At 63.0% G+C, this 43,485-nt stretch carries 48 protein-coding genes and 1 tRNA gene (1 of these 49 only partly in view); 18 read left to right on the forward strand and 31 right to left on the reverse strand.

The features are described from left to right. Together ACYQ4Z_RS08705 and ACYQ4Z_RS08710 are read right to left on the reverse strand one after the other, a co-directional pair. Window positions 1-56, reverse strand: partial view of an HD domain-containing protein gene (locus ACYQ4Z_RS08705; protein ID WP_219973127.1) — the start only. 1,144 nt of this gene lie to the left of the window's left edge; the window shows 56 of its 1,200 coding nt (coding positions 1-56); its start codon is at window positions 54-56; its stop codon lies off the left edge, out of view. Further along, window positions 53-463, reverse strand: a complete 411-nt coding sequence (locus ACYQ4Z_RS08710) for a hypothetical protein (RefSeq protein ID WP_119335598.1) — start codon at window positions 461-463, stop codon at window positions 53-55. The genes ACYQ4Z_RS08705 and ACYQ4Z_RS08710 overlap by 4 nt, the downstream gene beginning before the upstream one ends. A gap of 66 nt (window positions 464-529) precedes the next feature. On the opposite strand from ACYQ4Z_RS08710, the gene ACYQ4Z_RS08715 reads away from it, so the two are divergent. The 9 genes from ACYQ4Z_RS08715 (at window position 530) to motD (ending at window position 9,921) form a co-directional block, all read left to right on the forward strand. After that, a complete protein-coding gene (locus ACYQ4Z_RS08715) occupies window positions 530-1,096 on the forward strand; it encodes a pseudouridine synthase (RefSeq protein WP_459860694.1) in 567 nt (188 codons plus the stop codon). A 220-nt stretch (window positions 1,097-1,316) separates the two neighbouring features. Then, the gene (locus ACYQ4Z_RS08720) at window positions 1,317-1,799 is read left to right on the forward strand and encodes a DUF192 domain-containing protein (RefSeq protein WP_459860696.1); all 483 of its coding nucleotides are present in this window, start codon (window positions 1,317-1,319) and stop codon (window positions 1,797-1,799) included. An 83-nt stretch (window positions 1,800-1,882) separates the two neighbouring features. Continuing rightward, window positions 1,883-3,052 (forward strand): flagellar biosynthesis protein FlhB, encoded by a 1,170-nt coding sequence (flhB, locus tag ACYQ4Z_RS08725; protein ID WP_119335596.1) that lies wholly within the window; start codon window positions 1,883-1,885, stop codon window positions 3,050-3,052. Between the two features lie 12 nt (window positions 3,053-3,064). Then, window positions 3,065-5,155: a flagellar biosynthesis protein FlhA gene (gene flhA, locus ACYQ4Z_RS08730; RefSeq protein ID WP_459860749.1), complete on the forward strand. Its 2,091-nt coding sequence runs from the start codon at window positions 3,065-3,067 to the stop codon at window positions 5,153-5,155. 104 nt (window positions 5,156-5,259) lie between these two features. Beyond that, complete coding sequence (gene flhF / locus ACYQ4Z_RS08735; RefSeq protein WP_459860698.1) at window positions 5,260-6,615, forward strand: flagellar biosynthesis GTPase FlhF; 1,356 nt, start codon at window positions 5,260-5,262, stop codon at window positions 6,613-6,615. Window positions 6,616-6,627: 12 nt separating this feature from the next. Continuing rightward, on the forward strand, window positions 6,628-7,332 hold the full coding sequence (locus tag ACYQ4Z_RS08740) for a hypothetical protein (RefSeq protein WP_459860699.1): 705 nt from the start codon (window positions 6,628-6,630) through the stop codon (window positions 7,330-7,332). Further along, window positions 7,329-8,258, forward strand: a complete 930-nt coding sequence (locus ACYQ4Z_RS08745; protein WP_325162785.1) for an RNA polymerase sigma factor FliA — start codon at window positions 7,329-7,331, stop codon at window positions 8,256-8,258. The genes ACYQ4Z_RS08740 and ACYQ4Z_RS08745 overlap by 4 nt, the downstream gene beginning before the upstream one ends. Continuing rightward, entirely contained in the window at window positions 8,255-9,040 is a 786-nt protein-coding gene (locus ACYQ4Z_RS08750; protein WP_219973132.1) for a flagellar motor protein, read from the forward strand. The genes ACYQ4Z_RS08745 and ACYQ4Z_RS08750 overlap by 4 nt, the downstream gene beginning before the upstream one ends. 11 nt (window positions 9,041-9,051) lie before the next feature. Next, window positions 9,052-9,921: a flagellar motor protein MotD gene (motD, locus tag ACYQ4Z_RS08755; protein ID WP_219973133.1), complete on the forward strand. Its 870-nt coding sequence runs from the start codon at window positions 9,052-9,054 to the stop codon at window positions 9,919-9,921. On the opposite strand, the gene ACYQ4Z_RS08760 is transcribed toward motD, so the two are convergent. The 3 genes from ACYQ4Z_RS08760 to aat are packed head-to-tail and all read right to left on the reverse strand — an operon-like array spanning window position 9,857 to window position 12,531. Further along, window positions 9,857-10,894, reverse strand: a complete 1,038-nt coding sequence (locus ACYQ4Z_RS08760) for a quinone-dependent dihydroorotate dehydrogenase (protein WP_219973168.1) — start codon at window positions 10,892-10,894, stop codon at window positions 9,857-9,859. The two genes, motD and ACYQ4Z_RS08760, sit on opposite strands and share 65 nt — an antisense overlap. A 48-nt stretch (window positions 10,895-10,942) precedes the next feature. Beyond that, window positions 10,943-11,710 (reverse strand): arginyltransferase, encoded by a 768-nt coding sequence (locus tag ACYQ4Z_RS08765; RefSeq protein ID WP_459860701.1) that lies wholly within the window; start codon window positions 11,708-11,710, stop codon window positions 10,943-10,945. Further along, on the reverse strand, window positions 11,707-12,531 hold the full coding sequence (gene aat / locus ACYQ4Z_RS08770; protein ID WP_459860703.1) for a leucyl/phenylalanyl-tRNA--protein transferase: 825 nt from the start codon (window positions 12,529-12,531) through the stop codon (window positions 11,707-11,709). Before aat ends, ACYQ4Z_RS08765 begins: the two co-directional genes overlap by 4 nt. A 46-nt stretch (window positions 12,532-12,577) precedes the next feature. Here aat and ACYQ4Z_RS08775 point away from each other — a divergent pair, with 46 nt between their 5' ends. Continuing rightward, the gene (locus tag ACYQ4Z_RS08775) at window positions 12,578-13,060 is read left to right on the forward strand and encodes a CreA family protein (RefSeq protein WP_119335589.1); all 483 of its coding nucleotides are present in this window, start codon (window positions 12,578-12,580) and stop codon (window positions 13,058-13,060) included. 17 nt (window positions 13,061-13,077) lie between these two features. Here the strand turns inward: ACYQ4Z_RS08775 and ACYQ4Z_RS08780 are convergent, their stop codons facing one another. Genes ACYQ4Z_RS08780 through ACYQ4Z_RS08800 form a run of 5 tightly spaced genes read right to left on the reverse strand, consistent with a single transcriptional unit; the run spans window position 13,078 to window position 17,231 of the window. Then, the gene (locus ACYQ4Z_RS08780) at window positions 13,078-13,329 is read right to left on the reverse strand and encodes a YfhL family 4Fe-4S dicluster ferredoxin (protein WP_219973135.1); all 252 of its coding nucleotides are present in this window, start codon (window positions 13,327-13,329) and stop codon (window positions 13,078-13,080) included. A 29-nt stretch (window positions 13,330-13,358) separates the two neighbouring features. After that, window positions 13,359-13,847 (reverse strand): pantetheine-phosphate adenylyltransferase, encoded by a 489-nt coding sequence (gene coaD, locus ACYQ4Z_RS08785; protein ID WP_119335587.1) that lies wholly within the window; start codon window positions 13,845-13,847, stop codon window positions 13,359-13,361. Then, the gene (gene rsmD, locus ACYQ4Z_RS08790) at window positions 13,834-14,394 is read right to left on the reverse strand and encodes a 16S rRNA (guanine(966)-N(2))-methyltransferase RsmD (protein ID WP_219973136.1); all 561 of its coding nucleotides are present in this window, start codon (window positions 14,392-14,394) and stop codon (window positions 13,834-13,836) included. The genes coaD and rsmD overlap by 14 nt, the downstream gene beginning before the upstream one ends. 21 nt (window positions 14,395-14,415) lie before the next feature. Beyond that, complete coding sequence (locus ACYQ4Z_RS08795; protein WP_219973137.1) at window positions 14,416-15,837, reverse strand: M16 family metallopeptidase; 1,422 nt, start codon at window positions 15,835-15,837, stop codon at window positions 14,416-14,418. After that, window positions 15,834-17,231, reverse strand: a complete 1,398-nt coding sequence (locus ACYQ4Z_RS08800) for a M16 family metallopeptidase (RefSeq protein WP_219973138.1) — start codon at window positions 17,229-17,231, stop codon at window positions 15,834-15,836. The genes ACYQ4Z_RS08795 and ACYQ4Z_RS08800 overlap by 4 nt, the downstream gene beginning before the upstream one ends. Window positions 17,232-17,327: 96 nt before the next feature. Between ACYQ4Z_RS08800 and ftsY the strand changes: the two genes are divergently transcribed. From ftsY to crcB, 4 genes are read left to right on the forward strand one after another with little or no spacing between them, the layout of a single operon-like run. Beyond that, window positions 17,328-18,239, forward strand: coding sequence for a signal recognition particle-docking protein FtsY (gene ftsY, locus ACYQ4Z_RS08805; protein WP_119335583.1), 912 nt, complete (start codon window positions 17,328-17,330; stop codon window positions 18,237-18,239). Between the two features lie 13 nt (window positions 18,240-18,252). Then, entirely contained in the window at window positions 18,253-18,921 is a 669-nt protein-coding gene (locus ACYQ4Z_RS08810) for a cell division ATP-binding protein FtsE (protein ID WP_219973140.1), read from the forward strand. Next, on the forward strand, window positions 18,918-19,814 hold the full coding sequence (locus tag ACYQ4Z_RS08815) for a cell division FtsX domain-containing protein (protein ID WP_459860708.1): 897 nt from the start codon (window positions 18,918-18,920) through the stop codon (window positions 19,812-19,814). The genes ACYQ4Z_RS08810 and ACYQ4Z_RS08815 overlap by 4 nt, the downstream gene beginning before the upstream one ends. Window positions 19,815-19,841: 27 nt before the next feature. Further along, on the forward strand, window positions 19,842-20,234 hold the full coding sequence (crcB, locus tag ACYQ4Z_RS08820; RefSeq protein ID WP_219973142.1) for a fluoride efflux transporter CrcB: 393 nt from the start codon (window positions 19,842-19,844) through the stop codon (window positions 20,232-20,234). Window positions 20,235-20,256: 22 nt separating this feature from the next. On the opposite strand, the gene ACYQ4Z_RS08825 is transcribed toward crcB, so the two are convergent. The 4 genes from ACYQ4Z_RS08825 to ACYQ4Z_RS08840 form a co-directional block, all read right to left on the reverse strand. Next, window positions 20,257-21,009 carry a M48 family metallopeptidase gene (locus ACYQ4Z_RS08825; RefSeq protein ID WP_219973143.1) on the reverse strand — a complete coding sequence of 251 codons (753 nt, stop codon included), beginning with the start codon at window positions 21,007-21,009 and terminating at the stop codon, window positions 20,257-20,259. Window positions 21,010-21,013: 4 nt separating this feature from the next. Continuing rightward, window positions 21,014-21,089: transfer RNA gene (locus ACYQ4Z_RS08830), tRNA-Thr, on the reverse strand. 46 nt (window positions 21,090-21,135) lie between these two features. After that, window positions 21,136-22,770: an ATP-binding protein gene (locus ACYQ4Z_RS08835; protein ID WP_459860717.1), complete on the reverse strand. Its 1,635-nt coding sequence runs from the start codon at window positions 22,768-22,770 to the stop codon at window positions 21,136-21,138. Between the two features lie 47 nt (window positions 22,771-22,817). Beyond that, on the reverse strand, window positions 22,818-24,353 hold the full coding sequence (locus ACYQ4Z_RS08840) for a fumarate hydratase (protein ID WP_459860719.1): 1,536 nt from the start codon (window positions 24,351-24,353) through the stop codon (window positions 22,818-22,820). A gap of 139 nt (window positions 24,354-24,492) precedes the next feature. On the opposite strand from ACYQ4Z_RS08840, the gene acs reads away from it, so the two are divergent. Further along, on the forward strand, window positions 24,493-26,448 hold the full coding sequence (gene acs, locus ACYQ4Z_RS08845; RefSeq protein WP_119335575.1) for an acetate--CoA ligase: 1,956 nt from the start codon (window positions 24,493-24,495) through the stop codon (window positions 26,446-26,448). Window positions 26,449-26,572: 124 nt separating this feature from the next. Here acs and panC read toward each other — a convergent pair whose 3' ends face one another. Genes panC through ACYQ4Z_RS08875 form a run of 6 tightly spaced genes read right to left on the reverse strand, consistent with a single transcriptional unit; the run spans window position 26,573 to window position 31,642 of the window. Then, window positions 26,573-27,430 carry a pantoate--beta-alanine ligase gene (gene panC, locus ACYQ4Z_RS08850; RefSeq protein WP_438438212.1) on the reverse strand — a complete coding sequence of 286 codons (858 nt, stop codon included), beginning with the start codon at window positions 27,428-27,430 and terminating at the stop codon, window positions 26,573-26,575. Between the two features lie 48 nt (window positions 27,431-27,478). After that, on the reverse strand, window positions 27,479-28,294 hold the full coding sequence (panB, locus tag ACYQ4Z_RS08855) for a 3-methyl-2-oxobutanoate hydroxymethyltransferase (protein WP_438438988.1): 816 nt from the start codon (window positions 28,292-28,294) through the stop codon (window positions 27,479-27,481). Window positions 28,295-28,329: 35 nt separating this feature from the next. Then, window positions 28,330-28,881: a 2-amino-4-hydroxy-6-hydroxymethyldihydropteridine diphosphokinase gene (gene folK / locus ACYQ4Z_RS08860; RefSeq protein ID WP_119335573.1), complete on the reverse strand. Its 552-nt coding sequence runs from the start codon at window positions 28,879-28,881 to the stop codon at window positions 28,330-28,332. After that, window positions 28,881-30,269: a polynucleotide adenylyltransferase PcnB gene (gene pcnB / locus ACYQ4Z_RS08865; RefSeq protein WP_459860722.1), complete on the reverse strand. Its 1,389-nt coding sequence runs from the start codon at window positions 30,267-30,269 to the stop codon at window positions 28,881-28,883. Before pcnB ends, folK begins: the two co-directional genes overlap by 1 nt. Continuing rightward, window positions 30,266-30,943 carry a histidinol-phosphatase gene (locus ACYQ4Z_RS08870; protein WP_219973152.1) on the reverse strand — a complete coding sequence of 226 codons (678 nt, stop codon included), beginning with the start codon at window positions 30,941-30,943 and terminating at the stop codon, window positions 30,266-30,268. The genes pcnB and ACYQ4Z_RS08870 overlap by 4 nt, the downstream gene beginning before the upstream one ends. A 3-nt stretch (window positions 30,944-30,946) precedes the next feature. Continuing rightward, a complete protein-coding gene (locus ACYQ4Z_RS08875; protein WP_217126873.1) occupies window positions 30,947-31,642 on the reverse strand; it encodes an HdaA/DnaA family protein in 696 nt (231 codons plus the stop codon). A gap of 95 nt (window positions 31,643-31,737) precedes the next feature. Here ACYQ4Z_RS08875 and purM point away from each other — a divergent pair, with 95 nt between their 5' ends. Together purM and ACYQ4Z_RS08885 are read left to right on the forward strand one after the other, a co-directional pair. Beyond that, a complete protein-coding gene (purM, locus tag ACYQ4Z_RS08880; RefSeq protein ID WP_459860725.1) occupies window positions 31,738-32,787 on the forward strand; it encodes a phosphoribosylformylglycinamidine cyclo-ligase in 1,050 nt (349 codons plus the stop codon). 6 nt (window positions 32,788-32,793) lie between these two features. Next, window positions 32,794-34,101, forward strand: coding sequence for a hypothetical protein (locus ACYQ4Z_RS08885; protein ID WP_459860726.1), 1,308 nt, complete (start codon window positions 32,794-32,796; stop codon window positions 34,099-34,101). Here ACYQ4Z_RS08885 and miaA read toward each other — a convergent pair. The 5 genes from miaA to fliO all read right to left on the reverse strand — a co-directional run bounded on the left by miaA (window position 34,035) and on the right by fliO (window position 37,363). Then, the gene (gene miaA / locus ACYQ4Z_RS08890; protein WP_459860727.1) at window positions 34,035-35,009 is read right to left on the reverse strand and encodes a tRNA (adenosine(37)-N6)-dimethylallyltransferase MiaA; all 975 of its coding nucleotides are present in this window, start codon (window positions 35,007-35,009) and stop codon (window positions 34,035-34,037) included. The genes ACYQ4Z_RS08885 and miaA overlap by 67 nt on opposite strands. Before the next feature lie 21 nt (window positions 35,010-35,030). Continuing rightward, on the reverse strand, window positions 35,031-35,831 hold the full coding sequence (gene fliR, locus ACYQ4Z_RS08895) for a flagellar biosynthetic protein FliR (RefSeq protein ID WP_459860729.1): 801 nt from the start codon (window positions 35,829-35,831) through the stop codon (window positions 35,031-35,033). Between the two features lie 63 nt (window positions 35,832-35,894). Then, the gene (fliQ, locus tag ACYQ4Z_RS08900) at window positions 35,895-36,161 is read right to left on the reverse strand and encodes a flagellar biosynthesis protein FliQ (RefSeq protein ID WP_219973158.1); all 267 of its coding nucleotides are present in this window, start codon (window positions 36,159-36,161) and stop codon (window positions 35,895-35,897) included. A 10-nt stretch (window positions 36,162-36,171) separates the two neighbouring features. Beyond that, window positions 36,172-36,894 carry a flagellar type III secretion system pore protein FliP gene (fliP, locus tag ACYQ4Z_RS08905; RefSeq protein ID WP_219973169.1) on the reverse strand — a complete coding sequence of 241 codons (723 nt, stop codon included), beginning with the start codon at window positions 36,892-36,894 and terminating at the stop codon, window positions 36,172-36,174. A 91-nt stretch (window positions 36,895-36,985) separates the two neighbouring features. Beyond that, window positions 36,986-37,363, reverse strand: coding sequence for a flagellar biosynthetic protein FliO (gene fliO, locus ACYQ4Z_RS08910; RefSeq protein ID WP_219973159.1), 378 nt, complete (start codon window positions 37,361-37,363; stop codon window positions 36,986-36,988). 157 nt (window positions 37,364-37,520) lie between these two features. Between fliO and ACYQ4Z_RS08915 the strand changes: the two genes are divergently transcribed. Further along, entirely contained in the window at window positions 37,521-38,294 is a 774-nt protein-coding gene (locus ACYQ4Z_RS08915) for an oxygen-binding di-iron domain-containing protein (protein WP_459860731.1), read from the forward strand. A 37-nt stretch (window positions 38,295-38,331) separates the two neighbouring features. Here ACYQ4Z_RS08915 and ACYQ4Z_RS08920 read toward each other — a convergent pair whose 3' ends face one another. From ACYQ4Z_RS08920 to rsxC, 6 genes are all read right to left on the reverse strand, one after another. Next, window positions 38,332-38,757 carry a DUF1841 family protein gene (locus ACYQ4Z_RS08920; RefSeq protein WP_219973161.1) on the reverse strand — a complete coding sequence of 142 codons (426 nt, stop codon included), beginning with the start codon at window positions 38,755-38,757 and terminating at the stop codon, window positions 38,332-38,334. Further along, window positions 38,757-39,419 carry an endonuclease III gene (nth, locus tag ACYQ4Z_RS08925; RefSeq protein WP_233468112.1) on the reverse strand — a complete coding sequence of 221 codons (663 nt, stop codon included), beginning with the start codon at window positions 39,417-39,419 and terminating at the stop codon, window positions 38,757-38,759. Before nth ends, ACYQ4Z_RS08920 begins: the two co-directional genes overlap by 1 nt. Window positions 39,420-39,430: 11 nt before the next feature. Next, complete coding sequence (gene rsxE, locus ACYQ4Z_RS08930; RefSeq protein WP_459860733.1) at window positions 39,431-40,141, reverse strand: electron transport complex subunit RsxE; 711 nt, start codon at window positions 40,139-40,141, stop codon at window positions 39,431-39,433. Further along, window positions 40,138-40,827: an RnfABCDGE type electron transport complex subunit G gene (locus ACYQ4Z_RS08935; protein ID WP_219973163.1), complete on the reverse strand. Its 690-nt coding sequence runs from the start codon at window positions 40,825-40,827 to the stop codon at window positions 40,138-40,140. Before ACYQ4Z_RS08935 ends, rsxE begins: the two co-directional genes overlap by 4 nt. Continuing rightward, the gene (locus ACYQ4Z_RS08940) at window positions 40,824-41,816 is read right to left on the reverse strand and encodes an RnfABCDGE type electron transport complex subunit D (RefSeq protein ID WP_459860735.1); all 993 of its coding nucleotides are present in this window, start codon (window positions 41,814-41,816) and stop codon (window positions 40,824-40,826) included. The genes ACYQ4Z_RS08935 and ACYQ4Z_RS08940 overlap by 4 nt, the downstream gene beginning before the upstream one ends. After that, window positions 41,813-43,485, reverse strand: a 1,673-nt coding sequence (gene rsxC / locus ACYQ4Z_RS08945; protein WP_459860736.1) for an electron transport complex subunit RsxC, incomplete at its 5' end; no start/stop codon positions are given. The genes ACYQ4Z_RS08940 and rsxC, both read right to left, overlap by 4 nt.

The following is a 43,485-nucleotide window of genomic DNA, read 5'->3' on the forward strand; positions in this document are numbered from 1 at the left end:
CAGCGCTCGATGCTGGCTGCGGAAAAGAGCAGCGTGACGAACTCGGCCGGGATCATCGTCCGTTTTGTGGTTTGTGGAGGATGGTGTCCCGTTTCAACGCTTCGCGTGCGCGCAAGTCGGCAAGGTCGTCTTCGCGGCTCGACGGTACCTCGATGCCATCGGCAACATAGCCGTGCCCTTTCATGATGATTACCACCAAGCAGCCGAACCCCACCGTGAAGACGATGATGACGTGGAGCACCAGTGCTGCGAGCGTGAGGATATCCACTGTGTTGAGGTATTTTTCCGCGGCCGGTCCCAGATCGGCATACCACCACCGCGCGATGAGTGGTGGCAATGCACACGCCAGCAATCCTCCAGCAAACCAGCGCGGCAGGCGTTTGAATAGCTTCCATTCCAAACCGGCGGGGGCTTTGCGGCTGCCGGGCAAGCGGCGAAGCCAGGGGGAGGTTGGGGGCGTCATCGCGTGGATTCCATTGTCGTTTCTTGTTATTCTACTGCGCGTCTTTCTTGGTTGCCAAAAAAAATCGTGCCGATTTTGATTGCGGTCAACAAACCGTACGGGGTCCTCAGCCAATTTTCCGGAGAACCGCCGGAAGCGACATTGCGGGCGTACGTGCCCGTTCCCAACGTCTATCCAGCCGGGCGGCTCGACAAAGAGAGCGAGGGGCTTTTGCTGCTCACCGATTACGGCTCGTGGCAGGCGCGGATCAGCGACCCCCGCTTCAAATGGCCGAAGACCTATTGGGTCCAGGTCGAAGGGGAGGTGAGTGACGCGGCGCTCGCGCAACTGCGTCACGGCGTTCGCCTCAAGGATGGGGTGACCCTGCCCGCGCACGCGGTGCGAATCGTGCCGCCGGATCTGTGGCCGCGTGTGCCGCCGGTGCGGTTTCGCAAAAGCGTGCCGACGAGTTGGATCGCACTGACGCTCCGCGAGGGGCGTAACCGCCAGGTGCGGCGGATGACCGCAGCGGTGGGGTTTCCGACGCTCAGGCTCGTCCGCATTGCAATCGGCCCTTACGATCTGCGCAACTTGCGGCTTCAGCCGGGCGAATGGCGCATTGTGAAGCGGGGTGCGGTCGGCTCACGGTTGTGAGTCATTGCGGTGGCGAAACCTCTTGCTGCGGTGTGCGCCCAGTAAGGAGCTTGCCACAGTGCGGGCACGTGCGTGTTTCTTTGCATTCGCTTTTGAGTACTTTCAAGGATGCGGTACCACCGAGCCCGAAGGCGGTTTCGGGGTGATGAGACGGTGGGGTTCATGCCGTGCAGTATAAACTTGGAATGAAACGGTGCGCAGGTTGGCGCGAGGAGGTGCGATGGTTTTCGGTTGGGGGTTTGCAGCGCGTGCGCGCCGCGCGGGATGGGTAGTCTGTTGTGCTGTGTTGGTTTGGTTGAGCGGCTGGCGCGGTACGGTGGCCGCAGAGCCGCTTCTGCCCTTGGTGACGCTGCGTGCTGGGCTCTATCAGATCACTGCGGAATTGGCAGCGACGCAACGCGCACGGGAACAGGGGTTGATGTTTCGCACAGTACTGCCGCCCAATCACGGGATGCTCTTTCGCTTTCCGTTTCCTGACCGCCACTGCATGTGGATGAAAAACACCCCGTTGCCGCTCGCGGTGGCGTTTCTCGACGATGCTGGCCGCATCGTCAATATCGCCGAGATGGCGCCCCATACGCTGACGACCCACTGCGCCGCACAACCGGTACGCTGGGCGCTCGAAATGCCCGGCGGCTGGTTTCGGGAACGGGGTATCGTCGTCGGTATGCGCATCCACGGGCTCGACGCGGTCGACAAATAGCCGCTTTTTTGCCTCGTTTTCTCCGTGATGCGACACGCGCGGCGCCGTGATAATGGAGCCTGTCGAAGCAGGTGAGCGGCGCGATGGCCGAAGAGAGCGACCTCGAAAAGACCGAACAGCCGTCTGCGCGAAGGATCGAGCAGGCGCGGGAAGAGGGGCAAATTCCCCAGTCGCGGGAACTGGCCTCTTTCTTGGTGTTGCTGGTAGGCGTTTCGGTGCTGATGGTCACCGGCAGCTGGATGGGGGAGCGCATCGCTCGTTTGGTCCAGGCCGTGTGGTCGTTCGGAACCGAGCGCGCGTTCGAGGTGACGACGCTCCTTGCGCTGTTGCCGTACGTGGTCAAAGAGACGTTGCTCGCGTTGACGCCGCTCTTTCTCTTTCTGCTGGTTGCTGCCGTGGCGGGGCACGTCGCGGTCGGCGGGTTTCTGTTCGTACCCAAACTGCTCGCGCCGAAATGGAGCCGCTTGAATCCGATGCAGGGGATCAAACGGGTCTTTTCGCTCAATGGGCTGGTGGAACTCGCCAAAGCGGTGGCGAAGACGGTACTGGTGGGCGTAGTGGCCTGGTGGACGCTCACTTCGGAAACCGACCGGGTACTCGCGCTCATCCGCATGCCGCTCGAACACGCCGCGGCCCAATTCGTCGACGCGATCGGTTGGGATGCGCTGTGGTTGGTGGGTGCGATCGCGCTGATCGCCGCAGCCGACGTGCCGTATCAGCTGTGGAGTTACACCAAGAACCTGCGGATGACGAAAGAGGAGGTCAAGCGCGAACACAAAGAGCTGGAAGGGGATCCGCAGGTCAAAGGGCGTATCCGTGCGGTGCAGCGTGAAATGGCGCGGCGGCGGATGATGGCCGAGGTGCCGAAAGCGACCGTCGTGGTGACCAACCCGACCCATTTCGCGGTAGCGTTGCGCTACGAACCGCAGAAGATGGCGGCACCGGTGGTCGTCGCGAAGGGGCGCGGCGCGGTCGCGCTCAAAATCCGCGAATTGGCCGAAGCGCATGCAGTGCCGCGTGTCGAGGCGCCAGCGCTCGCGCGTTCGCTCTATGTCCATACCGAAGTGGGGGAAGCGATTCCCGCCGGGCTCTATCTTGCGGTAGCGGAAGTGTTGGCGTATGTCTATCAGCTCGACCAATGGATGGCGCGTGGCGGCCCGAAACCGGAATTGCCGCCAGAGCTGGAGATTCCCGAACCGCTCTATGTACCACCCCCTGAGGAAGCAACCGAAGCCTTCGTGAGGAGAAGCTAAGTGGCGAGCCCGATGAACCTTGCCGCGCTCGACTGGCGCCGTTTCCTGACGCCGACGAAACTCAAGCTCTTGGCAGCGCCGGTCTTCATTTTCCTCGTGCTCACCATGATGGTGCTGCCGCTGCCACCGTTCTTCCTCGACGTGATGTTTACCTTCAACATCGCGATGAGCATCGTGGTGCTGCTGGTGGGGATGTACGTGCAGCGTCCGCTTGAATTCGCGGCATTCCCGGCGGTGCTGTTGGTGACGACACTCTTGCGCCTTTCGCTCAACGTCGCGTCTACCCGCGTGGTGCTCTTGGAAGGGCACACCGGGCCCGACGCCGCCGGTAAGGTGATCGAGTCGTTCGGACAGTTCCTGGTGGGTGGGAACACCGCAATCGGCGTGGTGGTCTTCGTGATTTTGGTGGTCATCAACTTTGCCGTGGTCACCAAAGGGGCCGGACGGATCGCCGAGGTGAGCGCGCGGTTTACGTTGGACGCGATGCCCGGAAAGCAGATGGCGATCGACGCCGACCTCAACGCGGGTCTGATCGACGAAGCCGAGGCGCGTCGTCGCCGCCGCGAGATTCAGAAAGAGGCCGAATTCTACGGTGCGATGGACGGTGCGTCGAAATTCGTGCGCGGCGACGCGGTCGCAGGCATCCTCATCACGCTGATCAACGTGCTGGGGGGACTCGCGGTGGGGACGATCGTCCACGGTATGGATTTCGGCCGCGCGATCGACACCTACGTGCTGCTGACGATCGGTGACGGGCTGGTGGCGCAGATTCCTTCGCTGATGATCTCGATCGCCGCTGGGATGGTGGTCTCACGCGTCGCAGAAGAGGAGAAAGAGGAAGACGTGGGTGGCCAGCTCTTGGGGCAGCTCTTCAGCAAACCGCCGGTCCTGATGATTGCGGCGGCGATCGTCGGGCTCCTGGGGACGATCCCGGGGATGCCGAATCTGGTTTTTCTGCTCATCGCGGGCGGGCTCGGGTTCCTGGCGTGGAAGCGCTGGCAGCACGAAGTCGCGAAAGCCGCGGCAGCGGCGCGAACCGCGCCGCCTCCGCCCACCGAAGAGACGGTCGAGGCCACATGGAACGACGTGCAGCCCGTGGATGTGTTGGGGTTGGAGGTGGGGTATCGGCTGATCCCGCTCGTCGACCCGCAACAAGGGGGCGAACTGATCAAACGGATTCGCGGGCTGCGCAAGCGTTTTGCGCAAGAGGTGGGCTTTTTGCCCCCCACCGTTCACATTCGCGACAACCTGGAGCTCAAACCGAACGTCTACCGCGTGATCGTCAAAGGGGTCGAAATCGCGAGCGCCGAAGTCTTCCCAGGCCAATATCTCGCGATCAATCCGGGGCAGGTGACCGGGCCGCTCTCAGGACGCGAAACGACCGACCCGGCGTTTGGTTTGCCGGCGATATGGATCGACGCCACGCAACGCGAACGGGCGTACGCGCTGGGGTACACCGTAGTCGATGCCGCGACCGTGGTTGCCACCCACCTCAACCAGATTCTGGTCGACCACGCGGCAGAGTTGCTGGGGCGCGAAGAGGTGCAGGCGCTTCTCGATCGCTTCAAGCAAGAGGCGCCGAAACTGGTCGAAGACGTGGTGCCGACGCTCGTGACGGTGACGCTGCTCCACAAAGTGCTGCAGTTGCTGCTCGAAGAGGGGGTGGTGATCCGCGACCTGCGCACGATCCTGGAGACGCTCGCCGAACATGCGCCGAAGACGCAAGATCCGTACGAACTCACCAGCCGGGTGCGGGAGGCGCTCGGGCGCGCGATCGTGCAGTCGCTCGTTCCGGGGCAGCAGAAAGTGCCGGTGCTGGTGCTCGATCCGGGGCTCGAACGCGTGCTGTCGCAAGCGGTGAGCGGGGCGGCGCAAGGGGCGATCGAACCGGGACTTGCCGATACGCTGCTGCGCCGGATTTCCGAAGCCGCGCAGCGGATGGAGCAGAGCGGCAAAGCGCCGATCCTCCTCGTCCCGCCACAATTGCGCTGGCTTCTGGCCCGCTTCCTCAAGCGGTCGGTTCCCATGCTTCGGGTGTTGTCGCACGCCGAGATGCCCGACAACCGCGGGATCGAGATCGTCGAGATGATCGGGGCCGCATAGCGCCGAAATTGCGGCGGTTTTCCCCGCCTTCTCTTCACGTCGATTTCCTGGTTTCGCCGCGATAATGGCGGTAAGACCGCACGAAGCGAAGGAGTGCGACCACCATGAACGTGAAAAAGTTTCGAGCTGCCACCGCGCGCGAAGCCCTGAAACTGGTCAAAGCAGAACTGGGGGAGGACGCGATCGTACTCGCGAACCGCTCGGTGCCCGGTGGCGTCGAGATCATCGCGATGCCCGCAAGCGAAATCGCATCATCACCTCCCCCCGCGGCATCGGTCAAGCAAAGCAGCGCGCCGAAACCCACAACGATCCGCCCGTTCGAACCGCCCCGCATCGTCACTGCGGACTATGCGGCACGGCAAGAGGATGTTGCCGCTGCCGGCGAAGCGGCGCGGGTCAAAGCAGGGCTCGAAGCGTTGCAGAAGCGGCTCGGGCGCGACGCGGGACGGAGTGTCACTGAGCCGGAACCACCGTCGGCGGCAGCGGTGTCCCCGACGGTGACGCAACAGATCGAGACGTTGCACGAACAGAATGCGCTGCTCGCGCGTGAATTGCAGCAGGTGCGCGCGCTCATCGAGCAGCAGCTGGCAGGGTTTGCGTGGAACGAAGCGATCCGCAAAGCGCCGGGGCGCGCGCGTGTGTTGGGTGAGATGCTCGACGCCGGTTTTTCCCCGGCGTTGGCGCGCGCGATCTGCGACAAGATCGAAGCGCACGCCGAGGCCGACGCGGCGCGGGAGGCCGCGAAAGCGCGGCTTGGCGCGCGTTTGGCGGTGGTCGGTGACGACGACGAATTGATCGCCAAAGGCGGGGTCTATGCGATCGTGGGGCCGACGGGGGTCGGCAAGACCACCACTACTGCGAAGATCGCCGCGCGCTGCGTGGTGCAGCTCGGTGCCGCGCGCGTGGCGATGATCACCACCGACGGTTTTCGGATCGGAGCGCAAGAGCAGTTGCGCATCTACGGACGCATTCTGGGGGTGCCGGTCTTCGCGGTGCGCGACGCGCAAGACCTGCGGTTGACCCTCCAAGAGCTTGCGACCAAACACATCGTCTTGATCGACACGGTGGGGCTGAGCCAGCGCGACAAAGCGGTCGCGCAACAGATCGCAATGCTTTCCGGGGGCGGTGTCGTCAAACGGTTGCTCTGTCTCAACGCAGCGAGCCGAGGCGATACGCTCGATGATGTAGTGCGCGCGTTCGGCGGGGAAGGGTTGGCGGGCGCGATCATCACCAAAACGGACGAAGCGGTTTCACTAGCCGCTGCGCTCGACGTGGTCGTGCGCCATCGCCTTCTGGTGCATTACGTGGCCAACGGCCAGCGGGTACCCGAAGATCTCCATCTGCCGAATCGCGCCTATCTGCTCGACCGCGCCTTTCGCGTGAATCGCGGCGAAGAGGCGCCGTGGCGGGTTGCGGCAGACGATGCGGCACTGTGGTTGGCGCACGCGGCCAGTGCATGACGGAGGTGCAGGATGTGGCGACATGACGATCAAGCAGCGACGCTACGGCGCTGGTTTCGCCGCGAACCCCCGGCGATGCATAGCCTCTATGCCGCGGGGCGCGACTGGGCCCGGATGACGGAACGGTTCATGACGCGACTGGTCACGGTGAGCGGCCGGGCGCTGCTCGCGGATGAGGCTACCGGCTCGGTGACGCTACCCGAAGCGCGCGGCGTGGGGCGACCCGCGGACCTGTTGTTGGTGTTGCAGACGCAATCCCCACGACAACGCTTCGATCTCACCTTGCGTCAAGGGTGGGGGTACCTCAACCTGAAAGCCGCGGCAGTGGCGCTTCCGCTTCTCGACGAAACCCAGCGCGAGCGGCTCTTTGCCGCATTCGAGCACCACGCGCGGCGTTACGACGTGGTGGTTCTCTTTGGCGGTGGGGCAAGCGTTGCCGACGCGTCGTGGTGGCTGACCTCCACCCCGCGCCATTGGCTCTTGGCGGAAGTAAGTGGCAGCGGGTGGCGGGCGGCGCTCGAACGGGCGCGCGAACTCGTCCATCTGGGGGTCGATCGCATCACGCTCCTTGCCGACGGCGCCGATCTGCGCGAAGCGGCCCGGTTCCTTGCCCACCTGCAGCGCGCGATCGTGCGCCAAACCTCGTTACCCGTTTGGCAAGCCGCGCCATTAGCATTACTCGATACCCTCTGGCCGGCGGAGGGCGTAGCCGCGTGAGTGTGACCCTATCCCCGCCGCGTTGTGGTAAAAACAGCGCTAGCGGTTCTGCGCGCGCTCGGTGGCTGGCACAGCTCGACCGCGCATTTTTCGTCGGCTGTCGGGATGCGCCCGATCCAAAATGGTGGGGTATGGCGGGAAAAACCACACGTGACGTCAACCAACTGGTCCAACACTACGCCCCGATGGTCAAGCGGATGGCGATGCAGCTCGCTGCGCGACTGCCCGCCAACATCATGCTTGACGATCTCATCCAGTACGGCATGATGGGGCTACTGGAGGCGATCGAACGCTACGAAGTCCAGGACGACGCGCAGTTCGAAACCTACGCGGTGGCGCGGGTACGTGGTGCGATGCTCGACGCGCTGCGCGGCAACGACTGGGTGCCCCGCTCGGTGCGGCAGGCGATGCGCGAGGTCGAAGCGGCGATCGAGCGGCTCACCCACCAATTGGGACGGCAACCGTCGGACGCGGAAGTGGCCGACGCCATCGGTTGGTCGCTCGAAGACTATTTCGCGACCCTTTCCGCGGCGCAAGGCCATGCGGTTCTCTACTACGACGACCTGATCGATGAGGACCAGGGGCGATCCGGAGCGGCGCATTTCCTCGAGCGCCACCTTGGCGACGATTCGGCCAATCCGGAAGCGCTCGCCGAACGGCGGGAATTGCAATCCCGGATCGCGCACGCGATCACGCAACTGCCGGAACGCGAACAGACGGTGCTCGCGCTTTACTACGAACACGAACTCAACCTCAAAGAGATCGGCGCGGTGCTCGAGGTGAGCGAATCGCGCGTCTCGCAAATCCTCTCGTCGGCGATTGCGCGCATCCGCGCGCAGCTTTTGGGACAATCGGCCGCGGCAGGAAAGCGGCGCGGCCGGCCGCGTAAGCAAGCCGCCAAGGACGATCCGGGAGCGAGCGGATGAAGGATTTCACCACGGTCGTCGGCTTGCTGCTTGGGTTGGTTGCGATCGTCGGCGGTTTCGTCGTCGAAGGGGGGCACCCCCTTTCGCTCGTCCAGTTCGGTGCGTTTCTCATCGTCTTCGGTGGGACTTTCGCGGCGCTTTTCGTTCAAACGCCGTGGCCGATTTTCGTCGATGCGCTCAAAATGTTGGGGTGGCTCTTTCGCACGCCGGTGAGCGACCCCGAGGAGTGGATCGCCAAAGCGGTGGAATGGGGGCGTACCGCGCGCCGTGAAGGGTTGTTGGCGCTGGAGATCAAAATCGCGACCGAAACCGACCCGTTCGTGCGCAAAGGGTTGCAACTTCTGGTCGATGGTATCGAACCTGAACGGCTGCGCGAGGTGCTGACCACGGAACTCGAAGTGCTCGAAGAGCAGTTCAAGGTGCGCGCCAAGGTGTGGGAGTCGGCTGGCGGTTACGCGCCGACCATCGGAATCATCGGCGCGGTGCTGGGGTTGATCCACGTGATGGAGAACCTTGCCGACCCCGCTCAATTGGGCAGTGGCATCGCGGTGGCGTTCGTCGCCACCATCTACGGCGTCTATTCGGCGAACCTGCTCTATATCCCGATCTCGAAAAAACTCCTCACCTACGCGGCCGAACTGATCCTGACCCGCCAGATGCTGGTCGAAGGGTTCGTGGGCATCGCGAGCGGCGAGAATCCGCGACTCGTCGAGGGAATGATGCGCAGTTTCCTGCCCGGGAGTGAATCCGAAGCAGAACCGGGCAGCGGGGCGATTGGTTAGCGGGAACGGCGATGGCACGGGCGCGACGGAAAAAGGGTGAGGAGCACGAAAACCTCGAGCGCTGGCTCGTGAGTTACGCCGACTTCATTACGCTCCTCTTTGCCTTTTTCGTGGTGATGTACTCGATCTCGTCGGTGAACGAAGGGAAGTATCGGGTACTGTCCGAGTCGATCTATGAAGCGTTTCGGGCGGGTGTTCTGGTGCCGAAACCCGGCGAGCGGCGGGAAGAGTCGGTGATCCCAGCCTTTGTCGCCGGATTGCCGCTCGCGGTGAAGCGGCGTGGCGGGAAAGAGGGCGACGAGGAGACGTCGCGCGAAGCCCGGGTCAAGGCGGCGCTGGAAGCGACGGCTCAGACCGCGAATGCGGTGCGTGCGGCACTGGCACCGATGATCGAAAACGGTGACGTGCGGGTGACCGAAGGGGCGTTTGGCGTGACGATCGACGTGGGGGCGGAGATCCTTTTCCCCAGCGGCTCAGCAAATCTTTCGCCCGTTGCCCTTTCGGCGTTGCGCCCCATCGCTCGGGTCTTGGCGCAAAGCGGCGATTTCCCGATCCAAGTCGAAGGTCATACCGACAACGTGCCGTTGCGGCCGGGTGCTGCGTTTCCGTCCAACTGGGAGCTCTCTGCGGCGCGCGCCGCAGCGGTGGTCCGTTTCTTCGTCCAAGAGGGTGTCGACCCAAGCCGCCTGGCAGCGGTGGGGTACGCCGATCAGCGCCCGATCGCCGACAATCTCACCCCGCAAGGGCGGGCGCGCAATCGGCGGGTGACGATCCGGCTCGAGACGATGGCGGGGCTCGATCAGGAACAAACGCCCGTTACGCCGCTTCCCCCTTCTGGCGCGAGCATTCTGCCGCCGTCGCTGCTATCGCCTCCGCAATGAGCTTGGGGCCGCGATAGATCAGACCGGTGTAGATCTGCACGAGGGTTGCGCCTGCTGCGAGTTTCGCGCGTGCGTCGTCTCCGCACAAAATTCCGCCGGCAGCGATGATGGGGATCTTACCCTGAAGGGCGTCGGCAAGTGCGCGTACCACCGCAGTGCTGCGTGCAAAGAGGGGGCGTCCGGAAAGGCCACCAGTTTCGTTGCCGTGCGGCAGGTGCGCGACGCCATCCCGCGCAATCGTCGTGTTGGTGGCGATCACGCCGTCGATCTCGAACGTGACCAGCGTTTCGGCGATTGCGGCAATCGCGTCGTCGTCGAGGTCCGGGGCGATCTTGACCACCAGCGGGGTGTGTTTCCCGCTTTTCGCCTCGAGACCAACCGTCTCCTCTTTGAGTCCGTCCAGGAGCGCCGCAAGGGCGTCGCGCTCCTGCAAGGAACGCAACTGTTGCGTGTTGGGGGAGGAGATGTTGATCGTGACGTAATCGGCGATCTCCCAAACCGCTTGCATTCCCATGCGGTAGTCGTCGAACGCGGCTTCGATCGGGGTCGTCGCGTTCTTGCCGAGGTTGATCCCCAGGATCCCACGAAAACGGCGGTGGCGCAGATGGGCAACGAGCGCCTCCACGCCGTCGTTGTTGAACCCCATGCGGTTGATCAGCGCCTGCGCTTCGGGAAGGCGAAAGAGCCGCGGTTTGGGGTTGCCCGGCTGGGGCCTCGGCGTGACCGTGCCCACTTCGATCGCGCCGAAACCGAGGTGCGCGAGCCCATCGACCGCAATCCCGTTTTTGTCCAAACCGGCTGCCAGACCCACCCGATTCGGAAAACGGAGTCCCATCACGGTGACGGGCGCGGCTTCGGGTGGTGGAGGGGGGGCGACGCATTTGCCGTAGCGGGAGAGAGCAGCCAAGGTCAGTTCGTGCGCTTGTTCCGGGTCCAAGGTAAAGAGGAGCGGGCGCACGAGCGCGTAAGGAATGGGAGGTAACGCCATCTCGTTTGGAGTAGGAGGAAAGACGCAACGATTCTAACGCGAAGGATGCGCGGCCGCCAACGGGGGCGTGACCGGGTGCCATTCGGCGTCGCGGCCGGGACAGAATCCTTCGAGCGGCTGGAAGCGCGCTTTGTACGCCATGGTGCGCGATCCGGCAATCCAATACCCCAGGTAGACGTAACGCAACCCGGCGCGTTTCGCCTGCGCGATCTGCCACAAAATCGCGTAGGTTCCATAGGAGGCGTGCGGCTCTTCGGGCTCGTACCAGGTGTAGACCGCTGACAGGGCGTCTGGCAGCACGTCGATGAGCGAGACCATTTTGAGCACGCCTTCCGCGGTGCGAAATTCGACCAAGCGGGTATCGAACGGACTCCACAACAGGTGCTCGATATAGGCCTGTTCGCTGCGTTCCGCTTCTGGCAATGCGTGGCGCAACGAGACGTAGCGCGCATAGAGCGCATAGTGGTTGCGGTGAAACGCAAGCGGGAGTTCGCGTGCGGTCAGTTGCTGCGAAAGCCGCTTTTCGGCGCGTCGCTGGCTGCGGTTGGGTTGAAAACGCGCCACCGGTACCCGCACCGAAATGCACGCGCGGCAATCGTCGCACGCCGGGGTGTAGAGGTGTTCGCCGCTGCGGCGAAAGCCGCGTTGTAGCAGCTCTTGATAGTCGAAAAGGGTCGGTTCGGCAAAAGGGAGCATCACCCGGGAGCGTGCCGTGCGGCCCGGCAGGTAGGGGCAGGGGTAGGGAGCCGAAGCGTACCAAGCCCAACGCTCTTGCGGCGTCAAAGGGCTCCGTTGGTTCATGCGAATGCCTCGCGCAACGCCGGCGCCCGCGCTCGTGCGGCCGCAAGCCACGGTGTCAGGCACGTCACCAGCTCCCTCGTGGTGCAGGGTGCGCCGCCACGAGACGGTATTTCGCAAGCAGCGTCACCGCTACGGTGCGCCGCGTCTCCCCACCATTGCGGTGCGGGAGCGGCGGTGATCGCGCGCGCCAGCACCGTCTCGAACGCGTCGCGTGGGATCGCCATGCCTCCCATGAAACGGAGGTGCGCGGTGCTCATCTGGCAATCGATCAGCACGATTCCTCGTTCGAACGCCTCGAGGACCAAGCGCGCCAACGCCATTTTCGACGCATCTGGCTCGAAATGAAACATCGACTCGCCGAAAAAGATGCGGTCGAGACAGACGCCGTAGAGGCCGCCCACCAGATGATCGTCGTGCCACACTTCGATGCTGTGCGCAAACCCCAGGCGGTGCAGCGTCGTGTACGCGTCAATCATCTCTGGCGTGATCCAGGTGCCTTCGCGACGTGTGGTGGCGCACGCCGCGATCACCGCATCGAACGCGGTATCGACGCGGGTAACGAACGGCACCTGCTTCATGCGCTTCTTGAGCGAACGGTGCAGACGAAACGCTTCCGGCAGCAACACCATGCGCGGTGCAGGCGACCACCACAGGATCGGCTCGTCTGCTTGGTACCAAGGGAAGATGCCGTGGCGGTACGCGGTCACGAGCCACGCCGGCGTGAGCGCCCCGCCTGCCGCAAGCAGCCCGTTGGGTTCGGTAAGCGCCGACGCCGTGGCCGGAAAGTGGGGCGGCGCGGTGGGGTCGAGCCAGGGAATCATGGTACGATCGCTGCGCTTGGCGTCACACGGTTAGGGAGATTGTGCCATGAAGCGAAGCTGCGCCCAATCGGTTGGGTTTGCGCTTGGCCTTTTCCTCACGGCGTCGCTTGCGTCCGGTGAAGAGATCGGCGAAGTGTCGACGGTGTGGAAATTGATCGGGCCGAACCACAAGATCGTGGTCGAAGCGTTTCCCGACCCCGACGTCGACGGCGTGGTCTGCTACGTTTCGCGCGCGAAAACGGGCGGGATCAAAGGAGCGTTGGGCGTTGCCGAAGACCCGTCGGATGCGTCGATCGCCTGCCGCCAAGTGGCGCCGATCCGTTTCAAGCGTCCGCTGCCGCAGCAAGATTCGATCTTTTCCGAACGGGCGTCGTTGATCTTCAAGAAGGTGCAGGTAGTGCGGATGGTCGACCGCAAACGCAACGTGCTGGTCTATTTGACCTATTCGGACCGTTTGATCGAAGGGAGCCCGAAGAACAGCATCACCGCGGTCGCAGTGGGGGACCAGAAGATCCCCCTCGACGATTGAGCGGTGAGGCGCGGACGTCAGTTCCCGCCCGTGAGTTTGAGAAATTTCTGCATCAACTGCTCTTTGGTTTCCTGGTGCGCCGGGTCGACGATGATGCAGTCGACCGGACACACCTGCTGGCATTGCGGTTCGTCGTAGTGGCCCACGCATTCGGTGCATTTGTCCGGGTCGATTTCGTAGATTTCGTCGCCCTGATAGATCGCGTTGTTGGGGCATTCCGGTTCGCAGACGTCGCAGTTGATGCACTCTTCGGTGATTTTCAGAGCCATTGCGTTACTCCTCAAGGGTTGGGGAAAGGTTACGAGAGTCGTCGTTGCAAATAGTGGAGCGCTGCCGGGGTGACGAAGCGCGAGACGTCACCACCCAGTCGGGCGATTTCACGGACCATCGTCCCAGAGATGAACATGTATTCGTCTGCCGGGGTCAAGAAGACCGTTTCGATTTCCGGATAGAGCTTGCGGTTCATCCCCGCCATTTGAAATTCGTACTCGAAATCGGAAGCCGCGCGTAAGCCCCGCAGGAGGATCCGCGCCCCGTTGGCGCGCAGAAAATCGACCAAGAGCCCGTCGAACCCGACCACGGTGACGTTGGTAAGATCAGCGAGCGACTCGCGCGCGATCGCGACCCGCTCTTCCAGCGAAAAGAGCGGATTTTTCCCATGGCTGCGCGCCACCGCGACGATCAGTTCGGGAAAGAGCCGTGCGGCGCGGCGCACCAAATCTTCGTGCCCTTTGGTCATCGGGTCGAAGGTGCCGGGATAGACGACTGTGCTGTTACTGGGCCTCATCGGAATTCGTTTGTGGCAAACGCTCCAGCAAATGGTAATGGACTTGGCCCGCGCTACCCCGTTTCACCACCTGCCACGCGCCCAAATGGTCGAGCGGCGTTTCGGCTTCGGCGTAGATCGTGCCGGAGGCTTTGACCAGGCGATCGAGGTGGGGGGTGAGCTTCTCGAGCCAGCCAGCGCGGTAGGGTGGGTCGAGAAAGAGCAGATCGACCGGCTCCGTCCACGCCGCCGCGCATTGTAACGCATCGCGCACCACCACGGCTACCCTTTCTGGTGCAAGGGTTTGCGCCCAGCGGTGCAGCGACGCGGCGAGCCGCCGGTTGCGCTCGACCAGGAACACCTGTTGCGCGCCGCGCGACGCGGCTTCGAAACCGAGCGCGCCGCTACCGGCGAAGAGGTCGAGGCACGTCCGGCCGTTCAGCCGCTGTCCCAACCAGTTGAAGAGCGTTTCGCGTACCCGATCCGGGGTAGGGCGCAGCCCGGGCGCTTCGGGAAAGGTAAGGCGTCGCCCGCGCCATTCGCCACCGATGATGCGAACGTGCCCCATATTCGTTGCGCTGCCTGACGTTCAGTGCGCCGTTGCCGCCGCGTCGGGTGCCGGGGGCGCGTTCGACGCGGAACTTGGGGCGTTGGGTTGGTCGCCAGCACCGCCCACCCGTACCCAAACGAGCGCGTTCGGATCGATGCGCCGGCGAAACGCGTCGCGGATCTGTTCGATCGTCACTGCGCGCACCGCTTCGGGGTAGCGTTCCAGCCAGTCGGGTGGCAGTCGGTAGTAGCCGACCACGGAGAGAAACGCGGCGAGCTTGCGGTTGGAGTCGATCCGTAGGCCGAAGCCGTCGGCGAGTGCGCGTTTCGCCAACGCCAGTTCTTCGGGTGTCGGTCCTTCGGCGAGGAAGCGCGCAAGGGTTGCAGCGACCACCTCGCGCGCCGCGTCGGCATGACGGCCACGGGTTTGCAGGCGGATGACGAACGGGCCAGGCTGTGCCAGGGGCTCGAGCGCGCTATAGACGCTGTAGGCGTAGCCCCGTTTCTCGCGTACCTCTTGCATCAACCGAGCGCTGAAGCTCCCCCCGCCCAGAATCCAGTTGCCGACAAGTAACGGAAAATAGTCAGGGTCGTCGCGCGACAGCACTGCCATACCAATCGCCCAATGGGTCTGTTCCGACGGATGGTCGCGCACGATCGTCTGCGGCGTTGTCGCCGGAGCGGGTACCGGGGGCAGCGCCGGCAACGCTTCGCCTGGCGGCAGCGCCGCAACGAGCGTGCGCGCCAACGCCGCGGCTTCGTCGTGGGTGAGCGCGCCGACGATCGTCACCTGAGCGGTTGCGCGGGTGTAATGGCGTTTGAAGAACGCGACGACGTCGTCGCGTGTAAGCTGAGCCAGCGACGCCTCCGTGGTCAGTTGCCCGTACGGGTGGTCGCGATAGATCGCCGCGGTCATTGCCCGTTCGGCCAGGACCTCCGGACGGGTGAGCGCGTCGCGCAACCCCGCGATCATGCGCGCCTGTTCCCGAGCAAAGACCGCTTCCGGAAAGGTGGCGTCGCTGAGCACCTCCGCAACCAGCGTCGCCGCGGCGGAGCGGATTTCCGGTTTTGCCAGTGTCCGCCAAGAGAGCGTCGCGCGGTCTGGGTCGACGCCGCCGGTAAGGTCGGTTGCCAGATCGGCAAACGCCTCGCTGAGCGCCTGTTCGTCGTGTTGCGTCGTGCCTGCAGTGAGAAGCGTTCGCGTGAGCGCCGCGAGGCCAGCTTTGCCGGGCGGGTCGCGGCGGCTGCCCGCGTCGAACGAAACGATGACGTCGACCAGAGGGATGCCGGGGCTCATCACGAAGTCGACGGGAACCCCGTCAACCACGAAGCGGTCGCTCACCGCGGCCCGAACCGGCGTGGTCAAACCAAACCCCACGAGCAGGGCCAAAGCCACCGTGGTCAGCCAATGGTACAGACGGCGTGGGAACAGGCGTGAATGGGCAATCCGGGGGGCACTCATTGCGTCCGCTCCTCTTCAGATTCCTGAGTGGCGCGTTGCGGCAGGACATCGACGCGGGTCATCGTCGTTGGGTCGAACCACCGTTGCGCCGCTTGCTGCACTTCGGCAGGCGTCACGGTTTGTAAGAGGCGTAAGAAGCGCACTTCGGCATCAAAGGGCAACCCCACCGCGCGCGCCATGCCGATGCGCATCGCTTGTCCCATCAGGGAGTCGCGCTGATAGACTTGCTGCGCTTCGTACTGACGCAGCACGCGTTCGAGTTCGGCTGGGGTGACCCCCTCGCGGGCAACGCGCTGAACCGCCTCATAGAGCGCCGCGGCGAGCCGATCTGGGGAGACCCCGGGGGCGGCTTGGGCGTCGAGCGCGAAAATGCCCGGGCCGCGGCCCATCACGTCGGCACTGGCGGAGACCGAAACGGCAATTTTCTGCGTTTTCACCAGTGCCTGCGGCAGGCGCGCGCCATCGAAGCCGTCGAGCACCGCGGCCAACGCCACCAAAGCTGCGACGGTACGATCACGGTCCGGGTCCGTGAGTGGGGGTACTTTCCAGGCAAGCGTCACGCTGGGTAGTTCCGTTTTGCCATAGACCACCGCGTGTCTCGGCCCGTGCTGTGGCGGTTCGTCGGTGCGGGTCCGTTCGCGCACGGTCGGGACCGGTTTCGCAGGAATCTGCCCGTAGATGCGTTTGGCTTCGGCAATGACCGATTCCGGGTCGACGTCGCCCACCACTACCAAATGGGCGTTGTTGGGGGCGTACCAGCGGGCGTACCACGCTTTGACGTCGTCGAGCGTAAGCGCCGCAAGATCGGTGGGCCAGCCGATGATCGGATTGCGATAAGGGTGGGCGAAGAAGAGCGTCGCCATGAGGGTTTCGTACCCCAGCGCCTCGGGGACGTCGTCGGTACGGAGCTTACGCTCTTCGATCACCACGTTGCGCTCTTTCGCAAACGCGTCTGGGTCGAACGTGAGGTTCACCATGCGGTCCGCCTCGAGCGCCATCACCGTGGGCAACCCTTGCGGGGGCACCTGCTGGAAATAGGCGGTGTAATCGCGGCTCGTAAAGGCGTTGTCCTGCCCACCCAGTTCGGCGACGCGGCGGTTGAATTCCCCCGCGGGTACCGTCTTCGTTCCTTTGAACATCATGTGTTCGAACAGATGGGCTACACCGCTCTTGCCTGCGGGCTCGTCGACATTGCCGACGTCGTACCAGACCATATGCACGACCGACGGTGCGCGATGATCCGGAACCACCAGTACCTCCATGCCGTTGTCGAGCCGAGCGGTAACGACGTGTGGTGCCTGCATTGGTGTGGCGTGCGGTTGCGATTCGGCATGCACAGGACCGAAACCGAAAAACCACACGGAAAAAACCGCGATCGATAGCCATCGCTTCATCAGCTGCTCCTTTCGTTATCGCGCGATGATAGCCGATTCCCAAGGGGATCGTTTATAATCGCAAGATTCGACGGCAAAACGGACAAAAGGTTCGCCATGTTCAGTTGGTTGCACCGCCTCAAAGCGGGCTTGTCGCGCACCCGCGGGCAATTGGTTTCGCTCTTTACCGGGCGCAAGATCGACGAAGCGTTCCTGGAAGAGCTCGAAACCACCCTGCTGATGGCCGATTGCGGTATCGAGGTGACCGAAACCCTGATGGCGCGGATCCGTGAGCGGATCAAGCGGGACCGGCTGGAAGCGGCCGAATCGCTGCGTCAGGTGCTGGCCGACGAGCTCGAAACGTTGTTGGCGCCTTTGGAAGCGCCGCTCGACGTCAGCGTCGCGCACCCCTTCGTGATCATGGTGGCGGGCGTAAATGGCGCCGGCAAGACGACCTCGATCGGGAAACTCGCCCGTTGGTACCAAGCGCAAGGCAAGAAGGTGATGCTGGCTGCGGGCGACACGTTTCGTGCCGCGGCGCGCGAACAGTTGGTGATCTGGGGCGAACGTAACGGCGTGCCGGTGATCGCGCAAGAGAAGGGTGACCCCGCCGCGGTGGCGTTCGATGCGGTGCAGGCCGCGAAAGCGCGCGGCTATGACGTGCTCATCGTCGATACCGCGGGGCGCTTGCCCACGCAACTCCACCTCATGGAAGAGATCGCCAAGGTGCGACGGGTGATTCAAAAAGCGGAACCCAGCGCGCCGCACGAAGTGCTGCTGGTGCTCGATGCCAATATCGGTCAAAACGCGATCGCGCAGGCCGAAGCGTTCGACAAAGCGATCGGCGTCACTGGTTTCATTCTCACCAAGCTCGACGGCACCGCAAAAGGAGGTGTGATCGCGGCGCTTGCGAAACGGCTGCCGAAACCGGTTCGTTTCGTCGGTGTCGGCGAAGGGGTAGATGACCTTCGGCCGTTTGTCGCGCGCGACTTCGTCGCCGCGCTGGTGGGCTTAGAACGCTTGGAATGAGCGCGCGCCGCTTATGATTCGCGTGCAGGACCTCACCTATGCGCCGCAACCGGGCCTTGCGATCCTCGCGGGGGTGACGCTTACCATTGCGCGGGGCGAGTGGGTGTGGCTTCGTGGCGCGCGTCATGCAGGTAAGAGCGTGTTGTTGCGCATCATCGCAGCGCTGCTGCGCCCCACCCAAGGGGAGGTGTGGTGGGACGACGTCTCACTGCAACGGTTGCCGGCGCGCGCGCTTCCCTATTGGCGGCGTCGGGTTGGGATGCTCTTTGCCGAATGGCCGCTCATCGCCGATCAACCCGTAATCGAATCGGTGGCGTTGCCGCTCATCGTCCAGGGGACGCCACGCCGCCGCGCGCACGCTCGGGTTCGGCAATGGTTCGACGAATTGGGACTTGCCGAACAAGCCGAGTTGTTCCCGCACGAACTCTCGGGCTCGGAACGGCAACTTGCCCTGTGGGTTCGCGCCGTGCTCCATGCGCCAATCCTGTTGTTGCTCGATGAACCCATCGCAGGAGCGTGCACGGAAACCGCGATGCGCTTGTGGCGCCTCATTGCCGCAGCGCACGCTGCCGGCGCAACCGTGTTGGTCGCGACGGGGGGCGACGTGCCGTTTCTTCATGAGCAACCCGTGCGGCGGGTGACGCTGGTGCGCGGCCGCGTAGTCGAGGACGTGCACCCGTGACCCTCAGCCGCACGCGCCCCATTTTCGGACTCCTTTGGCACGCGGTGACGCTGGGTGGCGTGGTCGCGTGGGGGGTGTGGCTGGGGGTACTCGTGGCGTCGTTATCCTTTTGGCTCCAAGCGCAGCGCGACCAGTTCGCGGTGATGGTCGTCTTCGCACTCGACGCCGATGCCGCGGCACAAACCTTCGTGCGCACTGCTTCAGAAACGGGGCAGTGGCAGCGTGCAGAACGTCTTTCTGACGACGATGTCCGCGCGCTGTTGCGTCTGGAAGACTCCGAAATCACCGCCGCGTTGGTGTTGCCGCCCGTGGTGCGGCTCGTGCCGCGCCAGTGGGATGCCGACGCGCTTGCCGATGCCGTCGGGGCGCTTCGCGAACGCCCTGACGTCCGCCAGGTGGTCTATGACGCGACGTGGTTGGCACGGTGGCAGGCGTGGCACACGTGGGGCGCACGGCTGGCGCAGGGGCTGGGGGCACTGGTAGCGCTGCTGTGGTTTGCGGCGCTTGGCGCGCTGATCGCGCATGCGGCGCGCGCGACTGCAGAGGCGTGCGCGTTGCGCTTTGCGCTGGGTGGAGGGCGTATCACCACCCTGTTGCCGCTGTGGCACCGGGTCTGGTTGGGGGCGCTGCTTGCCGCTGGCGCCGCCGCACTGTTCGTGTTTGCCGCGTACCAGTGGGTGAGCCCGGCCTGGAGTACCTGGCTCAGTGCGTACGGCTTCGACGGCGACCCGCTGCGCCTGCTCGCCCATCGGCTCTGGGGCGCGGTGCCGGCCGATTCGGCTGCACGCGTTGCGGTGCTGAGCGGCGCGGCGGCGCTTCTTGCTGCGCTGCCGCCCGCGCTGGTGGTGTTGGCCTATCCGCTTCGAGCGCTTCTGCCGCGGTCGCTGCGCTGAGGAACGAAACGTGAGGGAAGGAAGCAGATGACCGAAACGTGGCGGACGGTGGCGGCTGTTTTCGTCGGCGCGGGCTTTGGCGCGGTGCTGCGCTGGTGGCTGGGGGTGCAACTCAACTGGCTATGGACGACGATCCCGCTGGGGACGCTCGCAGCAAACCTGTTGGGGGGGTACCTCATCGGTCTGGCGCTTGGCTGGTTTGCGGCGTTGCCCAACCTGGCGCCGGCGTGGCGGTTCTTGATCGTTACCGGCTTTTGCGGTGGGCTTACCACCTTTTCCACCTTTTCTGCGGAGCTCGTCCATCTGTTGCAACACGAGCGCTACGGCTGGTTTGCGGTTTCCGTGCTGCTGCATCTGGGCGGTTCGGTGGCGATGACGTTCGCCGGCTTGGTGACGATGGGTTGGCTGCTCGATCGGTGATGGTGCGGCTGTGTCGGGCGGCCTAGTTTCCCCGTTCGGAAAACGCATCGCGATGGGGAAGACCATTGAGTTGCGCCTGACGCGCGCGCCAATCCGGTAAAAACCGGTCCATCCACGCATGGAAACGGGCGTTGTGCTGGCGTTCCAGAAGGTGGGTGAGTTCATGCACCACCACATATTCCAGGCAGGCGGGAGGGTGGGCGATCAACGCCAGGTTGAGCCAGATGCGGCGGGCGCGGACGTTGCAAGTGCCCCAGCGCGTCTTCATCCGTTTGATGCCCCAGTCGGCCACGGTCACGCCCATACAAGGCGCCCATTGTGCGATGAGTGCCGCGGCGCGCGTTTTGAGTTCGGCGCGAAGCCACGCTTCCACCGTACGCGCCACCCGTTCCAGCGGCGTCGTACGCGCAACCGCAACCGTGACCGTTTGCGTCGCCGCGTCGCAGCGCACGGCAGCGCGTGCGGTGCCGGGTACCCATACCAGGCGGTATGGCTTGCCTTCGAACCAGAGCGGTTGCGCTACGGTAAGGCACGCAGCGTCTACCAGGGGCTTTCCGGGAGAAGGGTGGTGCGCCAGGCGCGTACGCTGCCGCGCGATCCATTCCCATTTGCTCAGGACGAAGTGGCGGATTGCGCTATCGGAAACGAAGCGCGGTGCGGAGACGCAGATCGTGCCATCTTCGGGACGCACGCGCAAGTAGAGGTGTTTGATCGCTTTGCGGTAAACGGCGACCGTTTCTGACGCGATGGTGAGGGTGTGGTGGGGTTTGGTCATGAGCTGGTGCCGGCAGTCCGACTCGAACGGACGACCTACCGCTTACAAGGCGGTTGCTCTACCAGCTGAGCTATGCCGGCGGATGAGAAGCGGGGCGCATTATAGCATAGGGCGTCTGTCATCGCGCTAAAGTTGGGCGACCCATTCGTGCGCGTGCCATCCGACCAAGGTTCGGCGAGTCTTGCTGAACTCTACGCCAAGCTCGATCACACGGGCAACGCCTGGCTTGCCGCGATAGGGTGCGGCATAGTCACGCGCCTGGATTTGGGCCAGGGTTTCCCCTGTGGCAGCATCCCCGGAAACCACTTTGAATTCGATCACCCAAACCGTCGCACCCGCCTCGATCACGAGGTCGACCTGTCCTGCTTCACTCACCGCTTCCGCTTTGAGCGGTAACCCTAGGCTGGCCAGGTGACTGTAGCAGACACTCGCGAAATACCCTTCATACTGGGCGATCGGGTTGTTGCGGTACCAGTCGTGCGATATCGAAGCGAAAAGACGGACGAAGTGGCGCTGCAGGCCCTCGGAGTCACCCTGTTGCAACATCCGGACGATTTGGGTGAGGCTCTCACCCGGACGGGAAGGAAGGAGCACGTGGGTTAGCGCTTGGTTGAGCGCGGTGCGCACTTCGGTGTTGGGCAGCGTGAGCTCGTACTCGATGAGCCCTCCAGCCGAGTGGGCATCGGCAATGGTGAGGTAGCCGGTCTGCCAAAGGAGGGCTTCGGGTTCGATCGCTTCGACGTCGAACGACGACAGGAGCGCTTCGGTGGCAAAGAGGCGTTCGAGCCGGGGGGTGAAAAAGGCGCGCTCTTTGAGCAGTTCGACCAGGAAGGTTGGCGTCCCGCTTTCGAACCACCACGGACGGAATGTGCGGAAACGCAAGAGCTGCAGGACGTCGAACGGGTTGTAGACCCGAGCGTTTCCCTTCCACCAGTAGCCGTTGTACCAGGCGCGCACCTCTGAACGGGAAAGCGGGCAACCCTCCTGCTCGGCAGCGACGAATTCGGGGGCGAAAACGGTGTCGAGATCGGATTCGGTGTAGCCGCAAAGGGTTGCGAACTCGTCGATCAGCGTGATATCTGCCAGGTTGTTGAGGCCTGAAAAGAGACTCACTTTACTGAATTTGCTGACCCCTGTCAGAAACACGAAGTGGAGATCGGCGTCGCGCTCTTTGAGGACGCTGTAGAAGTTACGCAACCGTTCGCGCATCGCAGCGGCAAGGTCCGGGCGGGTGATGTGGTCGAGGATCGGCTTGTCGTATTCGTCGACCAGCACGACGGTGCGTTGGCGATACGCCTCGGCAGCGGCGGTGATCAGGTCGGCAAAGCGCTCCGCGATGCCGTGCGCTTGGCTGATCGGCACATTGAGTCGCGCCGCGTTGGTTTCGAGCTGCCAAGCGATCGCCTCATCGAGCTCTTCGGGGAAAAGGCGAATGCCTTGGCCGAACGAGATGCGCACCACGGGGTAGCGCTGTTCCCAGTCCCAATGGTCGGCAAGGTAGAGCGCTGGCCGCGGTGCCGTGCAGTCGCTACCGTCGTGGGCGGTGAAAAGCGCTCGTTCGCCAGCAAAGGCCGCAGCCAGCGTGTCGAGAAAGAGCGATTTGCCAAAGCGCCGCGGGCGGGAAAGGAAGTAGTAGTTGGCGCCTTCGGCCAGCGCGGCGATGAAGGGTGTCTTGTCGACATAGTAAAAGCCCCCTTCACGAATCTTCCGGAAGGATTGGATTCCGATTGGTAACTTGCGCCGCGCCGGAAGAGGGGCCATCGCCGACACCCTTCATCCCCCTTGGGGTAGGGAGCGAATCGGTCCGGCTACGCCGATTTCACCGGAATCTTGCCGATTTTGACCCGCCACTCCTGGGGACCGCGTTCATGGACGTTGTTCCCCTCACTATCGACCGCGACGGTCACAGGCATGTCTTGGACTTCGAATTCGTAGATCGCCTCCATGCCCAGATCTTCGAACGCGACGACGCGGGCTTTCTTGATCGCTTTCGCTACCAGGTACGCAGCACCACCCACCGCTATCAGATAGGCGGCTTTGTTGTCGCGGATCGCGGCGACCGCTTCCGGGCCCCGTTCGGCTTTGCCCACCATCGCGATCAACCCGGTCTTTTCGAGCATCATACGGGTGAATTTGTCCATACGGGTCGCGGTGGTGGGGCCGGCAGGGCCGACCACTTCACCGGGAACGGGGTCGACGGGGCCCACGTAGTAGATCACCCGGTTGGTAAAATCGACCGGTAGCGGTTCGCCTTTGGCCAGGAGGTCGGCGATCCGTTTGTGCGCCGCGTCGCGGCCGGTGAGGAGTTTGCCGGAAAGGAGCAGGATGTCGCCCGCTCGCCACGTCGCCACCTCTTCTTTGGTGAGGGTGTCGAGGTCGACTCGTTTGGCCTGTTTGAGATCCGGAGTCCAGGTGATTTTCGGCCAGTCTTCGAGGCGCGGCGGCGTGAGTTCCGCCGGGCCAGAGCCGTCGAGCGTGAAATGGACGTGGCGCGTTGCGGCGCAGTTGGGGATGAGCGCAACCGGCAAGCTCGCTGCGTGCGTGGGGTAGTCGAGGATTTTGACGTCCAGTACCGTCGTCAGTCCCCCCAGCCCTTGCGCGCCGATTCCCAGGGCGTTGACCTTTTCGTAGAGTTCCAGACGCAGTGCTTCGACGGTGGAGAGGGTTTCGCCCTTGGCCGCCTTTTCTTGCAGTTTGTGGATGTCGATGTGGTCCATCAACGCCGCTTTCGCAAGCAGCATCGCTTTTTCCGGCGTGCCGCCGATGCCGATACCGAGAATCCCCGGCGGGCACCACCCGGCGCCCAGCGTCGGGATGGTTTTGAGCACCCAGTCGACGATCGAGTCGGACGGGTTGAGCATCGCCAGTTTTGCTTTGTTCTCCGAACCGCCCCCTTTCGCGGCACAGATCACTTCCACGGTGTCACCGGGCACCAGTTCGAAGTGGACGACCGCAGGGGTGTTGTCACGGGTGTTTTGCCGTTTGCCCGCCGGGTCACGCACGATCGAGGCGCGCAGCGGATTTTCGGGATTGGTGTAGGCGCGCCGAACCCCTTCGTCGACCAGTTCCTGCAGGCTTTTCGTGGTGTCGAAGCGGACATTCATCCCCACTTTCAGAAAAACGACGGCGATTCCGGTGTCCTGGCAGATGGGGCGGTGTCCCTCGGCGGCCATGCGCGAGTTGGTCAGGATTTGGGCGATGGCGTCCTTGGCCGCTGGGTTTTGTTCGTTTTCGTAGGCTTCGGCCATCGCCTGGACGAAATCCAGGGGATGGTAGTAACTGATGAATTGGAACGCGTCGGCAATCGATTCGATGAAGTCGGCTTCGCAAATGGTGGTGGTCATCGTGGCACTCCCTGGTTGTCTCTGCCGTGATTGTATCGAAAACGCCACCAACGCACGATCGCTTGTCGTGTGTAAGGTTGCTGTAAGATAATGCCGATACATTGATTTTTGTTCCACAAGTGAGAGGGAGTGTCAGGCCATGAGCGAACAAAAGCTCTACTACCCGCCAGAAGCATTGGTCAAAAATGCTGCGGTCTCGGGGATGGACCACTACCGCCGGCTCTGTGAAGAGGCGGAACGGGACTACGAAGGGTATTGGGCCAACCATGCGCGTAATCTATTGACCTGGAAAAAACCGTTTACCCAGGTGCTGGACGAATCGAACGCGCCGTTCTTCAAGTGGTTTGCCGACGGGGTGTTGAACGCCTCGTACAACTGTCTGGACCGCCACGTCGAAGCGGGGAAAGGTGACCGTGTGGCGATCATCTTCGAATCGGACGATGGCCAGGTCACGAAAGTCACCTACGCGGAATTGTTGAAGCGGGTTGCGCAGTTTGCCAATGCGCTCAAAGCGCTGGGCGTAAAAAAAGGCGACCGCGTGGTGATCTATCTCCCGATGGGCGTCGAAGGGGTGGTGGCGATGCAAGCGTGTGCGCGCATCGGCGCAACCCATTCGGTGGTGTTCGGTGGCTTCTCGGCTCAGGCGCTCAAAGACCGCATCCAAGATGCCGGCGCGAAAGTGGTCGTCACCTCCGACGGTCAGTTCCGCGGCGGTAAGCAGTTGCCGTTGAAAGCGATCGTCGATGAGGCGATCGGCATGGGCGGGTGCGACACGGTCGAGAAGGTGATCGTGAACAAACGCACCGGCATGGCAATCAATTGGGTAGAAGGGCGCGACTTGTGGTGGAGCGACGCGATCGCAGGGCAAAGCGACGTGTGCGAGCCCGAGTGGGTCGAAGCCGAACATCCCCTCTTTTTGCTCTACACCTCCGGCTCGACCGGGAAGCCGAAGGGGGTACAGCATTCCACCGGCGGGTACCTCACCCACGCGGCGCTTACAATGCTCTGGACCTTCGATTACAAACCGGAGGACATCTTCTGGTGTACCGCGGATATCGGCTGGATTACCGGTCACACCTACGTCTGTTACGGGCCGCTTGCGGTGGGCGCCACCCAGGTTGTCTTCGAAGGGGTGCCCACCTACCCGGATGCCAGCCGCTTCTGGCGGATGATCGAAGCGCACAAGGTTTCGATCTTCTATACCGCGCCAACCGCAATCCGGGCGCTCATCAAGGCGTCGGAGAGCAACCCGGACGTGCATCCCAAGCGTTTCGACCTCTCGTCGCTGCGGATCCTCGGGTCGGTGGGCGAGCCGATCAACCCGGCGGCGTGGGAGTGGTACTATCGCGAAGTCGGTGGTGAACGGTGCCCGATCGTCGATACCTGGTGGCAGACCGAAACCGGCGGCCATATGATCACGCCGTTGCCCGGTGCCACGCCGCTTGTGCCCGGTTCGTGCACGCTGCCGTTCCCGGGGATTCAGGCTGCGGTGGTCGATGAGACGGGGAACGAAGTCCCGTGGGGTCAGGGCGGCTTCCTGGTGATCAAGAAGCCGTGGCCGTCGATGATCCGTACCATCTGGGGCGATCCGGAGCGCTTCAAGAAGTCCTACTATCCGGCGGACTTCCAAGGCAAGCTCTACTTGGCAGGAGACGGTGCGATTCGTGACCCCGAAACCGGTTACTTCACCATCACGGGCCGGATCGACGACGTGCTCAACGTCTCAGGACACCGGATGGGGACGATGGAGATCGAATCGGCGCTGGTGGCGCACGAACTCGTTGCCGAAGCGGCGGTGGTCGGTCGTCCGGACGAAGTCACCGGCGAGGCGATCGTCGCGTTCGTGGTTTTGACGCGCCCGCGTCCCGAAGGAGAAGAAGCGGCGCAGATCGTCAAAGAGCTGCAGAACTGGGTGGCGAAAGAGATCGGGCCGATCGCCAAACCGAAAGAGATCCGTTTTGGCGACAACCTGCCGAAGACCCGTTCCGGCAAGATCATGCGTCGCTTGCTGCGTCAGCTCGCGAAGGGCGAAGAGATCACCCAAGACACCTCGACGCTCGAAAACCCAGCGATTCTGGAGCAGCTCAAAGGCTGACGAACAGATGGAGGAGGGCGGGCGTAATGCCCGCTTCACAAAGAGGAGATTACCCCCGGCCTTATGGCCGGGTTTTTTTGTCGCTCGCCAGTAGGCTACCCTTCGACCAATGGGGTGATCTTCTTCACCCCACCTCGATGTTGTCGATCAACCGTGTCGTTCCCAAGCGGGCCGCGCCCAAGACGACAAGGGGTTCTGCGGCCAAATCGGGCGGGGTGCAGCAAGGTGGCTGCAAGTCGTGTTGCCGCCGGATCGCAACGTAATCCGGTTGCCAGCCGTGGCGGGCGAGCGTTGCAGTCGCTTCTGCTTCCAGCGCGGCGTAGGCACCTTGACCCGCACGGAGGGCATCCGCGGTGGCTTTGAGCACCTGGAAGAGCCGCGGCGCTTCCTGCCGTTCCGCTGGCGAGAGGTAGGCGTTGCGAGAAGAGAGCGCCAATCCGTCGTCGGCACGAACGGTCTCACCTGCTTCGATGGTGATCGGCAACGCGAATTGTTCCACCATGCGGCGCAGGATCATCAACTGTTGGTAATCTTTCTTGCCAAAGAGGGCGATCGTGGGTTGGATGATCGCAAAGAGCTTCATCACGACGGTAGCAACACCGCGGAAGTGCCCCGGACGTGCGGCTCCTTCCAGAATCGCGGCGTAGCGTTCCGGGGGTTCGACGAAGAACTGCTGCGGTTCCGGGTACATTTCCGCGACGTCGGGCGCAAAGAGATACGGCACGCCAACCGAGTGCAACAGCGCCGCATCGCGTTCGAGCATCCGAGGGTAACGGCCGTAGTCTTCGTTTTGACCGAATTGCAGCGGGTTGACGAAGATGCTCACCACCACGTTGGGCGTGCGTGCGAGCGCTTGCCGTGCGAGCGCCAAATGGCCTTCGTGCAGCGCGCCCATCGTCGGGACGAAAGCCACTTCACCAAGCGTGGCGCGGCATTCCCGCCAAGCGCGGATCGTCGTGAAGGTCTGTAACGTGCGGTCCATCACCCCTCCGTGCGTCGTCGGATCGGTTCGATGTTTTGCGGCACCGCGTCAGTAACAGTGCGCTTCCGTGGGAAACGCGCCGCTTTTTACGGCGTTGACGTACGCGGCAACCGCAGCGTGGATGCTTTCTGCGCCGGCAAGGAAGTTTTGTACGAAACGGGCTTTGCGTCCCGGAAAAATGTCGAGGATGTCGTAGAGGACGAGCACTTGCCCGTGACATTCGGGGGCGGCGCCGATGCCGATCGTGATCATTTCGTCGGTGCGGCGGGTGACCTCTTTTGCGACCGCGCGCGGCACCATTTCGAGCACGATCATCGCCGCACCCGCAGACTCCAACGCTGCGGCTTCGAGATAGAGCCGTTCGGCTTCCGCTTCCAAGCGCCCTTGCACCCGGTACCCGCCCAGTTGGTTGACGGCTTGCGGGGTAAAGCCGATGTGGGCGCAGACCGGGATACCGCGTTCGACCAGGAATTGCACGGTATCGACCATCGGCATGCCCCCTTCGAGCTTCACCATTTGGGCGCCAGCAGCCATCAGTTGCGCCGCGCTCTCGAACGCCTGTTCGGGGCTTTGCTGGTAACTGCCGAAAGGCAGGTCGGCGACGATGAAGGGGCGGTGCGCGCCGCGCGCGACACAGGCCGTGTGGTAACACATCTGCTCGAGGGTCACCGGTAACGTCGTCTTGTGCCCTTGAATGACGTTGCCCAGCGAGTCCCCGACCAGCAGGACATCGACGCCGGCACGATCGAGCAGTGCGGCAAACGCGGCGTCATAACAGGTGAGCATCGCGATCTTCTCACCGTTTTCACGCATGCGTTGCAAAGTGGTCAGAGTTACGGGTGATGCTTTCTCTGCAGCGTTCATCGCGGTGGCTCCCGGGTTGGGTTGCGCATAGGGTGTCATTGTGCCAAAGCCTCTATCGGTTGCAAACGTGTCGATTCGGGTGCGGCAAGCGGTGCGATCCGAGTAATCGGCTGCGCCGCTACGGCCGGTAGGTAGTCGAGTAACCGTCCCAGGCCCGGTGCGGTCAGGTCCGGGGCCAGCTCCAACAGTGGCAACAGCACGAACGCGCGCTGGTGAAGCCGCGGATGGGGTACGGTCAGGTGCGGCAAGCAATAGCGTTCGTTGCCGTAGAGGAGTAGATCGAGATCCAGCGTCCGCGGCGAATGGTAGCCGGTGCGGATGCGGCCGAAACGCGCTTCGAGCGCGAGTAACGCAGCAAGCAGCGCCTCGGCATCGAGCTGGGTACGCAGCGCCGCGACCGCGTTGTAGTAGTCGGGTTGCGGGGCATCGACCTCGATCGCTCCGCTGCGGTAGAGGTGCGAGAGCGCGATCACTTCGGTTTGGGGCAGCAGCGTGAGGCACTGTGCCGCGGCAGCCAGTTGCCCAGGGGCGTCTCCCAAGTTCGCGCCAAGGCCGACATAGGCCGTGACGAAAGGGTTTTGGGTCATCACGCCTCCTTGCTCGGTGTCGCAACGGGTGGCGCCGCATCCGTTTGTGCGACGGCAGCGTCCGCGGAGCGCGGTTTCGCTTTCTTGCGGCGCCGGCGTTTTTTCTTGCCAGGGGCGTTTCCCTGTTGCACGGCGCGGATCAGTTCGGCGCGTTCGGCTTCGCTGGCGTGGGCGAAGCGTTCCCACCACATGCCCAGCGCTTCGGGCACTTCGCCGGCGCGGACCCGCAACATCAGGAAGTCCCATGCCGCTCGGTAACGCGGTTGTATAAGCAGCCGGTACGGGTATTTCCCCGTCCGTTTCTCGAACCGGGGTTGCAGCAACCAAAGTTCCCGCATGTCGGCAGCCATCGCGCGCGTCAGCGCGAGCGCCGCGAAATCTCCGGAAAGGACTTCGTCGCATGCCGCTTGCAGTGCCGGCACGCGGGGCAGTCCGGCCTGTTCCCCGGCAACCCACGCTTCACGCACCACCGGCCAGAGCATCGCGCCAAGCGTGAACGCGGGGGAAACCGGTTTTCCCTCGTGAATTCGCCGGTCGGTTGCGTCAAGCGCGATCTCGAGAAACGTACGGTAGTGGGGCACGGCAAGCAACCGCTCTACCGGCGCGAGAGCGTGTTCGGCCAATCCCTCTTCCTGCAGACGCGCCAGGCAGTGCAGCGCGCGACCGGAAGTAAGGACTTTGATGAGTTCATCGACCAACCGTGCTTGGGGAACGTTCGCAAGAAGCGGCGCAAGGCGGCGCAGTGGCGCCCGTGCGGCCGCATCGATCGTCAAGCCGAGCTTCGTGGCCAGGCGCACGGCACGAAGCATCCGCACGGGGTCTTCGCGGTAGCGCTTTTCGGGGTCGCCGATCATCCGCAGCACACCCGCTTGCAGGTCACCCACGCCGTGGTGGAAGTCGTGGATCACGCCTTGAATCGGGTCGTAGTAGAGCGCATTCGCGGTGAAGTCGCGGCGCAGCGCGTCCTCTTCGATGGTGCCAAAGACGTTGTCTTCGAGAATACGGCCATGTTCGTCCGTGGCCAGCGCGTTGGGGGCGACGTGGGCGCGAAACGTGGTCACTTCGACCGTTTCCCGTCCCGCATAGACATGGACGATGCGAAAGCGGCGGCCGATGATCCGGGAACGGCGGAAAAGGGCGCGCACCCGCTCCGGGGGCGCGTCGGTCGCGACGTCGAAATCTTTGGGTTTGCGCCCCAAAATCAGGTCGCGCACCGCGCCGCCGACGATCAATCCCTGATGGCCGTTGCGTTGCAGCGTTTCACACACCCGCCGTGCCGCAGGGGAGATCTGCTCCGGGGCGATGCCGTAGTGCGCCGCGTTCAATACCGCAGGTTTCGGGCGCGGAGCGATTTTGGCGGTGAGTGTGCGCAAGATTTTGCGAATCATCTTTCCCTCGGCTCTCGGAACGAGACGATACGCCAGCCGTTACGCTGCGCGGCTTCGCGCAACGTCGGATCGGGATCGACCGCGATCGGCTCATCGACGCGGGTAAGGAGCGGCAGGTCGTTGTGCGAATCGCTGTAGAAGCGGATCGTCGTAAACGAATTCCACCAATAACCCAGCGACTCCAGCCACGCCTCGACGCGCGCGATCTTGCCCGCTTGAAACGCCGGTGTGCCGCGGCAGCGGCCGGTGAAACGGCCGTGTTCCACCTCGGGGATCGTCGCGATCAGGTGTTCGATACCGAACGCGCGGACGATCGGGCCGGTGACGAAGGCGTTGGTCGCGGTAACGACCGCAACGAGGTCACCGCGCGCACGGGCCGCTGCGACTTCGGCTTGCGCGCGCGGCAACATCATCGGGCGGACGACCGTCTCGAGGTATTCGGCGCGCAGCGCTTCCAACGTTTCCCGATCGTGGCGCGCCAGGGGGGCGAGTTGAAACGCCAAGAAGGCGTCGATGTCGAGCGTACCGGCCAGATAGTCGTCGTAGAACTGCTGGTTTTTCGCTTCGTGCAGCTCGCGGTCGATCAAGCCTTTGCCGATGAGGAATTGCGCCCAGTTGAAGTCGGAGTCACCGGCAAGTAGCGTATTGTCCAGATCGAACAGGGTCAAATCCATCGTTCAGGGTTCCTGTGAAATCAGTTGCCACACCGCTTTGACGAGCGGTGCGGTGATCGGTTTGCCCCGGCGCAGGCTCTCTTCGCTGGCGGCTTCGAGTACCAGCAAGAGCTCGGGAATGGCCCGCGACGCATGGGTGAGCAAAAAGCGCACGGCATCGTCGGAAATCGCTACCCCCCATTCTGCGGCACGTCTCGCGATGAGGCGCGCCCGCCCTGTGTCGTCGAGCGGCGTTACCGGCAGGAGGGGAAGCAGCGCCAACCGGGTGCGCAGATCTTCCCGCAAAGGCAATTGATGCGGCGGGGCGTTCGCCGCGACCAACCACCGCTGCTTGAGGCGTTCGGCGCGGTTGAACGCATGAAAGAGCGCCTCTTGTGCCGCGGCGTCCGCCGCGTCGAGATCGTCGAAGAGGACCACGGCACCCGACAATTGCGGTGGCGGTTCGAGAAACGGTTCGCGCAACGGGCAGTAGCAGGCGACGTTGCCGTTACGGCGCACCGTTTCCGCGACGGCGTGCAACAGGTGGCTTTTGCCGCTTCCCGCTGGCCCCCAAATCGCGAGATGAGGGGTGGTCACCCCCGGCATCGGTTCGTTTACGGCAAACCGTTCGAGCGTCGCAACGAGCGCTTCGTTGCCCAGCGGTTCGAAATTGTCGAAGCGTTGGGGCAGAGGGTCGAAAAGATCCAGTAGCAGTTGCACCGGCCGGGTGTCTCGCGTCTCGGTAACCGTTCGTCGTACAATTCGGAAAGTGCGAATTATCGCCGTGACCAACCATTTCTGCAAGGGAGCCGAACGTGGCGGGATTGACTTATCGGGATGCCGGTGTCGATATCGACGCTGGAGACGCGCTCGTTGACCGCATCAAACCTTGGGCCGCGCGGACGATGCGGCCAGAAGTGCTTGCCGGTATCGGCGGCTTTGGGGCGCTCTTCGCTTTGGGGCAGCGCTATCGCGATCCCGTGCTGGTTTCGGGGACCGACGGTGTTGGTACCAAGCTGAAATTGGCGTTCGCGTGGGATCGTCACGACACCGTCGGCCAAGACCTGGTGGCGATGAGCGTCAATGACATCCTGGTGCAAGGGGCAGAGCCGCTCTTTTTCCTCGACTACTTCGCGTGTGGTCGGCTCGACGTCGGGGTTGCCGAACGGGTGGTCGCCGGTATCGCTCAGGCGTGCGAAGCGTGTGGGTGCGCGCTGATCGGCGGGGAGACGGCAGAGATGCCCGATATGTACCCCGATGGCGAATACGACCTGGCCGGTTTCGCGGTGGGGGTGGTCGAGCGCGCGCAGTTGCTCGATGGCAAGAACGTGGCACCAGGGGACGTGGTGCTTGGGTTGGGCAGTAGCGGCGCCCATTCCAATGGCTATTCGCTCATTCGCAAGATTTTGGCCCGTGCGGGATTGGGGGATGACCCAGAGGCGGACGCGAACGTGCTCCTCGACGGGCGGCCGCTGCGCGACGCAGTGATGGCGCCCACTCGGCTCTATGTCAAGAGTATCCTCGCCGCGCTCGCGGCGCACCGCGACGCGATCAAGGCGCTGGCGCACATCACGGGCGGCGGAATGACCGAAAACCTGCCGCGCGTGTTGCCGCAGGGCACGGCGGCTGAGATCGAGCGCAACGGGTGGCCACGTCCGGAACTCTTCCAATGGCTGCAAGCGCACGGGGAGGTCGCGGACGAGGAGATGCTGCGTGTTTTCAACTGCGGCATCGGTATGACGGTGGTGGTCGACCCCGGTGCCGCGGATGCGGTTGCGGCAACCCTTGCGGCAATGGGGGAAACGGTCTACCGGATCGGCGCGATCGTCGCGCACGAAGGAGCGCCGAACGTGCGGTACGTCTGATCGCCGATGCGCGGTTGGGGGATTTTTGCGGTGGCGCTGCTCGCCACCACAGGGGGGATGGGTGCGCCCACCTTGCCGTGGGCGGGCGCGCTGGCGTGGCTATTGACGCCGTGGCTCTTGCCGCAGCTCGACGCGCGGCAAAAGCGCACCGTCGGCGCGCTCTTGGGAATCGGTCTGCTGCTTGCGCTCTCGGCAGCGGCGACGGGGCATTCCGTGGCGTGGGCGAAAATGCTCACTCAAAATACGCTCCTGATCGCGATGCTCGCCAGCGTCACCTTTTTGCAGTTGGTCGCGCCAGCGCCGCCTGCGGTGCGTGCGGAAACGTGCCCAGCACCGCCGTGGCGGCGGCTGCTGCAAGTGGTGAGCGCGGTGCACCTCATCGGTGCCGTGATCAATCTTTCGATGGTCGTGATCACGGTCGAACAATTGGTCAAGCGATCGCACGCGCCGCTCCCGGAGCCGATGGCGCGGGCGCTGGCGCGCGGGTTCCTCGCCGCGGCGTTGTGGTCTCCGTTCTTTGCCGCGATGGCGGTGGCGATCACCTACGCACCCGGTGCGTCGCTTGCTGCGATCGCGCAGTATGGCGCGCCGCTGGCTGTCGTGTTGATTGCGTTTTCGATTGCCGAGATCGTCCGCCGTTATCCCGCCGAAGCATTGGCATCGTTGCCCGACTATCCGTTGACGCCACGGCAGTTGTTTTTGCCGTTCGCGATGGCAACGCTGGTCGTCGTGGGGCATGAATGGCGTCCGGATTTGGCGATGCTTTCGGTGATCAATCTTGCCGCAATGGGGTTGCCGTTCGTCGTGTTGCTGGTTCGCGCCTCGGCAGCGGATTGGCAACATACGCTCTACCACCATATCGTCGAGCGGTTGCCCTTGATGCGCGGGGAGTTGCTGCTTTTCCTTGCCGCAGGGGTGTTCGCCGTGGGCATCGAGTCGTGGCTGCCGGTGATCGGCCACTGGTTACCCGTTGCCCGTTTCGATTGGGTCGTGGCCGCCTTGACTTTGGCCGGGATGATCGCGCTTGCCTCCATTGGCGTTCATGCGGTGATCACCATCACCATCGTCAGTTCGTGGTTCGCGCCGCTGGCGCCAGACCCTGTCGTGCTTGCGCTCATGTTTTTGGGTACGTGGGCACTGGGGTTGGCGGTGAACCCCCTTTCGGGGGTCCATCTGTTACTGGAAGCGCGCTTCGGCCTCTCTGCAGTCCAGCTCGCCCGGGGCAACTGGCGTTATGCGATGATCGGCTACGCTTTGGTGGTCGCAGCGATCGCAGTCCGGCAAAGCCAGGCGCTGGCTTTGGCAATCAGCTGAGGGTCACACGGATCGAGCACCGTGACGCGTGGCCAGCGGTTCGTGAATTGCCGCAACCAGGTCAGTTGCCGTTTCGCCAGTTGGCGTGTCGCCGCAATGCCTGCCGCGATCATTTCCGTTTCGCTCAGTTGCCCGTCCAGATAGGCCCAAACCTGGCGGTAGCCCACTGCGCGCATCGACGGATGTTCCGCAGTCAAGGCTGGGCGCTGCCGGAGTGCCGCCACTTCCGCGACGAACCCGGCGGCCAGCATTTGGTGAAATCGTGCCGCGATCCGGTCGTGCAGCCAAGTCCGTGACCCGGGAATCAACGCCAAAAGGGTCAGTCGATTGCGCGGCGCTTGTGCTTGGTGCTCGGCCAGCACCGCTGCCATGGGTTTGCCCGTGGTCAACACCACTTCGAGGGCGCGTTGGATGCGTTGCCGGTCGTTCGGCGAAAGCCGTGCCGCCGTTTCCGGATCGTGTTCCGCAAGCCAAGCATGGAGTTTCGGCCACCCTTCGCGTGCGGCGCGTGCGTCGATTTCGGCGCGTAGCGTGGCGTCCGCGGCAGGCAAAGCCGCCAAGCCTTCGTGCAACGCCTTGGCGTAGAGCATCGTACCGCCAACCAACAGCGGGATCCGGCCGCGTGCAGCAATCTCTGCCGCTACCCGCTCGGCGTCGGCGACGAAACGCCCGACTGTGTAGGTTGTTTCGGGTTCGACGAGATCGATCAGGTGGTGCGGACACCGGGCCCGTTCGGACGCATCCGGCTTCGCGGTTCCAATCGTCATGCCGCGATAGACCAGCGCCGAGTCGACGCTGATCACTTCGACGGGAAAGCGTTCGGCCAGCGCCAGCGCGAGGGCTGTCTTCCCGCACGCGGTCGGACCGAGGATCGCCGGTAGGGGGAGGGGGGATGCGGTCGTCGTCACGGGGGTAATGGTACCCGATCGCTAGGTGGGCAGCGCGCCCAGGGCGTGGAGAAAGCGCTCAGCCCACGACAACCCATCGACGAACAGTTGTTGCATCGCTTCCCCCAGCGCCGGAAAGACGGCCCAGAGCGCCAAGAAACCGATCGTGATCGTGATCGGAAACCCGATGGCGAAGATGTTGAGTTGCGGCGCGGTGCGGGTGAGAAAACCCAGCGCGATATTGGTGAGCAACAGAGCTGCGGTCACGGGGAGCGCGATCATGAACGCGGTGGTGAAGAGGATCGCGGGCACTTGCACCGCAACCGCCCACCCGACCTCCCATGCCCAAGGACCACCGAGCGGTGGCAACCATTCGAAGCTCCGCGCCAGCGCCAGAATCAGCATCAAATGGCCGTCGAGCGCCAAAAAGAGAAGGGTGGCGAAAACCCCGATGAACTCGTTGAGGACTGGGGTCTGTGCGCCGCTCGTCGGGCTGAAGAAAACGGCGAACGACAGCCCCATTTGGAACCCGACGAACGCTGCAGCGAGATCGATCGCTGCGAAGATGAGGCGCAGGAAAAAACCGATCGCGACACCGATGAGGATTTCGCTGACGATCGCGGGCAGAATCAGCCAGGAGCCGAGCGGTAGCGGCTTGAGAAGCGGCGCGAGCGTGGGCGCAAGCACCAAGGTTACCGCAAGCCCCAGCGCCAGGCGAACGCGGGTGGGAACCGCACGGTTCGAAAAGACCGGGGCGGCGGTGAGGAGTGCCAGCACGCGAAACAAGGGTAGCCCATAAAGGGCGAGCCACGTGCTCCATTGCGTTTCCGAGAGGGTGAGCATCGGGGGCCTTTTCCCTGGAGGCGCTGCGACCAGCCCAAGAGGCAAGCAGCCGCAACAGGTGGATCAGGAAAGGAGTAGTGGCAGATCGGTCATCAGACGCGTCATGAAATCGGTGATCGTCTGTCCCATCCAGGGACCCATGAAGACCAAGGTGGCGACCACCGCAACGAATTTCGGAATGAAAGTAAGCGTCATTTCGTTGATCTGCGTCGCGGCTTGGAAGATACTCACCAGCAACCCCGTCAGCAGCGCAGCCAGAAGCGGCGGTGCTGCAAGGAGCAGCGTCGTGATCACGGCGTCCCTGGCCAAATCGAACAGCGCAACATGCATCGCTTTTCTCCTAAAGACCAAAACTGCGAACGAGCGAACCAACCAACAGCGTCCAGCCGTCGACCAGCACGAAGACCAGGAGTTTGAACGGCAGCGCGACCAGGATGGGTGAGACCATCATCATCCCCATCGACATCAACACCGAGGCGACGATCATGTCGATGATGAGAAACGGCAAAAAGATCACGAAGCCGATCTGAAACGCGGTTTTCAATTCAGAGGTAAGAAACGCGGGCACGATCACGCGCAGCGGCAGCGACTCAGGTTTTTCGACCGCTGGGGTTTGTGCCAAATCGGCGAAAAGCCGCAGATCGTTTTCACGAACTTGCGCCAGCATGAACGCTTTGAGCGGCTCCGCGGCTTTTTCTGCGGCCGCCTCGAACGGCAGCGTATCGTTCTGGTAGGGTACCCACGCTTCTTGGTAGATGCGGTCGAAAACGGGCGTCATGATGAAGAAGGTGAGAAAGAGCGCGATGCCGATCAGCACCTGGTTGGGGGGCGAGGTTTGGGTTCCCAACGCCATGCGCAGCAGCGACAGCACGATGATGATGCGGGTGAAACTCGTCATCATCAGCAACGCCGCGGGAAGGAACGTGAGTGCGGTAAGGAGCAGCAGCGTCTGCACGTTGAGCGAATAGCTCGACGCGCCATTGGGTTGCGGCGTCACGGTCGCGAGCGGAATGCCCTGTTGCGCGAGTACCGCGTCACTGATCAGGAAGAGCGCGCAAGCCATGAAGAACACGGCAAACCACGAAACGTGTCGACGGCGCTTCGTCACGGTTTGCTCGTGCCCGAATGAATGCCGCATCGGTACCGTGGGGCGGTTATTCCGGTTGGCGATGGGTGTCATCGCGGCCCTCGTCTTGCGGTTGGGGGATGGATTCTTTTGATGTGGCGTCCGCAGAGGGTGCAGAGCGCCTGTGCTGAACGTTCGCGATCGTCTGGGCAAAACCCTTGTGCCACAGTGGGGTGATCTGTTGTGGTGTCACGCCCACGAGCACCCGTTCGCCTTCTACTTCGAGCAGGACCACCCGTTCTCGGGTGCCCACGGCAACGGCGGTGACGACGCGCAATTGCCGGTTACCGCTCGCGCCGCCGGGGCGACGCTTCAGCCATTGGCTGACTCCCCACGCCACCACCACCAACAAAACCAACACGCCGATCAGCCGCACAAGCGGCGCCCACTGTGGATCCCAGTTCATCGTGTCGCTCCTTCTGCGTTGCCATTGTCGCGCGTGCCTCCGCCAGATGGTGGGGAGAAAAAGGGGGAAAAACACACCTTTTTTACAGCACTATTTCCTTTCGTGCCTTTTGTGGGAAAATGGCGCAGAACGCTCGCAGCAAGGCAAGGAATCGCCGATGGCAATCAAGCTCTTCAACAATGGTGAGCACGTCGTGCTCGGGTTCTACGACTTGGTCGATGAAGAACGCAACCACGCGGTGCAATGCAACCAATTCCTGGTGATCGACGCGCACCATGCAGCGCTCTTCGACCCCGGCGGCAATATGACCCATACGGGTCTGTTGATGGGAATGTCCAAATATTGCCGGCCGCAGGAGATCGACTATATCTTCGCGTCCCACGCCGACCCGGACATCATCGCGTCCGTCAATAAATGGCTGATCACCTCGCACGCAAAGGTGTACATTTCGAACCTGTGGACGCGGTTCGTTCCCCATTTCACCACAGGGAAAGATTACTCCGACCGTATTCTGGGAATCCCCGACGAGGGAATGCGAATCCCGCTCGGCAACAGCGAAGTCATCGCGCTGCCGGCACACTTCATGCACGCGGAAGGGAACTTCCAGTTTTACGATCCGGTCGCGAAAATCCTCTTTTCCGGCGATTTGGGCGTTTCGATCGTCGACCATAACGAAGCGGCGAAACCGGTGGCCGATTTCGACGCACATATTCCCAAGATGAGCGCGTTTCACCGGCGCTATATGGTGTCGCAAAAGATCCTGCGCTATTGGGCGAACATGGCGCGTTCACTCGAGATCGAAATGATCGTGCCACAGCACGGGCAACGGTTCGAGGGCAAGGCGATGGTCCAGCGGTTCATCGACTGGGTGGAATCGTTCCCGTGTGGCGTCGACCTGATGACGCAGGACAACTACCGCGTGCCCCGCTGATCGGTCGACGCACCACGCAGCATGGGCGCGCTTCGCCTCACGGCAAGCGGCGGATCCGTTCCAGATAGCTGTCGTTGTCCGGCATGCGGCCAGCGCGTTGCGCTTCGAAGAGCGTCATGCCCAGCGCTTCGACCAGATCGTGCAACGCTTCGTGCGGATCGCCGCGCTTTTGTACCCGCACGGCGTAGAGCGCTTTGATGCCAGGCGGTTGGTCGATCGCCAACTGTTCGGCTACGGCCAAATGTAGCGTCAAATGCAAAAAGGGATTGACGCCGCCATCTTCCGGTGTGTAATCGCGAAAAAGCTGCGTTTCATCGTCAAAGAGCGCAAAGTATTCCGGGTGGAGTGCGATCACCTCGGCGGCAACCGCCTGCATCGGTTCGAGCGGTAATCCGGCTCGCCACCGGCGATAGCTCTCAGCCAGAAAACGGCGGACATCGTCGCGGGATGGTTGAAAGAGCATCACGTCTCCTCTGTGGTAAGCGGTTGCGGCGGGACCGACTTTTCGGGGTAGCCGCACAAATCGGCAACCAAGCACCGGTTGCACTGGGGGCGCCGCGCCGTGCAGGTGTAGCGCCCGTGCAGGATCAACCAATGGTGCGCATGGCGGCGATACGGTTTTGGGACGCGCGCCATGAGCCGATCTTCCACTTCGCGAACGGTTTTGCCGGGTGCCAGCCCCATCCGGTTGCTGACACGAAAGATGTGGGTGTCAACCGCGATCGTTTCTGCTCCGAAGAGCGTATTGAGCACAACGTTCGCGGTCTTACGCCCGACACCCGGTAGGCTTTCCAGGTACGCGCGGTCGTTGGGAACCGCGCCACCGTGCTCGGCACAGAGCCGTTCGGCAAGACGCTTCAAATTGCGGGCTTTGCTCTGGTAGAGCCCGATCCGGCGGATATGGGCAGCAATTTCCGATTCGGAAAGTTGCGCCATCGAACAGGCGTCGGGTGCGACCGCAAAGAGGGTTTGGGTAGCGGCATTGACGCTTTTGTCCGTTGCTTGCGCAGAGAGCACCACTGCAGCCAAGAGCTGGAAGGGGTTGCCGTAGTGCAGCTCGGTGGTCGGCTCCGGGTTGTTGGCTTGCCAGCGCGCAAAAGCCTCCGCCACCGCGGCGTCGCTCATCAGCGCAGCAGTCACGCCTCACCCCCGATGGGCGTTGGTGCAGCGGGCGCGGATGCCGCCAAAGTGCGTTTTTTCGTTCGCGCTTTTTGCCACGCGGTGAGCGCGTTGTGCGCAGCAACCAAAAAGCCCAGCACGATGAATGCGCCCGGAGGCAACATCGCCAACAGGAACCCCTGGGACGCATCGCCGAACAGCGTAATCGCGGACCAAGACGGCACGATCCATTCGATTCCGGCAAAGAGCGTCCCTTGTCCAATGATCTCACGAATCGCACCGATCAGCGCCAACACCCAGACGAGCCCCAACCCCATCATCAATGCGTCCAACCCTGCGTAATCTGGGCGATTTTTCGCGGCGAACGCCTCGACGCGTGCCAACACGATGCAGTTGGTGACGATCAATGGCACAAAAATGCCCAAAACCAGATGGAGGGAGTGCAAATAGGCGTTCATCAGGAGATCGACCACGGTCACCAACCCCGCGATGATGAGAATGAAAACGGGAATTCGGATCTCACGCGGGATCACATGACGCAATACCGCAACCGCGGTACTGGCGATCATCATCACGACAACCGTAGCCAACCCCAAACTGACCGCGTTCACGAAACTGGTACTGACCGCGAGCGTCGGACACAGCCCCAGCATTTGGATCAACGCCGGATTCTGTTTCCAGAGCCCATTTACGCCCAATTCGTTGGCGATCGTTCCATGGCCGTTCATGGTTGGTTCCCTTTCTCGTCGTTTCCGCGTTCGCGATTGGCTAACGCGACCAATTGTGCGAAGGCGCTGCTCGCCACCCGCGCGCCGCGCTCGATTGCCATCGTTGCGGCGCGGGCGCTGATCGTCGCACCGGCGTGCGCATCGACGAATCCGCCATCTTTTTTGACCCGCCAGGGACCTGGGTGCGCAGCGATCGGTATGCCAGCGAATTGCGTGATCCACGGGCGCGCCTTGTTGCGATCGCGTTCCGGGTCGATATAGTCGCCAAGCCCAGGGGTTTCATGGTGTTGGGTGACGCGGGCCCCCACGAGTTCCCCGTGGCCATTGACCGCGACGATGACCACAACGTCGCCCCCGTACCCTTGGCGGCTTCTTGCCGGCACGATCACCAGCTCGGGTTCGGCCTCACGAAAGACCACGTACCCTTTGGCCGGCGGGTTGAGATCGAGCGCCTTCGTGATCGCTTCAGGTAACGTTATCTCGCGGATGGTGCGCGCAGGAGGAGACGGTGGGACGAGTGCCCGAACCAGTCGCAGCTCTTCTGCTTGAATCGCTGCTGCAATCGGTGCGCGGGTCAGTTGGTACGCGCCACTCATCAGCAGCGTAAACGCCGCGGCAAACAGGGTCAAGAGCAACGACGAGCGGAGCACCGCTTGCCAAACGGTGGGTTGGGTAGCCGACGTCATGGGTGGTCCTCCCCAAAGACGCGCGGTTGGGTCTTCATTTCGATCCACGGGGCCGCCAGATTCATCAGCAGAACCGCAAACGCGACCCCGTCCGGAAATTGTCCGAAATGGCGGATCAAGAAAACGAGCAGCGCAGCGCCAGCCGCGAACACCCATTGCCCGCGTGGCGTGACCACCCCGCTCACCGGGTCGGTGATGATGAAGAATGCGGCCAGCATCGTGCTGTACGCGAAGAGATGAACCCACGGGGGCGCGAACCGTTCTGGGGCGATGAGCCAGGCGAGGGTGGACAGAACCCCCAAGGTCAGAAGAAACGCAAAAGGAAGGCGTCCCGGGATGATCCCCCGAAGCCATAAGAGGAGGCCACCCGCCAGGAACGCCATCGCGATCCACTCGTACCCGGCACCCGAGAGGGTGCCGAAAACGGGCGAACGACCCAGGAGTTCTGTAACCGTCTGACCGCTATGGATTGCGGTCCGGAGCGCATCCAACACGGTTGCCCCCGCCAATGCATCGACGTTGGGGGTTCCAAGGAAACTGGCCCATTGCCAGGCGACAGGTGTCGTCGGTAACGGCCAGCGCGAGAGCTCTGCTGGGAACGAAACGATCAGCGCCGCAAAAGCGACCATCGCCGGGTTGAACGGGTTTTGTCCAATACCGCCATACAGCTGTTTCGCGACACCGATTGCAATCACGACCCCCAACAGCGTCAACCACCAAGGAACGGTTGTAGGCAGAGCCAGGACCAGCAACCAAGCGGTGACCACCGCCGAAGGGTCGGTGACCGCGGAAACGATCGGTCGTCGCCGCACCCACAGCAGCAGCGCTTCGACGACAACGGCGGCGACGCTGGCCAGGAGCAATTGCGCCAACAGGACCGGGCCGAAGAAAATCACGTGCAGCACGATCGCTGGAATGAGCGCAAGCAAAACCCATCCCATCACACGGGTGACGCTGACCGGTGCGCGCCAATAAGGTGCCGTGATCATTCCCGATTCTCTCCGGAAGGTTCTGTCGCCTCTGCAGCCCGTTTCGCACGGGCGCGCGCCAGCGCCGCTTCAACGAGCGCCTTTTTTCGTGCAGCGGCATCGTTTGCGTTCGGTGCGGATGGCGAAGCGGCGCCATCGCGGTCGTTGGTGCCATTTGCGGACGCTTCAGCGTGAGACTCTTGCGCTTGCGCTTCGAGTCGTCGCTTCGTTTCGGCGGCTTTGGCGGCGGCGCGTGCCGCTTTTTCCGCTTTTTCCCGTTCCAAGCGGTAATTGCGGAATTCGAAACGGGCTTTCGATTGCTGGGCTTTGCTTTTTTCCCGTTCGCGCTCCCAAATCTCGCTTTTGGCGTAACGGTAGTAATCGACGAGCGGGATGTGCGCGGGGCAGACATAGGCGCAGCAGCCGCATTCGATGCAATCGAACAGGTGAAACTCCTGCGCTTTGCCGAATTGTTGCGCCCGGGCGAACCAATAGAGCGCCATGGGCTCGAGACGGGCAGGGCACACCGGCGCGCAGGCACCGCACCGAATACACGGCTGCTCCGGCGGCGGTGGCGGGAAAAGGTCCGGCGAAGCGGCAATGATGCAGTTGCTCCCTTTGAGGATCGGTGCATCGAGGTCGGGAATCGCAAAGCCGGTCATCGGCCCACCCAAGAGGTAGCGATCGACCTCTGGTTTGGGTGCCATCTCTGGGATGAGTTCTGCAATGGGATGACCGATTCGGACCCAGCGGTTACCCGGATCGTCCGCGGCACCCGTCAGCGTGACGACGCGCTCGATCAACGGTTCGCCGTCGGTGAGCGCACGATGGACGGCGCGCGCAGTGCCCACATTGAACACCAACACGCCAAATTCGGCCGAGAGGTGACCGTAGGGCACCTCGATACCCGTCAGGCGTTCGATCAGCTGTTTTTCCCCGCCGGCTGGGTAGATGGTCGGGATCGCCACCACGGTGACCGTGCCATGGTTGGCCGCGGCGGCTTGCATCGCCGCAATGGCTTGGGGCTTGTTGTCTTCGATACCGATCAAAACCTCTTGGGCGTGAACGGCAGCGGCCAGGTCGCACGCGCCTGCGACGATTTCGGCTGCATGTTCGCGCATCAGCCGGTCGTCACACGTGATCCAGGGCTCACATTCGGCTCCGTTGATGATGAGGGTTTTTACCGGGCTCGACGCCACTTTGGCGTGTGAAGGGAACGCTGCGCCGCCCAATCCTGCTAGCCCCATCTGTTGGAGGAAGTCGCGAATGCGATCCGTGTCGTCGCAAGCGCCCCGATACGGTGTGGGTTCGATCGCCTCATCTTTGCCGTCGGGCTCGATGAAGTACGCCAGCGCGGGCAACCCTGAGACATGGGTCATCGGGTAATGCCCCAGATCGCGAATCACACCTGAGGTCGGCGCGTGCACTGCGACGCCAAATTTCCCTTCGGGTTCACCGATTTTTTCCCCTTTCCGTACCCGGGCACCGATATCGACGATCGGTCGTGCAGTGAAGCGAGGATTGACCCGAAGCGGAACGATGTAATGCGATGGCATCGCGACGTTTCGGATCGGAATGTCAGCGGTCTCCTGCTTGTGGTAATCGGGAAAAGCGATCGCCCCGTCGATCGGGTAGAGTTTCCGCCCCGAAACCGGGTCGACCAAAGTGTTCGCCGCTGACGAGGTAGATC

The sequence above is a fragment of the Hydrogenophilus hirschii genome, from assembly GCF_054656675.1.

Coding starts and splice junctions, on each gene's coding strand:
- ftsY (WP_119335583.1), top strand. CDS start 17,328: ATGTTCAGTTGGTTGCACCGCCTCAAAGCGGGCTTGTCGCGCACCCGC.
- ACYQ4Z_RS08935 (WP_219973163.1), bottom strand. CDS start 40,827: ATGACGTCGGCTACCCAACCCACCGTTTGGCAAGCGGTGCTCCGCTCG.
- acs (WP_119335575.1), top strand. CDS start 24,493: ATGAGCGAACAAAAGCTCTACTACCCGCCAGAAGCATTGGTCAAAAAT.
- ACYQ4Z_RS08825 (WP_219973143.1), bottom strand. CDS start 21,009: ATGACCAAACCCCACCACACCCTCACCATCGCGTCAGAAACGGTCGCC.
- coaD (WP_119335587.1), bottom strand. CDS start 13,847: ATGAGGCCCAGTAACAGCACAGTCGTCTATCCCGGCACCTTCGACCCG.
- ACYQ4Z_RS08710 (WP_119335598.1), bottom strand. CDS start 463: ATGACGCCCCCAACCTCCCCCTGGCTTCGCCGCTTGCCCGGCAGCCGC.
- ACYQ4Z_RS08885 (WP_459860726.1), top strand. CDS start 32,794: ATGCGCGGTTGGGGGATTTTTGCGGTGGCGCTGCTCGCCACCACAGGG.
- rsmD (WP_219973136.1), bottom strand. CDS start 14,394: ATGGGGCACGTTCGCATCATCGGTGGCGAATGGCGCGGGCGACGCCTT.
- panB (WP_438438988.1), bottom strand. CDS start 28,294: ATGAACGCTGCAGAGAAAGCATCACCCGTAACTCTGACCACTTTGCAA.
- ACYQ4Z_RS08870 (WP_219973152.1), bottom strand. CDS start 30,943: ATGGATTTGACCCTGTTCGATCTGGACAATACGCTACTTGCCGGTGAC.
- ACYQ4Z_RS08810 (WP_219973140.1), top strand. CDS start 18,253: ATGATTCGCGTGCAGGACCTCACCTATGCGCCGCAACCGGGCCTTGCG.
- rsxE (WP_459860733.1), bottom strand. CDS start 40,141: ATGAACGGCCATGGAACGATCGCCAACGAATTGGGCGTAAATGGGCTC.
- fliP (WP_219973169.1), bottom strand. CDS start 36,894: ATGGCTTGCGCGCTCTTCCTGATCAGTGACGCGGTACTCGCGCAACAG.
- nth (WP_233468112.1), bottom strand. CDS start 39,419: ATGAGCGACGCCGCGGTGGCGGAGGCTTTTGCGCGCTGGCAAGCCAAC.
- flhF (WP_459860698.1), top strand. CDS start 5,260: ATGAACGTGAAAAAGTTTCGAGCTGCCACCGCGCGCGAAGCCCTGAAA.
- ACYQ4Z_RS08765 (WP_459860701.1), bottom strand. CDS start 11,710: ATGAACCAACGGAGCCCTTTGACGCCGCAAGAGCGTTGGGCTTGGTAC.
- folK (WP_119335573.1), bottom strand. CDS start 28,881: ATGACCCAAAACCCTTTCGTCACGGCCTATGTCGGCCTTGGCGCGAAC.
- ACYQ4Z_RS08780 (WP_219973135.1), bottom strand. CDS start 13,329: ATGGCTCTGAAAATCACCGAAGAGTGCATCAACTGCGACGTCTGCGAA.
- fliQ (WP_219973158.1), bottom strand. CDS start 36,161: ATGCATGTTGCGCTGTTCGATTTGGCCAGGGACGCCGTGATCACGACG.
- ACYQ4Z_RS08920 (WP_219973161.1), bottom strand. CDS start 38,757: ATGCTCTTTCAACCATCCCGCGACGATGTCCGCCGTTTTCTGGCTGAG.
- flhA (WP_459860749.1), top strand. CDS start 3,065: ATGAACCTTGCCGCGCTCGACTGGCGCCGTTTCCTGACGCCGACGAAA.
- ACYQ4Z_RS08835 (WP_459860717.1), bottom strand. CDS start 22,770: ATGGCCCCTCTTCCGGCGCGGCGCAAGTTACCAATCGGAATCCAATCC.
- ACYQ4Z_RS08915 (WP_459860731.1), top strand. CDS start 37,521: ATGGCAATCAAGCTCTTCAACAATGGTGAGCACGTCGTGCTCGGGTTC.
- panC (WP_438438212.1), bottom strand. CDS start 27,430: ATGGACCGCACGTTACAGACCTTCACGACGATCCGCGCTTGGCGGGAA.
- pcnB (WP_459860722.1), bottom strand. CDS start 30,269: ATGATTCGCAAAATCTTGCGCACACTCACCGCCAAAATCGCTCCGCGC.
- ACYQ4Z_RS08840 (WP_459860719.1), bottom strand. CDS start 24,353: ATGACCACCACCATTTGCGAAGCCGACTTCATCGAATCGATTGCCGAC.
- fliR (WP_459860729.1), bottom strand. CDS start 35,831: ATGCTCACCCTCTCGGAAACGCAATGGAGCACGTGGCTCGCCCTTTAT.
- ACYQ4Z_RS08940 (WP_459860735.1), bottom strand. CDS start 41,816: ATGATCACGGCACCTTATTGGCGCGCACCGGTCAGCGTCACCCGTGTG.
- ACYQ4Z_RS08775 (WP_119335589.1), top strand. CDS start 12,578: ATGAAGCGAAGCTGCGCCCAATCGGTTGGGTTTGCGCTTGGCCTTTTC.
- ACYQ4Z_RS08800 (WP_219973138.1), bottom strand. CDS start 17,231: ATGAAGCGATGGCTATCGATCGCGGTTTTTTCCGTGTGGTTTTTCGGT.
- aat (WP_459860703.1), bottom strand. CDS start 12,531: ATGATTCCCTGGCTCGACCCCACCGCGCCGCCCCACTTTCCGGCCACG.
- ACYQ4Z_RS08740 (WP_459860699.1), top strand. CDS start 6,628: ATGTGGCGACATGACGATCAAGCAGCGACGCTACGGCGCTGGTTTCGC.
- ACYQ4Z_RS08795 (WP_219973137.1), bottom strand. CDS start 15,837: ATGAGTGCCCCCCGGATTGCCCATTCACGCCTGTTCCCACGCCGTCTG.
- crcB (WP_219973142.1), top strand. CDS start 19,842: ATGACCGAAACGTGGCGGACGGTGGCGGCTGTTTTCGTCGGCGCGGGC.
- ACYQ4Z_RS08750 (WP_219973132.1), top strand. CDS start 8,255: ATGAAGGATTTCACCACGGTCGTCGGCTTGCTGCTTGGGTTGGTTGCG.
- fliO (WP_219973159.1), bottom strand. CDS start 37,363: ATGAACTGGGATCCACAGTGGGCGCCGCTTGTGCGGCTGATCGGCGTG.
- motD (WP_219973133.1), top strand. CDS start 9,052: ATGGCACGGGCGCGACGGAAAAAGGGTGAGGAGCACGAAAACCTCGAG.
- flhB (WP_119335596.1), top strand. CDS start 1,883: ATGGCCGAAGAGAGCGACCTCGAAAAGACCGAACAGCCGTCTGCGCGA.
- ACYQ4Z_RS08720 (WP_459860696.1), top strand. CDS start 1,317: ATGGTTTTCGGTTGGGGGTTTGCAGCGCGTGCGCGCCGCGCGGGATGG.